We start from the raw sequence: 54328 nt of genomic DNA on the forward strand, positions 1-54328 counted from the left end.
CCTGTCGTTCGCCATCGCCGTGCCGCCCGCATCGGCGACGCAGGAACCGGCAAACCCGCCCGATCCGGCCGCGGCGGATCGACGTCGTGACGGTGGGTCGCGGCGATACCGTCGCTACTCTGGCGCGCCGGATGGCCTATAGCGACTATCAGGCGGAGCGTTTTCAGGTACTGAACCGGCTGACCGCGTCGAGCCGGTTGACGCCGGGGCAAAAGGTCAAAATTGTAGTATATGCCAACCGGTAAGGCTCCGGCATAAAAAAGGGGCGGTGTTACCACCGCCCCTTCTCGGTTCGAGTTGCCCGTAGATTACGGCGTGGTGGTCAGGTTTTGATCCACCTTGTTGAAGGTGCTGCTGACGCTGTTGCCAACGGCACCCATCGCGGTGATGCCGGCGACGGCGATCAGAGCGGCGATCAGGCCGTATTCGATGGCGGTCGCGGCCTTGGTGTCGCGGGCGAACTTTTTGATGAACTTCATGACTGGTCTCCTGATTTCACTTACCCTGTTGACGGTCTGGTCTGGGTCAACAATGGCTGGTTTAGGACGAATAGGTTTTGAAAATCTTAATGGCTGGCCGTGAAAGCGCCGGGCAATTGTCCGGAAAAGGGACGGCCAATCCGGTGTTACATATTGTCTTGCGCGGCGGTGGAGACATTGTTCCACATGCCGCTGGTGCTGTTGGCGACATTGCCGACGGCGCTGACGGCCGCCAGAAAGATCAGGGCGATGATCAGCCCGTATTCGACGGCTGTGGCGGCCCTGGTCGACCGCATCAGCCTGTAAAGATTGTGCATTGTTCCACCCCTGACTAAAATATAGTTCCCGAGGGTGCCGATGATCGCATAGGAAGGTTAACAATTTGTCCGTGCCGGACCCCGGAAATCCGCCGAAAACCGGCCTTGTTGTCGTCGCGGCGGCGCTCGTCGACCGCGACGGGCGCTTGCTGGTGCAGCAGCGCCCCGAAGGCCTGTCGATGGCGGGGTTGTGGGAGTTTCCGGGCGGCAAGGTCGAACCCGGCGAAACACCCGAGCGCGCCTTGATCCGCGAACTCGCCGAAGAATTGGGTGTTGACGTCGAGCAGGCGTGCCTCGCTCCGGCTTGTTTTGCGAGCGACATGCTCGGCGACCGCCACCTGCTGTTGCTGCTGTACGTCTGCCGCAAATGGCATGGTACGCCGGTGGCGCATCACGCCAGCGCGCTGCGCTGGGTACGTCCGATCGAGCTCTACGGGCTGGCCATGCCGCCAGCCGACAAGCCGCTGATCGGTCTGCTCGAGGCGCTGGTCTAACCCCCGGGTTTTAACGCAGCGGCAAGCGACGCCTTGCCGCTGCCGCGCCGCGCCGGTTGCGGCTGGTCGGGGTGCGGCGCCCAACCGCTAAAATGCACGAGGCGAAAACTCTCGGTCACCCGACCGTCGGGGTCGGCCTGCGCCGCAAAGGCCGCGGCGATGCGGCTTGTCTCGACCCGGGTCAGCGGCGGGGGGATCGACGCCAGGCGGTTCGCCAGTCCCGCGGCGCGGAGATCGCGGACAAGCGCCAACCATTGCGCATAGCGGACCGACAGCGCTTCGACATCGACAACCGGCAACGCAAAGCCGACCCGCTGGAGCAGGTTGCCGGTCGCCGACAGATCGATCTGCGGGTGCATCCGCGCGATCGGGCGCACGCCGTCGGCCATGATCGCACGGCGCAGCCGCGGCAGGCTGCCATCGCCGACAAAAGCACCGAGCAGCAGGCCGTCGGGAGCGAGCAAAGCGCGCAGGCGGACAAGGGCGCCGGGAACATCATTGACGCTGTCGAGCCCGCCCGGCCAGACGATCAAATCGAAGCTGGCGAGGGGCAGGTCAATCGTGTCGGCCTCGGTCATGATCGCGCCGGTTCTTGCCGCCAGGCGTGGCCCGGCCTCCACGACGGTCAAATTGTCGCCGATCCCGCCGAGATGCTCGACCAGCGTCTGGTCGTGTGCGCCGATCAACAGGATGCGGGCGAAGTCGCGGGTCACCATCGCCAACCGGTCAATGATCGCTTCGGACATAATCGGCGCCAGAAAATTGGCCGAGGGCGGAAGCGTCGCCATCCGGTCGCGCTGGGCGCGGTGGCGTGCGGGCGAAAATAGCTGCGGCGGGGGTTGCGACATGCGCCGCTTGTGCCCTCCCGGACGATACGGCACAAGCAGACGATGGAGGCGGCAAGCGGGGACAGCAAAGACGGTGCGGCCACGACGCCGGCGTGGGCTGGCGGACTGCGCGTCGCGGTGCGGGCAATCGTCGACTATGCGCTGCCGCCGCGTTGCCCGGGTTGCGGCGCCATTGTCGGCGAGGACCGGCAATTCTGCCTGCCGTGCTGGACCTCGCTCGATTTTCTCGACGGCCCGGGCTGCATGTATTGCTCGACACCGTTGCCCAATGCGCTGTCCGCGGCGCCGGTCGCATGCGGCGCCTGCCTGGCAAAGCCGCCGCCGTTCGAGGGCGCGCCTGCTGCCGTCGCCTATGGGCCGGTCGCGCGCACCGTGGCGTTGCGGCTGAAATACGGGCGGCGGACCGGTCATGCCCGGTTGATGGCGCAATTGATGACGCGCCCGCTGATGAGGCTGGGCAACGCGCAACAGATGCTGCTGATCCCGATACCCCTGCATCGCTGGCGGCTGTGGTCGCGCGGTTTCAACCAGGCGGCGCTGGTGGCCGATGCGCTGACGCGGGCCACTGCCGTTCCGCACGACCACCATCTATTGCTGCGCGTGAAATCGACCGCCTCGCTGCGCGGCAAGAAACGCCGCGAACGCGAAAAGGAGGTGTCGGGTGCGTTTGCACTGGCCGCCGGTGCCAAAGCGCGTCTCGCCGGACGCCATGTCGTGCTGATCGACGATGTCCACGCCAGCGGCGCCACCCTGCGCGCTGCGGCAAAGCTGTTGCGGCGCAGCGGAGCAAGCCGGGTTTCGGCGCTCACCTGGGCGCGGGTGGTTCCCGATGCGCTGATGACAAGCAACATATTTGACTTTGCATCGTTGGATTCTGATATGTCGAACCAGATGATGACAGGATCGCCGCATGGCCAAGGTTGAAATCTTCACGAAGTTCCTTTGCCCCTATTGTTCGCGGGCGAAGGCGCTGCTGGAGCGCAAGGGCGTCACATTTCAGGAAATCGACGTAACGATGGACCGCGCCGGGTTCGACGCGATGGTCGAGCGCGCGGGTGGCGGGCGCACGGTGCCGCAAATCTTCATCGACGGCAAACATATCGGGGGCAGCGACGACATGGCGGCGCTCGACGCGCGCGGCGGCCTCGATCCGCTGCTTGGTCTTGCCTGACACCGCGCGGGTTCAATGATCGTTTTTGACCTTTGCTGCACGCTTGGCGATCACCGGTTCGAGGCATGGTTTGCGAGCAGCGAGGGCTTTGCCGACCAACAGGCGCGCGGGCTGATCGGTTGTCCGGTCTGCGGCGACACCGACATCAAAAAGGCGGTCATGGCACCGCGCGTCGGGGCTAAATCAAACCAGATCGCCACCACGGAACCCGGCAAACCCGTCGATTCAGTCGCGCCGACGCAGGTGTCGCCCGACCTGATCCGCCGGGTGGTTGCAGAAATTGCCGCGAAACAGGCCGCGATGCTGCCGCAATCGCGCTGGGTCGGGCGCGATTTCGCCGACGCGGCGCGCGCGATGCACGAAGGCCGCGCGCCGGATGACCTGATCCACGGTCAGGCATCACCCGACGAGGCACAGGCGCTGCGCGATGACGGGATTGCCGCCATGCCGCTGCTGGTCCCGATCGTGCCACCTGACGCGGTCAATTAAACGCCCGGATTGACGCTGCGCGCCTGCCGCCGCTACACGAACCGCGGCCGCACCCGTAGCTCAGCAGGATAGAGCATCAGATTCCTAATCTGGGGGCCGTGGGTTCGAATCCCGCCGGGTGCACCATCTTTTCAATGGCTTAGCGCCTAAATCCCTCGAGATCGCCATTCCGCACCGTTCCGTGATTTTCCGCAGATTTCCGTGCATTCCGTCTGGCGCCGGGAGGTCCGTGCAACAAAAATGGAACAAAATCATCCCCACAACTTTGGCGACAAATGCTTCGTCGACCTCGCTTTTTCGGTAATTGTATCGGACAGTGATCCGACTGGCGCCCAGAGTACCCATTTCCTTCAATAGGCAGCAATGCCGGTGTTGCTCTTGACGCTTTGGGCCTGCCTGACGATATGCTCGAAATGACCCAAGATACTACCAAGCCCATTTTCGAAGCTTCTCGCGTGTGGAATCGCGCGGCGCATCGTCAGCCAATGCCATTGGACATCCCTGGCGGACCGCACAAGGGCGAGGTCGCCAACATGCTGCATTTACATAAGGATCGACTTTCCGCGAGCCGCGAAGCCGATATCGATGCGCGATTGTCGCGGCTTGAGGCCGCCGTCGCCGCCAGCGCATTGGAAGAGGGCGTGTCGTCCGATCTGCCTGTCGCTGAGACGAGTTCCGAGCAACCGGCAGACGCCGGCATCGCAAAATTGTCGGCACGGCGTTCGGCGGTCCAAGCCTTTGCTCTCTGCCAAGTTGCCATCACCCAGTATGAGAAGGACGTCGGTGTCTACTTCGAGCGCCATGTCGAATTCGATGCCGGTGAAAAGCGTCTATTGCTAGACGGACTGAAGCAATATGACGACGACACCGTCGATGTCATCGTGGACTTTGTTTACGTTCGGAAGGCGTATCTGGACGCCCCGGCCTACGGCAAAATGCTGCGGGAGAAGGTCGAGCTTTACCAGGTTATGACGGGGAGGCAGGCCACCGGCGTTCTGCTCATCGCGGCGGGCAAAGTGAATATGATGGAGGAATGGGCGCTTCCTTACATCAAAGCGAGTGCGATCGACAACGACGTTGGCCTTCAAATCTATTCTTGCGATCAGCTCGGTTTCCACCCTGGGGCTGTGAGTGCGGGTGTGCTTTGAGTGTTTTAGGGTAAATTGAACTTCGTCGGATTCGGCATGGGAGCTCGATGATACGATCCATTCGCTGCTCCACATGTCGGCCAATTTAGACTTGCATATTCTGCATAATATGCCTATTCTGCCTATGGAGGTCGATATGAAGCAAGCGCACTCGGCAAAATTGGCATTGACGCGAGCGATCGAGAACAAGGTCGAGCGAATGGATATGGCGGGACTGCTCCGGCTGGCCCAGACCCTTAATGTGGCTATCCCCACCGCGGCCAAGGCCGCGCGCGGTTCGGATCGCCGGGCGCAAGCGCGACCGGCTCAGGCCGATGCCAACACATTGCGCGGCAGTGGGATTGGAGCCGTCATTTCTGCGGCCGAAGGCGGAAAGCGCCTCGATGCGATTACCGTCGATGACGAGGCTGCGGATTGGATCGACAGCGAGGTTGCCGGTGCGCTCGACCTGGTCAAGAGACTCAAGATTTCTCGCGGAACGTTGGACAATTGGCGAAATGCCAAGAAGGTCATCGCTCTGCCCAAAGGGATTCGGAACTTCGTATATCCGCTTCGCCAGTTCGAGGAGCGGCGACCCGTTCCCGGAATAGACGTTGTCGCCCGATGCTTCTCAACACCAGAGGAAGCTTGGGAATGGCTCGTTCTTCCCAATCGCATGACTGGAGGAAAAGCTCCGATTGAGAGCTTGCGCGCAGGCGACATCGGCACTGTGGCTGGAGCGGCGGAAGGCGCGCTTGATTACGCGTGACCGTCAACCTCACTCAGTTGCGCCGCCGGATCACGCGCGCCCGGGTCGTGGGCTGGCCGCGCATACTGCCGAGCCGGCATCGCGCGACGCCAGCGGATGCTGGTTTCGGATCGAGCCGGTTTTCTAGCCCTTCCAGTTCGTTCCGCGTCCTTTATGCGGCGCAGGATTTCCCGACCGCCTTCGCCGAAGCCGTCGTTCGGGATCGATTCCAGGGTCGCAAGGTGCGATATCTTTACCGTCCGCATCTGGAGCAATTGTGCGTGACCGAGATTGCGTCTGCCAGTGAACTTGCGCTTCTAGACCTGCGAGGGGGCGCAACCTACGAGGCCGGTATCGACACCGACAGCAGTCGTGCCCGCCTGCATTTAGCAGGGCAGGAGCTGTCGGAGGCTGTCCACGCCGAATTGCTCGACGTTGACGGCATCCTTTTCGACTCCCGGTTGACCGGTAATTCCTGCGTTGCGATCTACGATCGAGCCTTCGCATCGCTTTCGGGTTCGACGCCGCTAGCTCTCATTCAGGCGAGCGAGCTCTCCGACGAGATCTCCCGGCTCGGCATCGTCGTCCGCCGGCGTCGCGGATATCGAACCGCATGACGGCGCGCCGATATTCACAGAGGAATGCAATTCGATGAGGGCTCGCCTTCATATTGTCTCTCCCAAACGCAACAAGCGGCTGCAGACGGGTTGGGAAGGGTTCTTTCCATATTACGCTGGCTTCCCTGAGCTGTTCGTTCGCGAAATCCTGGACAGCGCCAAACTGGAACGCGATGCCGTCATTCTTGACCCTTGGAACGGAAGCGGCACCACCACCTACACAGCGAGCATGCTCGGCTATAAGGCCTGCGGTATTGACCTTAATCCGGTGATGATCATCGTTGCCCGCGCGCGCTTGCTGCCGCACAGCGAGGCGGATCACTTACGGCCGCTCGCGGCTACCATCCTGTCGCACGCCCATTCGTCCCCGCCCACCATCGCGTCCGACGATCCGCTCCTGAACTGGTTCGAACCCGAAGCAGCCTCGTTTGTGCGGGGTATCGAGCAGAATATCAGGCGTAGCCTCATCGGCAGCATGACCAAGTCGCCGGACGGGGTCAATCTCGACAAGATTTCGGGAACGGCAGCGACACTCTATGTCGCTCTATTCGGTGCTTGCCGAAAGCTCGTTGCGCCCTTCCGCTCGTCCAACCCGACATGGCTGCGCGTCCCGAAAGCCGATGATGACCGCGTTCGGGCCTCCCAGTTCGAGATCGCACGTCAGTTTGGAAACAATGTCCGGGGAATGTCGGAGGCGCTGGCCGCAAAACGCGACGCGGATCTGATCGAGGACGCGCCGCGGCCAGGCGAATGTAAGATCTCGCTCCTAGACACCACGACGATGGCGTTGCGGCAGGAAAGCGTCGATATGGTGCTGACGTCGCCGCCCTATTGCACACGCATCGACTATACGGCGGCGACCCGCATCGAACTCGCGCTTTTGGGCCCGCTACTGCAAACAGGGGCGCGAGCTCTCGGACGCCAAATGATCGGCTCGACCCAGGTCCCGACCGACGAGATCGCCGTCGACCCCAAATGGGGACGCAGCTGCCGCCGCTTCCTCGCCACACTCAAAGCTCATCCCTCAAAGGCGTCAGGCGGCTACTATTACCGAACACATCTCGACTATTTCGAGAAGATGTCGCGCTCGATCGAACGTCTCGTGACGGCGCTAAAGCCTGATGGGCAAGCGATCTTCGTGGTTCAGGACTCCTATTATAAGGACATCCACAACGACCTTCCCCGGATCATTGGCGAAATGGGGATCAAGCATGGCTTGAAGCTCAAGCGTCGTGAGGATTTCCACCTTCGCTCGATGTCCGACATCAATCGTGGACGACTCACCTACGCCCGTCCGTCAGGCGCGACCGAGTCGGTCCTCTGTTTTGTCAAATAGGCTCAAGCCGATACAGCAAAGCATACCCGAAAATTTTCCCTTTGTTGCCAACGCCTAGCGATCTTCGAGCAAGGACAAGCGTGGTATTGCATGGAAAAGCATGGAAGTGTATATAGTGATCCATGTCGAAGGCCCTCTCCCTGTCGGACCAGCTCCAGCGTAACGCCAAGCGCCAGCAGGATGCCCTAGCTGATTTGACCAAGGCGCTCGCGGCCGGCGACCCCGCACGACGGGAGCGGGCCCAGATCAAGATTGCGGAACTCGCTGCCGAATACAGCCGCCTTTCTGATTCCCTGCGCTACAACGAGCTTGAAGCGCGCGAAATTGCGACACCGCGCGCTCGAAAAGCCGGCAAGCCGCTCCGCGAGCTGGCACTTGATGCGCTCGATGATCTTGCAGTGCCCTCGGCGCCGGCCCTGATCGCTGACCTGACCGCCGCAATAACGGGAAATCGACCGTCGCCGTCGCGCTTCGCAAGCCTGCGCCGCGACGAAGAGAATGCCGCCCGCCGGAATCTCACCGCACGTCCAGCGTGGATTGTGCCTGCGATCAGTGCCGCCCAGCTCACTGCCATTCCGCGGCTGCTCACCAGCTCAGCCTGGAGCCTAGAACGCCGGATCATCGGGTCACGGAGCATGCGGACCGATAATTTGCGTATTGCCATCAATCTGTCGCTTCGGCTGGCGCATCTCCGCGAAGTCGGCGCCGGCGAAGCCAAGAATGTTCAGCACTTGCTGTTTCCATTCGCGCGCTCGATCCCCGGTGCCAGCGAAACTGGTCAGCCGATCGACACGGCGCGCGTCATCGAGGCCGCCGAAGCAGAACTCTCCGTCATCGAGGCGGCCGACCACGCCGAACGCCAGGCCGCGGCGGCGCGGATCTCGACGGCGAGCCCGCTGTTCAAGCTCTGGGGGCGTCCGGTACTTCTTGATACCAAAGCCTCCGAGAAGGCGATCCGATGACGAGCGCCAACGATCGCCTCGCGCGCCTCCGGGGCGGCATCCCGGCAGTGGAGGTCGGGGCCCGCGGGATCGAAAGCGTCGCCCGAAACATCGGCTGCATCCGCCTGCGCGCGATCGTCATCACCGGACTCACGCCGACCGAAGTTGTGAAGGCAGTCTTTCAGGGCGAGCCCGACATCATGTCGCCCTTCGCCATGGCGCTGAGCCAGCGCTACGAACGGCGCCTGCTCGACAATGGCGGAGCGTCGCTCCTTACGGCCTATCGCGAAGGAGGCTATCTCGGCACGACGGAGGCAAAAATCTCCTCTGTCGCCGACATGGCCCCCGGCGACCGACCGATGGCGCGTCAACGCCGCGAAGCCGAAACGCAGCGCCTGCTCGATCTAAAGCACTCGGGCCATCCGTCGGCGCCCAACCTCATTCTCAATCCCCGGCTGCCGTTGACATTAGTGGGCGTCACACACCCGATCGAACTTAATTATATGGTCGCCAGCGATGCGGACTTGTCATACCGTGTCGGCGTCATAAAATCCTATGCGGATCGCGGCGGGAAAACTGACAGGGCCGACATTCGCGCCGCCTATCGGGAAGCTTCGGTTGGAACGCTGGCACTCCGCCAGCATATCGAATCGCGCGGCGACGATCCGCAGCGCGCGGTCGATCGGGTCGATATGGTCCTGCGCGCCCCCGGATCGATGAATCCGCGTCTTTTCGCGGCCAAGCGCGCCGAGTCAGAACTGGCATCGCTCACCCGCGTGCTTTCAACGGCCCCTGCCGACCTCGACGAGGTTGAACAGCTCATTGCGCCGGGCGGGAGTTTTGCGGACCCGGTTGTGGTGGATCAGCTTCCAAATAATTATCGCTCTAGCTGCAAGGAGCATTGTGCGCTTTGGCCGCGCTGCCGTGCGCAAGCTCTTGCCGCTGGGCAGCCGATCATTCTCGGCGATCAGGCGGCCGAGCAGCTCGCTGCTGCGGGATCGATCACACGGGCGCTGGCGCTGCTAGATGGATCTGGACGTCCGCCGGACAACCGCGCCGAAGCGTCGCTCGCTGAAGAAATGCGCGCGGCTGACCAGCTTCTTGATCGGATTGCAAATGGGTGATCTTGTCAATGTCGTCGCCCGCCTGCGAGCGCTTCAACATGGTGAGGCCGTGCCCGTTGTGTCGCAACGTCAGCTGGTCATCCAACCGCATGCGCGCGTTTTGACGCTGCTAGCGATGGCAGGAGAAGACACGTCGGTGCATGCCGTTGCGCTGGGGCGCTTTGGCGACGCCCCCCTCATCAACATATGTCCAGACCCGCGCCGTCGCGACGACCAGAATGATCTGCTGCGATGGCTGCTTCCATACATCGAGGCCTATTATGCCGAGTGCCGCGCGAGTGGCACTTTTCCTCAGATCTGGGTGTCTTCAGCGGGTGCGCTAGGCCATCTTGATACCCTCGCCGACCGCCTCCGCTTTACGGACGAGCCGGACATTCAGCGGCTCGGCAATCTGTTGACCTATGCAGGCGAACGTTCACCGATCGCCGGGCAGCAAGCGCTGATCAGCGCGACGGCCGCCCTGCGGGCTCATTATGCGACGGGTCAGCAGGAATCCGAGGACGAACATCTCGGCGCCCTGCTCACGTGGATAGAACCGCCGCCGGGCCGGGACATTTTCGCGTCGGTCGCGATGGCCGAAGAACATCCGATGGGCGTGAAGACAGACCCTCGCTTCGATCGCAATGTCCTGCAGCCGGCCATCGCGAACTTCCACGAGGCACGTGACACGGGGCAACCTGATGCGGTCATCGGCCTTTATCGCACCCGCATCCAGCAATCATTGGAATCGGTCATTCGGCCGATTTATGCAGCGACGCAGCGCGCGATAGCCTTGCTGAACGAAACACGGTGGCGACCGAATGCCGGAATGGTGGAACTCGAAGCCGAAGAGGCGAGGGTGTTTCAGCGCTTCATGATCGATCGGGATGGGGGCTTCAACTTGCCATACCATGATCGGCCCAAGGCAAGCGCGATGAAGATCGTCGCCCGAGAGAAAGCCGTGGCAAATGTCGAGGCCGGCATGCTTCGCAATGATCATGCCGCCCGCGAGAAAGGCGTGGTAAACGGAACCGTCCTCCGTGCCCAGCTCGTCGATATTGTCGAAGAGCGTGTCCGGCCCAGGGTTTTCGAATATCACATCGAACTCTCCAGCCATCAGGACAGCCTGCACCTGCGTAGGGGCGATGTTCTCTGGACGCTCGAAGATCCGGCCCAATCGTTTCGCATCAACGATGTCCAGCGTCGCGGTCCCCTTACCTGGATCAGTGGGACAATTTTGCACGGAAAGAATGCGGCCAAGCGCATGGTGGCGGGCGTCACGCTCGAATTCGGTCCAAAGGCGCCGAACTGGGAAGGCATTGGGAATGAACTTGGGCAGATGAGCGTCCGCCTTGCCAATGAGCCCTGGACTCACGGCGACACGTTGCCCGCGGCCACCCCGGTCATCCGGCCGCGACCGGCAAGCCTCCTCGCTGCGGTGGAGCAACTGACATGACCGATCCGGTTGCAGCTGCCGATGCTGCGCTCGAGCGCGTTCTCGCGAGCCAATGGGACGGCGTCCCCGCTGTCGTGCTCCGATCGCCTCCGGGAGCTGGCAAGACCGGCGTCGCGCAGCGGGTCGCCCTGCAGAGCGCGACGCACCTCGGCCAGCGCTGCATGGTGGTGACGCAAACCAACGAACAGGCGTTCGATCTGACTCGCCGCCTAGCTGCAAATTCGCAAGGCATGCCGGTGCATATGTTTGCGAAGAAGGGCCTGCAGCTGCCGGCCGATGTTTCGGCGCTTCCCAATTTGATTGTTGTCGAAACCATGGCTGCCCTCCCGGCCGGGCCTTCGATTACGATCGGCAATGGGGCCAAATGGTCGTGGATTCAGAGCAGCGAAACGCTGTTCGACGTCCAGATTGTCGACGAAGCCTTCCAGCTTCCCGACTATCGATTTCAGCTCATTTCGAATCTCGCGCACCGGCACGTTCTGATTGGCGATCCCGGCCAGATCGAACCGTTCGTAAATTGCGAAATCGAACGATGGCGGTGCAATCCTTCGGGACCCCAAGTCTCCTGTCCCACCGCGCTCCTGAATCGCCATCCCGGGGTGCTCCAAATTGACCTCCCCGTATCGCGGCGCCTGAACGCCGATACGGTCTCGCTCGTTCAACCAGCTTTTTATCCCGACATGCCGTTTCGTGCGATGAGCCGGGACCGGTCGATCGGGTTCGGCGTAGCGGGCATCATGCCATTTGACGCGGCGCTGGATGCCGTGGCAGGCGGTAGCTCGATCGTGATGGTGGAGCTTCCCGGTCAGACGACGAGCGAGGCCGATGGCGAACTTGCGCAAGAACTTGTGTATTCCATCGAAAGACTGCTGTCTCGGGCTGGGTGGATGAGCGACGACGGCGCGTTAAGCGAAGTTACCGCCGACAAGATCGGCGTCGTATGTGCCCATGTCAACCAGGTGAACGCGATACGCGAGCGCCTGGGTCCAGCGCTTGCCGACGTGTTCGTGGAAACCGCCAATCGCTTTCAGGGTATCGAGCGCCCGTTCATGTTCGTCCATCATCCGCTATCAGGTCGGGCTGATGCTACGGCTTTTCATCTCGATGCTGGACGCCTGTGTGTCATGCTGTCTCGCCACCGGATCGGATGCTGGATTTTTGGCCGGGAAGGCATCGGCGAGCAGCTGATGCGCTTCGCGCCGGTTGGCGATCGCGCGCTCGGGATCGATGATGATCCGGAATATCGCGGTTGGCGCGCGCACCTTACGCTGATGGGCGCGCTTGCGCGCTCGGGCCGCGTTTTCCCTGCCGTCTATGGCCAGCGAAGGCCGGCGCCCACGCAGCGTATGGCTTAGCCGGAGTCACTCTATGAAATTGCCGACAGCGCGCGACATTCAGTCCATTGAGACAGAGGTAGAGGGAGTTGTCCTTCGTTCACGCACCGAAGCGCGGTGGGCGGTCTTCTTCAATACGCTTGGTATATCGTTCCAGTACGAACCCGAACGTATAAACCTAAAGAATGGGGAATGCACGCCGAAGCCAGTGGCTCCGAGACTTCCAGTTTCGGCGCTGAGCCAGCCGAGCTTTGCTCCCTTGTGACGCAGGAGCGAAGCGACGATGGCCGGTCGGAAATAGAGCCAGTCGATACCACCTCCTATTTCAGCGGCGGGCAGCCGTGTGCCTTCCGCATCGACGACGAAGCTTGCAATGTGGTCCTCGGCGTCGCCACGGACTCTCGGGCTATAGTCGCCGCCATCAATCCATTCGGTTCTCCAGAGCGCGCCGATCGTCCTGAACTGTCCGGGTTCGTCGGGATATCGGGCCGGCCCGACGAACAGTTCATGCTTGTCCCGACCCCGCTCGAAATTCTGCTGGTCCTTGGGCCAGCCATATGCTGGCTTGTCTGGCGTGATGGCCAGTCGGTCGCGATAGCTCGATGCGAGCAAGTCCATCTTCCGGGCCGCCAGATAGTCTTTGAGATGCTCGAGCTTGATATCGATGCGCGACGGTGATCCCTTCGTATCACGACGAAGCCGCACCACTTCGGTCCAGCCTTCTTCAGGACGGAACCACTTATCATCTTCGTGCACGAGGCGCAGTGCGACGGTGAGGTCGGGATGAAGTTGCCAGATATGGGCCCCTGTTTCTTCGACGAATTGGTCGATGACCAGATTGATGCCTATGATCCCGCTCTTCCAAGACCGGAACTTGTCGGCCGGATAATAGACTCCGTCCGTATCGTACACCGATCGATGTGCACCGACCTTGAGTTCGTCCCACCCCACCTTGTCGCCGGCATCGCGTCGATCGCGATCAATGGCAGCGGTCGCAACGCCCGCATATTCGGTTAGGCGGAGGGCGTCGTCTTGGGGTTCATATTCGACAGGGCTGTGCTCGCGCAGCGGGATCCAACTCGAACCCGCCAATGAGCGTATGTCGCCAAATTCGAAAAATCCTTGGTCGATCATGGTTGGGTCTCCGACGGGATGGTTGAATGCCTCAGCACGCTTCCGCACAGCTTGGCGAGGACGGTTGCGTCGCTGGGTGATACCTGCACAGGGAGTGCGCTCACCTTCCTGTCCCGAAGCCAAGAGAATCGGTGACGGCCGTTTGTGAATCCGACGGAAATGCCAAGCGCACGGCGCATCATTCGAAACAATCTACCCGGATGGTCGGAGAGCTTCGATCTGAAAGAGAGTGTCGTTCCGGCAGACCCGATCCAGAAAGAAAGCTGGACCTCGAAGGCAATTTTGCCACTGCTGTCCTCGGCCTGGACGTCGGGCCTGCGATAGGCCTTCTCGCGGGTACTGCTCTTCCAATGCTGCTCAGTCGCAATATCGGAGAAGCTCGGATCCGCATCGAGGCACCTGAGCAGCATGGCCTTGAGCTGCTTATGCGGCTCGCTCTCGCGCAGGCCATGATATTTTCGGGCGCGAATCTCTTCCTCTGAAAGAGGCGAGCGCGTCCGTGCGGGACAGGATCCATCCTCATGCCGGTGGCGGAAGAAGAAGATGTGCTCTTCGGGCCGCGAAACGAGATAGACAGGCACCATACAGTCCGCACAGACGAACCGTGGTTCGTCCCGATGCATACGGCCGAGGATGATCCCGCGCTCTTTGACCAGCTCCTGATAGAGGAAGCTTGTTATAAAACCCCTCGACTCCATGAACTCGCCTGTGTCGAGGTCGAGCACCTCCGCAATCGCCGGACGAGGAACCGAACGCGCTGGTGCCAATGGCGCTTCGGTAATCGCTGCACTGCCCCACATGCGTGCAGGATATCACTGCTAGCCAATCGGGGACAAGGCGCGAAGATCGACTGGCGCGCATTTTGGATCATTCAGCTTTGGTATGAGACGACGGCACCGGCGATGCGTTGACTCCAGCTCTGCGGATCTCATCCCGCTCTCGATTGCCGCTAATCCCTTGGTCGAGGCCATGCCTCCTTCAATCAACCCGCAAGGGGTCCCTGCGCTGCGCTTGGGCCTCCGCTGCGCTGCGGTGATTGCGGCCCGTCCCCGTCCGGCGGGGCGACTGTCGAGCGGGAATGGACCCGCTCCCGGACAGGAGCCTCGATATGCCGCTTTCCACCGCCCAATCGCTCGGCTGGAACCTCGCCCGCACGATGATGACCATCATCGTCCTGATCGAAACCGCACAAGGATATTCGGTGATGCCGCTCGATGAATTCGACGGCGATCCCAGCTGCATCGTCTGCGAATATGATCCCTTCGCTCGCTGACATCGGCGAGAAACCCCCAAGGTGGTTCCAGTTGCGGTTCCGCCTTCGGGGCGCCGCTGCTATGATCGGGAGGCAGAATGCGCTGTGGTGGAGGTGGCGAGCGCGACCGCGGCCTTGAACGCCTGGATGGCTGGTGCGGGAAGTTTGGCGCCGTAGATGAAATAGTGGAGATATTTCAGGAAATGGCCATGGCGCACCATCTCTTCGTGGGAGCGCACTTGGCGTTGGAACGGCCTTTCCATGGCTCCTGCCTGACACAAGCCTCGCACTCATTACCAACTGGCATGTCGCCGCGGGGCGAAATCATGAAACCGATGCATGTTTGCATCCGATGGCGGGCGTTCCCGATCATCTGCGGGTTCATGTGCCTCAGAACGAGCGCAGCGACGCACCGTATATCGTTTCGGTTGCCACTATGGACGCTGAGGGTCGGCCCCTGTGGACCGAACATCCGACGTTAGGACGAGGAGTCGATGTTGTGGCGCTGGCATTCGTGCCGCCGCCCAATCTCTGTCTCATGCCGCTGAATGCGATGCCGATGGTCAGTCTCAAGCAACGTGTCGGTATGCCGGTTTTCATACTCGGGTTTCCATTTGGTCGAACGGGAATGGGAATGCCGGTTTGGAAGCAGGCTACGTTCGCGAGCGAACCCTGCCTCGCCCCTCACCTCGACAAACCCTATTTTATCGTTGATTCAGCCTCGCGGCCGGGCATGTCGGGTTCGCCCGTGATCCAGCGCGCGCATGGAAACATTGAGCTTGAGGACGGCCGTATCGGCACTGTTGGGAATGGCGATGGAGCGTTCAACTTCGTCGGAATTTATTCTGGTCGGTTCCATACCGAAGACGTCGACGACGCGCAGTTGGGGCGTGTTTGGCCTCGCGCGCTCCTCGAAGAGATATTGACATCACATCTTACCGCCAAAAGTTGAACCGATGAAGCCGGACGATGCGGCAATCGGCAAGGCAGCGGCCGAATTTCGATCTGCGCTGGACGCTATCGACGATCGGCATTGGCGAGCCGTCTACATTGATCATTTCCCGCGTGGTGCCTGCGGCCATTGTTCCGAGCTGCTGGCGCTTTTCCTGCTTGAGCGCTTCGGAATCACCGCCGACTATGTCTGCCGCGAATTCTATTCTGACTCGGGCGACCGCGAGACCAGCCATGCATGGCTCGAATGGAACGGCCTCATCATCGACATCTCTGGGGATCAATTTGAATGGCCGGCGGTGATCGTGACCCGGGACCGCGGCCGATATGATCTCGGTGTGGGCGAGCAGCGTCACCCGTTTGAGCTGGATCCTTCGTGGTGGTCGCAGCAGTGTTTGAGGATTTGGTCTGCGGCTCAGCCCTTTTTATCGGATAGGCACTCGGACTAGGCCTTAGGCGCAAAATACTTGATGGCCGACTGGTGCTCAGGCGGGTCGTCCGCCCAGAAAATCGGCTGTTTGCGCCCCCTCGTATGTCGGCGTTTCGAGCGCGGACGGCATCACATCGTTCAGCAGTCCACGCCGCAGACGATCATAGGTGGCGATCGATATCTTCGGGCTTAGGTCTTGGAAGCCTACCCTTACCTTTCGCTGCGCTTCATTCTCCAGGCGAGAATCCCCCATCACGATCGTCACACCATCCGGCTGTTTTATGCGTTCGTTTCCGACATTCACGCGGACATTCTCGATGTAGTTCGCGAAGTGGCTCATATATTCGCCGCACTGAGCAAGTGCTTTATGTGCTTCCGTACTAAGCCCGTCGCCGCGCTTGTTCGCGAACTGGACGTCAGGCCGTTTTAGCTCGATGATCTGCCAACTATAGCCGAGCGAGTTGCTCATGGCCGCTATAAAGTCAGGAATGAGACCGCGCTGGCCGTTTACCTGATTGGTCCGAATCCACCGTTTGGCATATGCCCATGTCCCGTGATGACCAGTCGTCCGGAATGCATATTGCAGAAGGTAGGGATGCGTCTCGATTATATTTTGCATCGCCTCTTCCGACCCTGTGGCCAAAGCGGCATCGAATTCTCCAGCCAGCTTGGCGCTAAAATCTCGTCTCGAACCGTACAGCGCGTCCGGAAATTGCTCTGCAAGTTCCCTGTGAAATCGCGCCTGATTTTCCGGTTTGGATAGCTCGAATAGAGTCGGCATCGTTTTCGCTCCTCTTGAACACAAAGTCTACCAGCGCCTCAGGCGGTTGAAAGCCCCCAACTGAGCGCGGCATCTGATGAGCGCGCTCTGGCCTCGGCACGCTCGGCCACGGCCATTCCGGCCTTCTGTCCCGGGCGACATATCAACGGTAACAAGAGCTTCTGCCTCGGGCTGGAGCAGTTTGAATCTAGTGCCGAGGGATTTGCGGACTTTTGGGGAAAGCTTCGGTCTTATCTTCTGTGTCAGCAATATGCCGACCGGCATGGACGTTGGCCAACCGGGCGAGGCTTGTCGCATGGCGATGCGGCCTACGCCCAGATCGAGGCGGAAGAACATGCAAAGGCGGCTGGACTTGAGCGATCGTACCGGCGTGCGATCGAGTTCGGTTCGGGGCGCTTGGCGGGGGACCTGTCGAAACTGGCGGCAAGGCTCGATGCGGATGTCTGCACTCGCCGACCTCGGCGCGACGCATTCCGCAAGATGGTGTCGGCGGAAATCAAGAGGCGCGAGGAAGACCTGCTCTTCCTCGGCTGGAGCAAGCTGACCGGAAATCCTTGCTGCGAAACGATGCGGGACTGTCCATTGCGGACCAACGAAGAAAAGGGAGACTAGATTATGGCTTTGGCAGATCGCTATGCCGATGACGCAACCCGGCTCGAAGCTGTGCGGACGCATAAATTTGCAGGAGGCTGTCCGGACCTGGCCGCCGCCGTTGCGGCCGTGGCAGAAGTTGTTTCGTTTCAACCCGGAGAGCCGCTCATCGAGCAACTCGGCGAAGATCGCGACGTCTACCTCATCCTCACGGGATCGTGCGACATCATCGTGAACGGGCGCAAGATTCGCGTGCGCGGGCCCGGGGATCATGTCGGCGAAATGGCCGCCATACAGCCCGGTCAGGTCCGTTCGGCAAGCGTCATCGCGGCTGAGGAAGTGGTCGCACTCAAATTGACCGAGGCGCAGCTCTTCGAACTCGGCAACCGGTTTCCAGCGATCTATCGAACGATCGCGCAGGAACTGGCGCGGCGCCTGTTGCAGCGGAACGCATTGATCGGGGCATTCCGAGAGAAAATCCGCGTCTTCGTCATATGTTCGGTCGAGGCGCTCGATATTGCACGGATCGTTCAGGACGCGCTGGCTCACGATTTCACGATGATTTTGTGGACCGACGATGTGTTCAAGATTGCTAGCTATACGCTCGCCGATCTCGAGGCGAAGGTCGACGAAGCCGACTTTGCCATCGCAATCGCGCATGGCGACGACATCACCGAGAGCCGCAAGCAGGTCTGGCCGGCGCCACGGGACAACGTGATTTTCGAGCTTGGCCTGTTCATGGGCCGCCTCGGCCGCGAACGCGCGATCCTGATGGAGCCGCGCGATGAGAAGCTGAAATTGCCGAGCGATTATGCCGGTGTGCAGACCGTTCCCTACCTCTGGACGCCGGGCCCGGACGCCGCGGCTAACCTTGCCTCAGCCTGCAACAAGCTGCGGCGCTACATGTTCGAGCATGGACCGCACAATGGCTGACATCGACACCATTCAGAGGACAGCAATGTGGCTGTAAACGAGGCTTTCCTGATTGATCGTGTCACGACGCTGTTCGACACGACTTTCGACGGTCGCGACGGCAGGGTAGTGCCGGAATCGTCCGATGTGGCGCTGCGCGACGGCGCCGTGAAGATTGAGGCGGCATTTCTGTACGCCGATCTGGCCGGTTCCGCCAAGCTGGCGAAAGTCTGTCCCTGGAGCACGACCGCGAAGATCATTCGGGCCTTTCTCGATTGCGCTACCCGATTGATCATCAAGCACGGCGGCGTTGTTCGCAGCTTCGACGGCGATCGCGTCATGGGCATCTTCATCGGGGACGGGAAGAATAGCGCCGCTTCGAACTGCGGCCGCGAGATCCATTGGGCGGTCAGGAACATCATCCAGCCGCAAGCCGAGAAGAAATTTCAGTCCATCCGCAACAACGGCATTCAGATCCGGCACGGTGTTGGCATCGACGTGGGCGAAGTCCATGCCGTCCGCAGCGGGATCAGGGACAACAATGATCTGATCTGGATCGGAAAGGCGGCGAGTTTCTCGGCGAAGCTCTCCGATGTCCGGGATTCGCCGTATCACACCTATATCTCGTCGCGGTGCTTCAAGATGTTGAACAAGGCTGCCGAGTTCGATGACGAGGGCAAGAACATGTGGACCAAGGCGACCTTCTCATTCGCTGGAGAGGCTGAGACGGTCTACAAGACGAACCACTGGAAGAAACCGTAGAATGGCTGATATGCGATAGACAGCGGGCGGCAACTGACCGCTCGTACTCCTATCGAATTATCCGTTGCGCTGCATGCGGCCGTCACCGATGACGGGCTCGAATGTCGGCGTCGCGCTGTACGCGCATGGGATTGCGGCGCTATGGCAGCATCGATGGAACCTAGGCCAATCCTCTTCAGCTTTCGTCGTTGTCCCTACGCGATGAGGGCGCGCATGGCGCTGCTCGTCAGCGGTGTGGCCTATGAGCATCGCGAGATCATATTGCGCGATAAGCCCGCCTTGATGCTTGCGGCCTCGCCGAAGGGCACCGTTCCGGTGCTCCTACTAGCAGATGGGCGCGTGATCGATGAGAGCATTGATATCATGGGGTGGGCGCTGGCGTGTGGCGATCCCGAAGGCTGGATGGATCGTGCCGACCTGCACAGGGTTGCTGCCTTCGACGGCGCGTTCAAACATCATCTCGATCGCTACAAATATAGGACGCGGCATGGCGTCGATCCGTTGGTGCATCGTGCCGCGGCGATGGAGATGCTTGTCGAGCTCGACGCCGACCTGGCGGGGCAGGACTATCTCGGCGGCACGATGCGAGGCTTTACCGACATCGCAATCTTTCCGTTCGTGCGTCAGTTCGCGGGCGTCGATCCGGACTGGTTCGAGGCGAATGCTCCGGATCGGGTGCGGGCGTGGCTTGCCGCGCTGACGGGTTCCGCACTCTTCGACCGGGCGATGGCGAGGCATCAGCGCTGGGTTCCGTTGTCCGCTTAGGGGGGCATCACTCTCAGCGTTGGGGTGTCTTCGGTTCGACGTGTTCCAACTGCGTTCGTGCTCATCGCAATTGGTCCGATGCGGACTCGTCTCCACAAGGGTCTCTAAGCCGGCATTTACCAGCCTCATTCGACACTTGCCGCTCGAACGGGGGTGAGCATGTTTCGGGTTATCGAATGTATCGTCGGGCAGCATGATCTGCGTCTGGTTCTCCTGGCGGCTCTGGTCTTGGTGCTGGGGAGTGCGGCGCTGTTTCTGTTGCTGCAGCGATCGCTCGACTGCGTCGAAACCCGTCGCCGGCAGTGGGTCGCTTTTGCGGCGCTGGCGGCGGGGGTCGGCGTCTGGGCAACGCACTTCATCGCGATGCTCGCTTACGACGGGCGGATGCCGTTGAGCTTCGATCCGGGGCTGACGGCGCTCTCGGTCGCGATCGCGGTGCTCGCCTTTTGGCTGAGCTTTCTGGTTGCCGGACGTGATTTTCTGGTCGGATCGAGTCTGGGGGCCGGGCTTATCGCGGCCCTGGGTGTCACCGCGATGCATTTCACGGGGATGGCGGCGGTCGTCGCGCCAGCGGTGGTCCGCTACGATCCTGGCGCCATTGTCGTGGCCTTCGGGATATTGGCAGGCTGCTTCGCCTTGGCCTTCGCCAGCTTCGGGCGGCTTGGCGGGCAGGTGCGGATTGCCGTACCGGCGTTGTTTGCGGTGCTGGGTGTGGTGGCATTGCACTACACGGCCATGTCGGCGACCGTGCTCGCGCCCGATCCATCGCGTGGCCTTGCTGCTGTTGCCGAGAGCCACCAATGGCTTGTCGCGGCGATTGTAGCAGCGACCCTCGGGCTGATCGGGGCTTTGCTCGGCGGTGCTTTTCTCGACCGGCTGCTGACCGATATGCGCGGTTTTGCCGATGCGACGCTCGAGGGGCTCGCGATCCTGAGCCGCGGGCACATCGTCGAGGCCAATGGGCAACTGGCGGCTTTGTTGGGCGTGCCGTCGGCAGAGCTGGTCGGCAGCGATCCGGGGGTCTGGCTGAAAGCGGCCGACGGGGCGGCGTTGACTGCGGTGCGCGGGCAGCCGGCGGAGGCGCATGTCGTGCGCGCCGACGGCGAGGAACTGATCGTCGAAGTGGCGGCGCATGCCGTCGAATATCGGGGGCGCCGCTGCGATGTGCTTGCGGTGCGTGACCTCACCGCGCGCAAGCGCGCCGAGCTGCAGGTCGAGCATCTCGCGGCGCATGATGCGCTGACGGGGCTGCCCAACCGCGCGCTTTACGGCGGTGCTCGAGGGTCTGGTCCGAAGCGGCGAGAATTTTGCGCTGTTCGCGCTCGATCTCGACCGGTTCAAGGCGGTCAACGATCTCTTCGGCCATGCCGCGGGGGACTCGATCCTCTGCCGCGTCGCCGAGATTCTACGGTCGGTCACGCGCGATGTCGATCTCGTCGCCCGGATCGGCGGCGACGAATATATGATCATCCAGCGCGGGATCGACGATCTGCGCGAGGCGCAATTGCTGGCACGGCGTATCCTCGAAGCGTTCGGCGAGGAAATGGACATCACGCGCGACCCAATGGCGGTCGGAGTGAGCATCGGGGTCGCGCTGTTTCCGGACGATGCGGCGAACGCCGAGGCGGTCCGCCACAACGCTGACGTCGCTCTGTACCGCGCGAAGGAACGCGGGCGCGGCGTCGCCTGCTTCTTCGATCTCGAGATGGACAGGCTGGTGCGCGAGCGCCGCGAGCTCGAACATGACCTGCGCCATGCGATCACGCGCCGGCAATTGAGCCTGATGTTCCAGCCGCTCGTCGCCACTGATTGCGGTAATATTGTCGGCTATGAGGCGCTGCTGCGCTGGGCGCATCCGACGCGCGGACCCATCCCGCCTGAAACCTTCGTGCCGATCGCCGAAGACGTCGGAGCCATCATCCCGATCGGCGAGTGGGTCCTGCGCGAAGCCTGCGCGACCGCGAGGTCGCGCTCGCGACGCTGCACCGGCTCAAAGCGCTGGGGGTGCGGATCGTGATGGAGGATTTCGGGACCGGCTATTCGTCGCTCTCGAACCTCCAGGCCTTTCCGTTCGACAAGATAAAGATCGACCGCAGCTTCGTCAGCCATGTCACCGACGACGCGTCGGCGCGCTCGATCATCCGCGCGATCGTCGGGCTCGGACGCAGCCTCGATCTGCCGGTCGTCGCCGAAGGCGTCGAAACCGAGGAGCAAAGACCGATGGTGATCGAGGAAGGGTGTCCGCAGGCGCAGGGATTTTACTTCGGGAACCCGGCCGAGGCGGTCGTCTGTATTCCGGGATTGCAGCGCTTCGCGAGCTGAGTGCTGCCCCTGAGAGCGGGGGGGCATCCTTCGCGTGGTGCACTCCAGCCCTGATATTGGCGAAGCCGAATCGATCCGATCCGGAGAGGTAAGTCGTGGATGGTCTCCCCGGAAAATGTCATGTGTCGTTGAACGGCGGTCCGACGTCTCCACGTCGATGATGACGCCCACAGTCTTCGGCCAACTAAAGTGTTCGGCCCATTCGACTTTTCGAACTGCATTCACGAGCCGTCGCGCGCCGCGAAGTTTCCGTCCGGATCAGAGTAGTACGCGATCCGCCGACGTCGCACAGTCCGTTTGAAGTTTTTTGGAGGAGGAAGGCAAATGTCGAATCTGTGGGTGTGGAGGCATGACGGGAGTTTGCAATGTGGACTTGGCGAGGAGGAGCCGCTGGCGGAAGCGCAGGCACAGCTCGCCACGATCATCGGAGCGCACAATATTGTCAAGGGAGAGAAGCGGCAGGCGCCGGTCATGGTCATTGCGCTCTGTGGCGCCCCGACCGGGCAAGCCAACGCGTTCGAGTTGACCGAGGAGGGCTATTATCTCCTGTTTCACGGCTTTCCCGGGCCGATCGGCTTTCGGCCATGGATTGAACCTCCGGCGGCAAAATCGGGGGGGGCTTCGCTCGCAGCAACGTTTGCCCGGGGCGATGGCGCGCAGGATCGCGAACTGCGTATCGTCGGATCGTTCAGCGGCGACCCGACTTTGATCCGTGAGCTCTATGGACGGCCGTGCCGCGTCTACAATATCGGTGACGCGATTACGCTCGATCTGCGTCGAAACCGTTTCAATGTCGGACTGGAAGAGGGCCGAATAAAAGATCTGTGGTTCGGTTGAGCAGAAGGCCGTCGGCTGCCTGCCCAAGCAGGTCAGCGGGCGGCGGCTCATTCGCAGCCAACCCCGTCGCCGTCGCGGTCGAGGTGGCGGGCATAGCCGGGCGCGCCACGCCGCACCGGCGCGGCGCCGGCAGCGCGCGCGGCGCTGCAATTGGCATAGTAGACCTGGTCGCCGACGAGGCGCTGCGGGCGCTCGGCGGGCGGAGCCGTGCGGGCCGGGGCGCGGTGGCAATGGCGCGTGCCCGCCTTCCTGTCGCGGTGGCAGCCGGTCGCGTCGAGGCCACCGCCATGCGCCTGGGCTTCGACTGCCAGCAGCAGCGTGAGCGTCGCCGCGATGGCGCGTATCATCGTCATTTGCCCCCTCCTCAGCGACTTTCGGGCCAGCCTAGTGCCCGATAGGCGCCTTGGCGTAAATTTATCTCCATTTCGGATGTATCGCGGCGAGCCGTCAGTGGACGTGGCGAAGCGCGAGTAGGTCGTGCGGCGGGAAGTCCTGGCCCTCGGTCGTCAGGAACCAGCGGCCCGATGTCCAGTGCCGCGCCGCGATGACCCGGGCGCGGCCGGTCGCCGCTTTTACGAAGAAGCCGTGCGGCCCGGTCCGGAGCCAGTCGATGACCTTCTCGATCGGCCATAGCGTGCCTTCGATGAGCAGGCTGTCGATGAGACGGTCGGGATCGTGCGGCCCGGCGTGGATCGCGGTGATCTCATAGTTGCGCATCGTTGGTCCTTTTGCATGGCTCAGCTGAACGCGAGCGGCGGGGAGCCCGCTGGGCCGCTTCCGCCGAGCTGGCCCGCCAGATAGCGCCGCATGATGTCGAGACCGGCCTCGCTCAGCATGATGTAGATGACCCGGTTGTCGTGCGTGCAGTTCCGGCGGTCGATAAGTCCCTTCTCGGCGAGCTTGCCGATCCAGCGCAGCGCCGTCGTCTGCGGCACCGCCGCCGCGATGCAGAGGCTGTGGACGCTGACCGGGCGCTCGTGATGACGCTGGATGAACAGATCGAGCAGCATGTCCCACGCCGGCTCGGCGAAGAGATCGGCGTCGAACAATTTGTCGCGGCGACGGCGCGCCGCATATTCGGCGTGCGCGACCGCGGCGAGGCGGGCGTCGCCGACACGGCCATGATGGTCGGAGATTTCGTTCGCGCCATGGTGGGGGTCGTCTGGGCCGGTACGGGCGCTTGCTGCGTGGCGGGCGTCGTTCAGCCGTTCGGAGGCGATCGCGAGCTTGCGCGAGGGGCCGGTCATAGCAGGCCCCTTTCTCTCATGCTGACGATCCTGTCGGCGCCGACGACGAGATGATCGAGCAGTTCGATGCCGACCGATCGCGTCAGCTCCGAAATCTTTCTGGTCAGGGTGATGTCGCTCGCGCTCGGCTCGGGCGATCCCGACGGGTGGTTGTGCGCGAGCAGGATACCGTGCGCCCCGACGTCGAAGGCGCGGCCGAGCAGGGAACGGAGGCTCGGGTCGACCTGCGCCACACTCCCCGTCGCGATCCTCTCGTCGGCGAGATAACCCCACTCGGCCGTAACGAACGTCGCATGGAGAAGCTCGACCGGCGACTGACCGATCTGGAAGCGGAGATAGCGCCGGTATGCCGGGTCCTCAGCCGAAATCCGCGACCGGCTGACCTGTTCATGGAGCCCCGCCTCGAACAGCCGGCGGGCGGCGAGGAGGCGCCTCGCGAGTGCTGGATAGTCGGCAAGCGCAGCGGTGAGGCTTTCAGGCGGGGCGAGCAGCGCCCGGCCGAGGCTTCCAAAATGCGCGATCAGCCGTTCGGCAGCGGCCTCCGACCGGCGACCGGCGAACGGCGCGAGGAGGTCCGCCACGAGCGGTACGGCCCGAGGCGGCGCCTGCGCCTCGCGTGCGCGGCGATCCCCAGCCCCAGTATCAGGATCGTGGTATAATAGGGCCCATAGTTCATGAGCCCATAGGCCAGCTTGGGAAAGAAGTCGGTCACCTCGCGCGCGAAGTGCGACAGGAGCGAGACCAGCTGAAAAGCCGCGAGCCATATGGGATAGACCCTGTTCGCCTGGAGCGCGACGCCGACATAGACGGCGGCGACGATGCTATCCTGTGCCAGATGCCCTACGTCGACCGTCCCGTAGGCCGGGCCCTGCGCCACCAAAAGATGGTACAGAGGGTCGCCGTAGGTCATCGCGAAAAGCGCCGCCGCACATATCTTCTCCGGGCCGGCCCCCCAGCGCAGCGCCGCCGCGCCGAGGAAACCGACCAGAACAAGATTGATGATCAGAAAAGGGTCCACCCGTCACTGGTGCGACCCTGTTGCGGCGGCGTCAAGTCTCAGGCGGCGGCGGCCTCGCGGCGCTCGCTGCCCTCGACGAAAGCGAGCGTGTCGCCATGACCCGGTGCCTTACCGGTGATCTGCGACTGCGCAGCGACGAGCGCGTTGTGCGAGCGAAAGATGTCGTTCGCCGAACTGATGTCCGAGCTGATCGCGCGGCCGATGCGGACGATCGCGTCCTGGCCGACGTGCGGCGCCGGCATCTCTTCGGTCTGCCGGGCGTGGAGGAGCGAGCGCATCAGGTCGAGCTTCGCGATCAGGCTCTCGTCGGCCTTCGCCTCGGCGGTACGGATTTGGGTCCGGATGCGCGACATGAAAGCGGGCACCGGCTTGCTGGTTTCGATGGTCATGGTTAGTCCCCCAGGCGCGGCTGCTCCGGCTGCACCCTGTTCACTCGTCGTCAGGGAACGGCTTAACTGACCGCCTCCGCGAGCGCCTTGGCCGTCGCAATCGCGACCACGACACTTGCGAGGATCGCGAACACCAGGATCGCGATCGCCGCACCGCGGGTGAGCGTGGCGTTGTCGCCGTCGAGCACCCCGGGGACGATGCGCGGATCGCTTGTTTCGCTCCACGGGGCCTCGATCGACATTGCGACCGGGTCCTCGAAAGCCATCAGGCGGTCATCGCCGTCCCGCCCCGCTGTTGCGTCGGGCGGCAGGCTTTCGGCCAGTTGTAGAATTTCGAATTCAGTTTCTACACATGGGGCAGCGTTGAAATCGCTGATGTTTTCGGGACTGCCGCCGGTTTTGTGGGGACTGGTTCGCTCGCGTGCTGCCGCCCAGAGTCGGTAGCGGCGGGCAAGCTCGTGACGCGTGACGCCGCCGAGGCGATTACGCAGCACCTCGATCCGCCGGTTGATCGCGGTCTCGGAGACGCCGAGCGTGTGCGCGATTTCCTTGCTCGTGCGATTATTGGCGAGATGGTCCAGCACGGCGGCCTGTTTCGCCGTCAGAAAGGCGAATTCGCCTCGTCCGGAGCTGTGCGACGTCATATCCCTCATTCCGCCCTGTTAGCCCGTTGCCTGTGCGTGGCAACCAGTCGCAAGGCGACTCCCCTTAACAAAGGATAACATGAAATCCGTGTCGGGCACAAATCGCGCGAGGAATTTCCGCTACGGACGTAACGGCTGAAACTATCGGTGAGGCTGGTTTCGCGATGCTTATCAGTTGCTTCCGCCGATGCGTCGGCATTTGACTTGAGAAGGGCGGGGCAGGGCGATCGGGATTCTACGCCGCGAAAGCGCAGTTCATGAGAATCGCTGCCAAAACCCTGCCGGATTGGCAGCTTGTTCGCTGGAGGTCCGACGGACCCTCGACCCGATAATGTCGCTCGTCCCATCTGTTCCCGGCGCTCTTCGTGCCGCTCGTCCGTAAGACGCGCGAGCAAGCGGAAATAGGAGGCCGTTTGTGAAAATATGTAAGCCGGGTCGTCGCGGCCATCAATCTCGGAGTGCGGCCTCGGGCCCGTCGGCATGGGCGAAGCTGTCTAGGATGATGAGGCATCGGCGCTTTGGCTCAAGATCGTCGGGGTCGCGGTTCCAAAGATCACGGTGCCAGATCGCCGTTTCCGCTGGTTCCTGTGCGCTCGGGCTGCCCGGCGCATGCGGCAGCCCCCACCGCATGAGCTGCGAATGGCGTCCCATCCCATATTCGAGCATGACGAGGCCCTTCCCGCCGGGCCAGACTTCAGCCGACCATCGCGGCAGGAGCGACGGCCAGAGGGGCAGCGGAGGCTGGCAGCCGGTGAGCTTGGCGACTTCGCTCTTGCTCGTCCTGCAGCGATAGAGTCTGGGCATGGGCGCCTCCTGCGGGGCCCCGCCATCCGCGTGCCCCAAGTCGGTAGACGCCGCGCGGGGCATTTTCGCGCGCCCAATAATATCCATTCTGGCGTGATCGCGACGGTTCGAGGCGATCCGCCCTTGCGGCGGGACGCGAAAGCGGCACGATGGAGCCATGACGCCGCCCCGTTCCAAATGGCGCGCCCGCGCCTTCATTGTCGAAGCCTGGATCGCCGCGATCGTCGTCGGCGGTTCGGCCCTCTATGGAGCATGGCAGGGTCTGCAGTGGATCGGGGGCTGGCTTCGGTAGCGCGCGACCGCCATCCGTCTCAGTCAATAGCTGTGCGGTCCATGTCCATCCACAACATCAGCATATGTGAGGCATGGCGAAAATTGTCGGCTTGATCGCGCAGGCCGTAGGACCATTTCTCGCCGTGGAGGAGATTGTTGCGAATTCGGTGGATGATGATCGCCATCGCGCTATGCCGCGTCAGTTGATCCGGGCCAGGCGGCTCGGCGAGGACGGCGGACCTGACAAGGTCCTTGTGTCCAACATTGGTAATCTTCAGTCCGGCAAAGCGATGGCCGATGCCATCCTCGCTCCTGAGCCTTTCGACAAAGTGCGTCCAGCTTTCATCGCTCTTGTCGCTCGCGAGCAAATGATGATTATGCCAGCGCTCAATCGCATCAAGCATCTTCTGCGCACTGGCATTGCAATCCAGGACCTGCGCCTCGTAGACGCTCCAGAGCATCACGAAGTCCGAGACCGCCCGTCGTTCGGGGCGCTCCAGATGACGATAGCCGGGCGCATAGTCGCGCAGCCAGGAATTCGGCGCGAGCATCTCTATTCCTTCGGATCAGAACGAAAAGGCGGTCTTGATGAACAGGTTCAGTAGAAAATCCTCCTCGCCGTCTTTCGAGCCGTAGCCGATCTTGACGCCCGGGCTGATCAGCTTGGTTCCGGGGATGGTCAGATAGACCGGCGCTTCGACAGCCCAATCCTTCGACAGGACATCCTTGCTCGCGGTTAGTTCGACGCCGATCCCAGCTTTTCCGGTCCGGAAAGGGAAATAGCGCGCGTAGCCTGTCCGAAGAACGAGAGCGTCTTCGCGCGTCGGACCGGAGGGCGCTCCCGACTTGCAGTCCTCCGCCGGCGTCACGACGACCGGCTTGCATAGGATCGTGGCGTCGGAAGCTTTGGCTTCATCGCTGTACTCCGCCTCGATCTTGAATTTGCTCACCGCATCGCGCGGGTAATAGTTGAAGAGAATCTTGGCGGAATAGCCGAGTTCACGGTCCTTCTCTTCGTCCAGGTTGGGCAGGGTGATGAATTTGTAACGCGCGACCGAGACGGCTCCCTCGGCGCCGAGCGTCCAGAAATCGCCGTAAAGAGCGCGGTTCATCTGGAGTTCGAGCCATGGCGCATGCTGGCGAACGACGCTTTCGCTCGGGAGAAGCGCTTTGCACTCCGCGATCTTGGTCGCGTCGGCTTTCGCATCATCGACGCATTGCGCCCGGGCCTGCTCCATGAGCGCGAGAAATGCAGGGTTGCCGATCGCCGCGGGGTCCGAGCGGAAAGAGAGCAAGGCCACGCCCGCGCTGAGCTTGGTTCCATCGCCGAGACTGCCGAGCGTGGACTTGTCGAGGAGATCGGATTTGCCACCGATCGGTATCGATAGACCCGCGTTCCAGGTCACGTCGTTCCGCCGACTGCCTTCGCTCGGCTGCCGGCTGTCCGGCTGAAAATATCCCGAGATGTTGAAGCTAGTCTTTGCTTTTCCCTCTTCCGTCGAGACATCCAACTCTGTGGAGAAGCCGCTGAACGGATCGCTGGTGGGCGTCCCCGCGTGCGGAAGCGGAGGCTGATCGGCGCTTCGGGCGGAAGCGGGGCCCGGGACACTCAAACTCGCGGCCGCGAGCGTTGCCACGGCCGCGGTATGGAAGAGATGCCGGGTCATTTCGGCACCTCGAAGTACCAGGTGTCGCTTGTCTGAGTCTGTGTTGGGGAGTTGACCTTGACAGTCATCGGCCAAGTTTCGCCGGCGGGCTGAACGACTTTGCAATCCCGAATTGTGACTTCGACTTCCCGATTAGGTCCGACGAGTTGCGCACGAACGCCATAGATGCCAGCAGGAAGATCGGCGGTCGTGCCGACGAAGGTTCCGCTCGATTCCTCGCGCCACTCGATCTTGTGCACGATGACCCGCGTCAGATCTTTGGTCCAGCTGATGACGTTGACGTCCCAACCGACAAACTGCTTGTCTGCCGGTTTAACCTCGACCTCGACATTCATACTCGTTCCCCTCCCTGTGGCCACGAAACATGCCGGGCATTCCCCCGCCCGACGCTATTCCGTTGGTCGCAACCACATACAAAGGCGATGAAACAGCACGCAATCGGTTGCCGAGCGGTTTCTGGTCCGGTTTGACATGGATCAAGTGGCCGCCCGGCGTAGGCGATTGAAAATCTTAATCTCCATTCTGCCGGGCGTCGGAGAGTGAAGCTCTGTCGCCGACGAAAATTTCGTCCGTTTCGGACTTACTGCGATGAAACGCCTGCTTTCCTCGGAGTAACTGCGGAGGAGCCAGTCATCAGGAATAATAGTCATGTTATTACAGATATTTAAAATCCAATCGGGCGGTGAATTTGGTCAGGTCCACGCACGATGACAGGGACTGGGCATCTTCTGGGCACATTGCCAAAACCCGCAGATTTCCGCCGTTTTTGCGAATGATTTATGGGCACAATCCGGGTCATTTTTGACCATGAGAAAATTTTTATCGTACTATTACAGATAGATATTTGCCAAATTCGACAACTCTTCTGGACCCGCTAAGGAATGCTGCTCTGCCGGAATGCTTCGTCGAGTTCGCGCTTACGGTAATAGAGCCGGCGGCCGATGCGCTTGACGGGCAGGGCGCCGGTCTCGGTCAGATGATAGATCACCCGCCGCGATAAACCGCAGTAAGCGGCGGCCGCTGCGGCGCCCGCCAGAAGATCGTCAGCCAGTTCGTTAGCCATCGTGGTCCCCTTCGCGCTGTGCTCCGGCGAACACATGGTCTGTGTGTTCATCACTTCAATCGGCACATGCGCCGCGTCGCAATCGCGGCGGCGTCATCGCAAAGTTAGGCGGAAGCCGAGCGTTGATCAGGCAAGTCCAGCATGGCATAACGGCGCCGCCGACTTGGATGGCTCAGGTAAACACTCCGGTCCAGCTCTGGCGTCCCGCAGGATGCAGAAGACTGGAGGTGGCCTATGGCCAGCGTGCGCAAGCGCGAGTGGACGAACAGCGACGGCACGAAATCCGTCAAGTGGCTCGTCGATTACAAGGATCAATTGGGCAAGCGCCGGTTCCGGAATTTCGAGCGCAAGCGGGATGCGGACGCCTGGCTTGTCGGCGCCGCCTGGGAAGTCGTCAAAGGTGTGCACACCGCCGACAGTCAGACGATCACCGTGACCGCGGCCTGCAACATGTGGATCAGGGCGGCCGAAGCGAACGATCGCGAGCGCGGGACTATCCAGCAATATCGCCAGCTCGCCAACCTCCATATCAAGCCTCTGATCGGTGCGGAGAAGCTGTCGCGCCTGACCCGTCCGAAAGTCCAGGCGTTTCGCGATCGCCTGTTGGAGACCCGCTCGAAGGCCATGGCCGGGAAGGCCGTCCGCGCGCTCTCCAGCGTTCTTCGCGAGGCTATGCGCCATGGTCTGATTGCGCAGAATGTCGCCGCCGACGTGCGGGTTACGCGCTCGTCCCGCGAGCGCGCCAAGGTCGTCATCCCGACGACCGTCGAACTGCGATCGCTGCTCGAACATGCAGACGATGATTTCAGGCCACTGCTCATGACGGCCATGATGACGGGCCTCCGGTCTTCGGAACTTCGCGGCCTTGCGTGGAGCAACGTCGATTTGAAGGCCGGCTCGATCACCGTCTCCCAGCGCGCCGATAAATATTGCCAGATCGGCCCGCCGAAGTCTGCGGCGGGATACCGTACGATTCCCATAGGGCCGTCGCTCGTGACGCTGCTCAAGGCATGGAAGCTGCGATGCCCCAAGGGCGAGCGGGGCCTGGCTTTCCCGAATCTCGTCGGCGGCGTTCAGGATTACGGCCATCTGCTCAAGCGGATATTTTTCCCGCTTCAGATCGAGGCAGGCGTATGCGATCCCAAAATCGTCGCAGGTAAGCCGTGGCTCGACGCCGAAGGCCGTCCGGTCATGAAGCCCCGTTATGCGCTGCACGCCCTACGGCATGCCGCGGCCAGTGCATGGATCAAGCAGCGCATCGACATCAAACGCCTTCAGGTGTGGATCGGCCACGAGAATATCGAGCTGACGATCGACACCTATGGGCATTTGATCGAAGACCCCGAGAGCGATTGGCCTTGATCGCGGCCGTGCAAGAAGCACTTCTCGCGTGATCATTTAGGCAAGTTGTATGACAGGTTTATCTTAGGGCCGTGAGTTTTCATGCAACAAACATGGAACAACGGGTCATTTTTTGGCGGAAAAGCGAGCTGTGCCCCAGGCTTCCTAATCTGGGGGCCACTGGTTCGAATCCAGTCGGGTGCACCACCTCCTTCGTTGGACAAAACCATGGTGCCCGGCGTCGGAACCGGCAGCGGTGATTTGTCGAATGGCGCTCGGCTCCCTACCCTGTTACGCTCGCCAGTGGACGACGTCGAACGATGGCCGCATGGAGCGGGCGGGAGATGCGTTATGGCCACACTTGACCTGCTGCTGAGCGTTGAACAGCAAATGCTGCGCGACAGTTTGCAACGGTTTCTGGCCGACAACACGTCGCCGGGCTGGCGCAACCTCGTCGATTCGTTGGGGCTGGCCGGATTAGCCGTTCCACAGGTTCATCATGGTTTTGGCGGCGGCGCGATCGAGATTGCGGTGGTAATGGCCGAACTCGGACCAGCGTTGGCGGGATCCGACTGGCTTTCGCATACTGCCGCGACGATGTTGCTGAGCCAGGCGGCGCCCGATCATGCGGCGCTTTGCGAACTCGCGACCGGCGCGCGGCGCGCGGCGCTGATCTGCGCCGCATCGAGCGCGGCGATGCCGATCGTCGAGGCCGACGGCGCGGTACGCGGCACCGCTGCGCTGGTGGCGGGCGGCGCCGAGGCCGACCTGTTCCTGCTCGCCGACGGCGACGCGGTGCTGCTCATCGCTGCGGACCGCGACAAGGTTGAGCAGCGTCACCGCATCATGCACGACGGCAGCGTGACTGCCGACCTGAGTTTTACTGTGAAGCCGGGCGAGGGCAGTCGGCTGGCTACCGGTGCTGCGGCGCGCACGCTGGTCGAACTGGGTAACGATGTTGTGCTCATCGGACGCTGCGCCGAGGCGGTCGCGCTGATCCAGCGGATGATCGCCAACAGCGCGCTCTATCTGGGCCAGCGCCAGCAGTTCGGCCGCGCGATCGGCAGCTTCCAGGCGCTGCGGCATCGCGTCGCTGACATGCAGCTGGCAGCGATGAAAGCCGCGGCGCTGACCGAGGCGGCCATAGTGGCGGTCGATCAGGATCTGTCCGATCGCGCTTCAACCGTGAGCGCCGCCTGCGTCGAAGTTGCCGACGCGGTGCGGATTGTGGGCGAAGGTGCGGTGCAGATTCACGGTGCGATGGGGCTGACCGAGGAGCTCAGCCTGGGCGGTCATTTCAAGCGTGCGCTGGCGATCGCGGCGGCAATGGGGCCACGCGCCGACCATTTGGCGCGGTTTGCCGAAGCGGCGGCCTAGCCCAGCATCAACCGCGCGATCAGGTCGCGCTGAATTTCGTTCGACCCGGCGTAGATGCTCGCCGCACGGTCGTTGAGGTAGCGCGGCACCGCGACCGCCTGCTCGGCAGGTGTCTGCCCGTCGGCGTCGGCCCATGCCGCCTGACCCGCGGCTTCGCACGCCAGCGTATCGATCCGCTGAGCGCTTTCGGTGCCGAGGACTTTAAGCGCCGAGGCGTAGAGCGCGGGGCTGCCCCCGACGCCGCGCATCGCTTTGAGCTCAAGCGCCTGGAGCGCCTGCAAGCCGATCGCCTCGCGGTCGAGCTGGGCGCGCAGTACCGGATCGGCGATCGACTGCGCGCGCAAACGGGACAGGCGCGCCGTCAGTCCGGGGGCATATTTGCCGCCGCGCTCAAAGGTCAGCAGATGTTTCGCGACCGACCAGCCTTCGTTCTCGCCGCCCAGCCGGTTCGCCATCGGTACGCGCACATCGTCGAAGAAGACCTGATTGAATTCATGATCACCCGCAAGGGTGCGGATCGGTTCGACCGTGATACCCGGCGTCGCCATGTCGAGCAGCAGGAAGCTGATCCCCGCCTGCGGCTTGCCCTCGCTCGAGGTACGGACGAGCGCGAACATGCGGTTGGCGAAATGGGCGTGGGTGGTCCAGATTTTCGATCCGTTCAGCACATAGTCGCTGCCGTCGGGGATCGCGCGCAATTGCAGCGCGGCAAGGTCCGACCCCGCGCCGGGTTCCGAAAAGCCCTGGCACCAATAATCCTCGCCCGACAGGATGCGCGGCAGATAATGCGCGCGCTGCTCGGCGCTGCCATAGTGCATAATCACCGGTGCGACCATCTTCAGCCCCATCGGCGCGAGGGTGGGCGCCCCGGCGCGCGCGCATTCGGCGGCGAAGATATAGCGTTCGATCTCGTTCCAGCCCGGGCCCCCGAACTCAGTAGGCCAGTCGGGCGCCGCCCAGCCGCGCGCATGGAGGATGCGTTGCCAAGGCAGCGAAATGGCGGGGTCGTGAAAGACGCTGGTGGCGCGGATGGCGGCGCGGCGCAGGTCGTCGGGCAGGGCGCCAGCCAGAAAGCCGCGAATCTCGTTACGAAAGGCCCGCAGGGCAGGATCGTTCAACATGTCCATTGCGCTGCCTTGTACGTCTCACCCTCGTCTGGCCAAGCTGGCACCTGCATCAGGCGGCGCGCGCGCCGACGAAGCCAAGCCCCGCAGCGATCTGGATCGACTGCGCGCGCCCCGTCGCCCCCAGCTTTGCCGCGGCGTTGCGCAGGTGAAAGCGCACCGTCGACACCGACAACGACAGGATGATCCCGATCTCGCCATCGGTCTTGCCCGCTGCGGCCCAGCGCAGGCACTGCACCTCGCGCCGGGTCAGGGTCTTAGGCACGGTGGCGTTGCGCGGCCGTCCGCGTGCTTCATTGTGCGTCGCGACCAGTTTGAGCGCGAGGTTGTGCAGATCGCTCGCATGGCGGTCGAACAGTGCCGCGACCCCGACGGGTTCGCGCGAGCACCAAAAGACCGCCCCGACCAGCCCGCGCGGCAGATGCACCGGCGCGATGATCGCCTCGCCAAAGTTCGGGGTTTTCTTGGCCTGCTCGCAATCGACCGCGGCGAGCAATTGCGTCGGACGCCAGGTCCGCAACTGGCCGTCGCTGTAATAAAAAGGTTCGGCGGTCAGCCGCGCGGCGGTCAGGAACGCGATGTGCAGTGCGAGCTTGCGGTCGCGCCAATAGGCGTGGTCGGGGTCGATCCAGCGAAAGCTGGTTTCAGCATAGGGCCGCCCGTCGGCATCGCTCATCGGCTCGGGGTCGCCAAGGTCGGCCTGCGCCGCAATAAAAGGCAGACCGATCGTGTCACCCGCCGCCTGCACCGCCGCGACGAGCGCTGGCATGGCGGCCCAGCTTTCTGGCGACGGGTCGGTCAATAATTCCTCCGGCATGGTCGGCCGGGAACGGCTCCGGCGCGACCATGCTGGCATAGTCGAGTGTCGCGCGACAAGCGTTAAACCCTCGGGCGTGAGCGGGCTTACTTCAAACTCGGCAGGTCCAGCCCTTTTTCGCGCGCGCAATCGATGGCGATGTCGTACCCTGCGTCGGCGTGGCGCATGACGCCGGTGCCGGGGTCGTTCCACAGCACGCGTTCGAGCCGCTTGGCCGCTTCGGCTGTGCCGTCGGCGACGATCACCATGCCGCTGTGCTGCGAATAGCCCATGCCGACGCCGCCGCCGTGATGGAGCGACACCCACGTCGCGCCGCTCGCGGTGTTGAGCAGGGCGTTGAGGAGGGGCCAATCGGACACCGCATCGGATCCGTCGCGCATCGCTTCGGTTTCTCGATTGGGCGAGGCGACCGAGCCTGAATCGAGATGGTCGCGGCCGATGACGACGGGGGCTTTCAGTTCGCCGCTCGCGACCATCTCGTTGAACGCGAAGCCGAGTCGGTGGCGATCGCCGAGCCCGACCCAGCAGATGCGCGCGGGTAGTCCCTGGAACCGGATCTTCTCGCGCGCCATGTCGAGCCAGTTGTGGAGATGCTTGTTGTCGGGCAGCAGCTCCTTCACCTTGGCATCGGTCTTGTAGATATCCTCGGGATCGCCCGACAGCGCGACCCAGCGGAACGGGCCGACACCGCGGCAGAACAGCGGGCGGACATAGGCAGGGACGAAGCCCGGAAAGTCAAAGGCATTCTCGACACCCTCGTCCTTCGCCATTTGGCGGATATTATTGCCATAATCGGTCGTCGGAACCCCGGCCGCCTGCATGTCGAGCATCGCCTGGACATGCACCGCCATCGACGCCTTGGCGGCTTTCGCGACCGCCGCGGGATCGCTCTCGCGCTTCGCAAACCATTCGTCGAGGGTCCAGCCTGCGGGTAGGTAGCCGTTGACCGGATCGTGCGCCGACGTCTGGTCGGTGAGCAGGTCGGGGCGGATGCCGCGGCGGACCATTTCGGGCAAGATGTCGGCGGCGTTGCCGAGCAGGCCGACCGAGACGGGTTTGCTCTCGGCATGGCTCGCTTCGATCATCGCCAGCGCCTCGTCGATGCTCGACGCCTGCTTATCGAGATAGCCGGTGCGCAGGCGCATTTCGATGCGGCTCGGCTGGCATTCGATCGCGAGGCAGCTCGCGCCCGCCATCACCGCGGCGAGCGGCTGCGCGCCGCCCATGCCGCCGAGGCCCGCGGTCAGCAGCCAACGGCCCGCCAGGCTGCCGCCATAGTGCTGGCGGCCCATCTCGACGAAGGTTTCGTAAGTGCCCTGCACGATGCCCTGGCTGCCGATATAGATCCAGCTGCCCGCGGTCATCTGGCCGTACATCATCAGGCCCTTTTTATCGAGTTCGGAGAAATGCTCCCAATTCGCCCATTGCGGCACCAGGTTCGAATTGGCGAGCAGCACCCGCGGCGCATCGCTATGGGTGCGGAACACGCCGACGGGCTTTCCCGACTGGACCAGCAGGGTTTCATCGTCACCCAGCCGTTTCAGCGTCTCGACGATCTTGTCATAGCTTTCCCAGTCGCGCGCGGCGCGGCCGATGCCGCCATAAACGACCAGCTCGTGCGGCGCTTCGGCGACGTCGGGGTGCAGGTTGTTCATCAGCATCCGCATCGGCGCTTCGGTGAGCCAGCTTTTGGCGGTGATGTCGGGGCCAGTCGCCGGGCGGATCACGCGACTGTTGTCGAGACGGGTCATTTCTGTCCTTTCGCAAAATCGAAGGTCGCGGCGATCACTTGCTCCAGCACGGGCCGGATCGCCGGATTGGGGTCGAGCGGAGTGGGCCAATTGGCCGAGGTGATCGCGGTGGGCTCCGCCATATAGCCGCGCTGGGCCAGCTCCATCTGGACCACGTGGACGCCACTTTCCGGGTCGCCATAATGGCGCGTCGTCCAGCCGCCCTTGAAACGGCCATTGACGACATGGCTGTAGCCGCTCGCGGCGCAGATGCTGGCGACGATCGTTTCGAGTTCGGGCGCGCAGGTCGCGCCGCCGTTGGTCCCGATGTTGAATTGCGGCAATTCGTCGTCGAACAGGCGGGGGACATGGCTGCGGATCGAATGCGCGTCATAGAGAACGACCCGGCCGTGCGCTGCCTTCAGTCGTGCGAGTTCGGCGGCCAGCGCGTCATGATAGGGCCGGTGATAGAGGTTCAGCCGCTGCATGATCTCTGCTTCGTCGGGTTCGCCAAAGCGGTACAGCGGTTCGCCGTCGAAGGTCGTCGTCGGGCATAGCTCGGTCGTTGCCTGTCCGGGATAAAGCGACGCCCCCGACGGGTCGCGGTTCATGTCGATCACGCTGCGCGAAATATCGGTCGCGACCAATGTCGCGCCCATATCGGCGGCAAAGGTGTAAAGATCGGCAATCCACCAGTCGGTGTCGATCTGGGCATGCCAGGGCGAGACGAACTGATCATCCAGCCCGGCCAGATCGGTACCCCCGTGCGGGAAGGCGATGACCAGCGGCGCGTCGCCGCGCTGGACGCGCAGCCAGTCCATCAGCCGACACCCGGCAAGCTGGCCGCGACCGCAGCAACGAGGCTGCCCGAACGGATCAGCGCGGTTGCGGCCTCCATATCGGGATGGAAATGGCGGTCGTCTTCGAGCGTCGGCACCGCGGCGCGAAGGTGGCTGTGCGCCGCTTCCAGCGCCTCGCTCGATTGCAGCGGCGCGTGGAAGTCGATGCCCTGGCAGGCTGCGAGCAGTTCGATACCGATCACCGCGCTGGCGTTGTCGGCCATGTCGAGCAGGCGGCGCGCGCCGTGCGCGGCCATCGACACATGGTCCTCCTGATTGGCGCTGGTCGGGATCGAATCGACGCTGGCGGGATGGGCGCGCTGCTTGTTTTCGCTGACCAGCGCGGCGGCGGTTACCTGCGGGATCATGAAGCCCGAGTTGAGCCCGGGGCGCGGGGTGAGGAAGGCGGGGAGGCCTGACAGCGCGGGATCGACAAGCATCGCGATGCGACGCTCCGCAATCGAGCCGATCTCGCACAGCGCCATCGCGATCATGTCGGCGGCAAAGGCGACAGGTTCGGCGTGGAAATTGCCACCCGACAAAGCTTCGTCGGTATCGGCAAAGATCAGCGGATTGTCGGACACGCCATTGGCTTCGACGGCAAGCGTCGTCGCGGCCTGACGCAGCAGGTCGAGCACGGCGCCCATCACCTGCGGCTGGCAGCGCAGGCAATACGGATCCTGCACGCGCGGATCGTCGATCGCATGCGAGGCGCGGATCGCTGATCCCGCCATCAGGCCGCGCAGAGCGTCGCCGACCGCACGCTGTCCGGCATGGCCGCGCAGCGCGTGGATGCGCGGGTCGAAGGGCGCGTCGGAGCCTTTGGCGGCCTCGGTCGACAGCGCGCCGGTGATGAGCGCCGAGCGGAACAGCGTATCGGCGCGAAACAGGCCCGCGAGCGCGTTGGCGGTCGAGAATTGCGTGCCGTTGAGCAACGCGAGGCCTTCCTTGGGACCGAGTTCGAGGGGGACGAGTCCCGCGTCGGCAAGCGCGTCGGCGGCGAGAAGGGTCTGACCGCCGACCTCGATTTCGCCGACGCCGATCATCGCCGCCGCCATGTGCGCCAGCGGCGCGAGGTCGCCGCTCGCGCCGACCGAGCCCTGCGACGGGACGATCGGGGTAATCCCCTTCGCCAGCATCGTCTCCAGCATCGCAACCGTCTCGCGGCGGACGCCCGAAGCCCCCATGCCGAAACTCGCGAGCTTCAGCGCCATCATCAATCGGACGTTTTTTGCCGGCGACGGCGCCCCGGTGCCTGCCGCATGGCTGAGCACAATGTTCCGCTGGAGCGTCGCCAGATCGTCATCGGCGACGCGAACGCTCGCGAGCTTTCCGAAACCGGTGTTGATGCCGTAGACGGGCGCGCCCCTGGCGACGATCCGCGCGACCGCGGCGGCGCTGGCGTCGATCGCGTTCCACGCATCGGCGCTCAGTTCGGCGCTCGCGCCCTCATAGATTTCACGCCAGTCGGCGAGCGCCATGGCGCCCGGGTTGATGATCATTGTCCGTCCTTGATGCGTTGGTGCAGCGGGTTGAAGCCGATGCGGTAAACCAGCTCGGCGGGGTCGGTGACGTCCCAGATCGCGAGGTCGCACGCCTTGCCGGCTTCGAGCGTGCCGATCTCGGCGCCTAGTCCGAGCGCGGCGGCGGCATTGACTGTCACCCCGCGCAAGGCCTCGACCACCGTCAGCCCGAACAGCGTCGCGCCCATGTTGAGCATGAGCAGCAGCGAGGTCGTCGGCGAGGTGCCAGGGTTGTTGTCGGTTGCGAGCGCGATCTTCACGCCGTGGCGACGCATCGCGTCGATTGGCGGCAATTTGGTCTCGCGCATGAAATAATAGGCGCCGGGGAGTAGCACCGCGACCGTCCCGGCCGCCGCCATCGCGGCGACATTGTCGTCGGTCGCATACTCGAGATGGTCGGCAGAGAGCGCGCCGTGCCGTGCCGCGAGCGCGCTGCCGCTCAGGGCAGACAATTGTTCGGCGTGCAGCTTGACCGCCAGCCCATGCGCCTGCGCCGCCTCGATCACCCGCGTGCATTGCGCGGGCGAAAAACCGATGCCTTCGCAAAAGGCATCGACCGCGGTCGCGAGCGGCGCGGCGGCGGGGATCATTTCGCCGACGACGAGGTCGATATAGCCGTTGCTGTCGCCCTGATATTCGGGGGGCAGGGCGTGCGCTCCGAGGAAGGTTGGCTCGACGCGGACCCGGCGCCGCTCGCCGAGCGCGCGGGCGGCGCGCAGCATCTTCAGTTCGTTTTCGGTATCGAGGCCGTAGCCTGACTTGATCTCGATCGTCGTCACCCCTTCGGCGAGCAGCGCGTCGAGGCGGGGGAGTGCCGTATCGACCAGTTCCGCCTCGCTCGCCGCGCGCGTGGCGCGCATCGTCGACACGATACCCCCACCTGCGCGGGCAATTTCCTCATAGTTCGCGCCTTCAAGCCGCATCGTCCATTCATTGGCGCGATTGCCGCCGTGGACCAGATGGGTGTGACAATCGATCAGCCCCGGGGTGATCAACCTGCCGCCGCAATCGGTGGTTTTCGCGGGCCTCGTCGGCGCGCCATCGGCAGGTCCGGCATAGACGATCCGCCCGTCCTGTGCCGCCACGACGCCGTCGTCGATCAGCCCCAGCCCGTCATCGGTCATCGTCGCGAGTCGCGCGTTGGTCCAGCTATGCTCCATCTGGACAACATCTCGCGATTACGTCATTATGTCTAGACATAATATGAGGGCTTTTGATGATGGCTTACTGGTTTCAGCGCGCATGGATCGACAATCAGTGGCAGCACGATGTGCGCCTGACGGTCGCCGACGGGCGGATTTCCGCGCTTGAAACCGGTGTCGAAGCGGCGCCGGGAGACAAACGCCACGCCGCGGCGCTGCCCGGGCTGTGCAACGTCCACAGCCATGGTTTCCAGCGCGGGATGGCGGGGCTGTCGGAACGCCGCAGCCGTCCCGATGACAATTTCTGGAGCTGGCGCGAGATCATGTACCGCTTCCTCGATCGGCTGACCCCCGAGGATGTCGCGGCGATCACCGCGCAGGCCTATGCCGAGATGCTCGAGGGTGGTTTCACGCGCGTCGGCGAGTTCCACTATCTCCATCACGACCCGGCGGGCGTGACCTATGCCGATCCCGCCGCGATGGCGGGGGCGATCGTCGAGGCCAGCGCGGCGACAGGCATCGGCTTGACCTTGCTGCCCGTATTCTACGCGCATGGCAATTTCGGCGGTGCGGCGCCAAGCCCCGGCCAGCGGCGCTTCCTCAGCGACATCGACGGCTTTGCAACACTGCTCGACGGCGCGCGCGCCAAGCTGGTCGGCGACGCCAATATCGGCATTGCGCCGCACTCGCTGCGCGCGGTCGGGCCAGACCAACTCGCGGCGCTGCTCGCCATGGCGCCTACCGGCCCGGTCCATATCCACGCCGCCGAACAAGAAAAGGAAGTCGCCGATTGCGTCGCGTGGAGCGGGGCGCGGCCGGTTGACTGGCTGCTCGATAACGCGGCGGTCGATGCGCGCTGGTGCCTGATCCACGCGACGCACCTCAGCGCGGGTGAAGTGCCGCGGCTCGCCGCCAGCGGGGCGGTGGCCGGACTTTGCCCGATTACCGAGGCGAACCTTGGCGACGGCATTTTTCCCGCGATCGACTATCTGGCTGCTGGCGGCGCGTTCGGGATCGGCACCGACAGCAATATCCTGATCGACGCCGCTGGAGAGCTGCGCGCGCTCGAATATTCGCAGCGGCTGGCGCACCGGGCCCGTGCGTTGCTGGCTGGAAGCGAATCGCCGTTCGTGGGCGCCAATCTCTACGCCCGCGCGCTAGACGGCGGCGCGCAGGCGCTGGGGGTCGAGGCTGGCTTTGCGGTGGGCCAGTCCGCCGACATCGTCTCGCTCGACCTCGATCATCCCAGCTTCGCCGGGACCGACGATGCGACGCTGCTCGACCGCTGGATTTTTGCGGGCGGGGCCGGGACGATTGACTGCGTGTGGCGCGCCGGGGTCAAATGCGTCGAAGGTGGACGCCATGTCGACCGCGCCCGCATCGCTGCCGCCTACCGCAAAAGCGTCGAGCAGATCGTCGCGTGACGCGCGCAGCGCCGAACCCGGCGCGCCGGATCCGCGAGGATATCGAAGCGCGCATCCACTCGGGCGAGTGGAAACCGGGGACGCGCATCCCGATCGAACAGGAACTCGCGCAACGCTATGGCTGCGCGCGTGCGACGGTCAGCAAGGCGATCGGCGAGCTCGTCGCCGCGGGGCTGATCGAACGGCGGCGCAAGGCCGGGTCATTCGTTGCACATCCGCCGGTGCATTCGGCGGTGATGACGGTGCCCGACCTTGCCGAGCTGATTGCCGCGCGCGGTGAGGCGTACCGCTGGGAAGCGCGCGCGATCCAGCGCCGCAAGAACGCTGGCGGCGCCGACATGCTCCGGATCGACGGCGTGCATTTTGCCGCTGGCGAACCCTTTGCGCTGGAAAACCGTACGATCGAACTCGCCGAAGTGCCCGCGGCAGCCGACGCCAATTTCGCCACCGAGGCACCGGGAACCTGGCTCCTCGCGCACATCCCTTGGACCTCGGCGCGCCACGTCGTGCGCGCCGTTGCTGCCACCCGCACCGAAGCGGCGATGCTGGCGACCGGCAGCGGCGCCGCCTGCCTGCAGCTGGAACGCGACACCTGGCGCGGCGAGCGGTCCGTCACCCACGTCCGCCAGCTTTTTCGCGGCGACCGTTTCGATCTGGTTGCCGAGTTTCAGGCCGGAGCGGGCAAGCGCGATCCTGCGTGATATTTGCGCGCCGTTGCAGCATATATTCTGCCCCCAGCGGAACGCACACAAGATATTTGCTTATGCTGTATTGCGATATTAATACGGTGATCGAGCATGGTCTGGCCCCTTAAAGCAAAAACCGCCGATCCGGCGCCCGTCGCACCGACCTTTCCTGTGCCGGACGCTCCCGTTTTCGACGCCCTGCCGGTGGCTGTGCCGGAAACGCGATGGCGCAAATGGTGGCGGCGAATTTCGCGCGGTTTTGCGATTTTCTGTATCCTCTTCATCCTGCTCGTCGGCTGGCTCGCGCTCACCGCGCCCTTGTCAAAATCGCTCGAACCGATCGCCCCGCCGCAAATTACCCTGCTGGCCTCCGACGGCACCCCGATCGCACGAACCGGCGCGATCGTCGATGCGCCGGTAAAGGCCGCGGACCTGCCGAAGCATGTCACCGGCGCCTTTCTTGCGATCGAGGACCGTCGCTTTTACAGCCATTGGGGCGTCGATCCGCGCAGCATTGCGCGCGCGGTGTGGAGCAATGTCAGCGGCGGGCGGACGCAGGGCGGCAGCACGATTACCCAGCAGCTGGCGAAATTCACCTTCCTGACCCCCAAACGCACGCTGGGGCGCAAAGCGCGCGAGGCGCTGATCGCCTTCTGGCTCGAAGCATGGCTGAGCAAGGACGAAATACTCGAACGCTATCTGTCGAACGCCTATTTCGGCGACAACACCTACGGTCTGCGCGCCGCGTCGATGCACTATTTTTATCGCCAGCCCGAAAAGCTGACCCCGGCGCAGGCGGCGATGCTCGCCGGGTTGGTGCAGGCGCCGTCGCGTCTCGCGCCGACCAAGAACCGGGACCTTGCCGAAGAGCGTATGCAACTGGTGCTGAACGCGATGGTCGCTACGGGCTATCTGTCCGCGACCGAGCGAAAGGCCGTCCGTCCGCCGCGGATCGATGTGCGTTCGCGCAACACGTTGCCGACCGGAACCTATTTCGCCGACTGGGCGCTGCCCGAGGCACGCAAATTGAGCGATGTCGGTTATTCGCGCCAGACGATCACGACGACACTCGATGCGCGGTTGCAGGCGGTGGCGCGTCGCGTCACCAGTCGCGCCGGGATCGGGCAGGCGCAGGTCGCGCTGGTCGCGATGCGCCCCAATGGCGAAGTCGTCGCGATGGTCGGCGGCAAGGACTATACCGCCTCGCCGTTCAACCGCGCGACGCAGGCGCGGCGCCAGCCGGGATCGACGTTCAAGCTGTTCGTCTATCTCGCCGCGCTGCGGGCCGGGTGGGAGCCCGATGACGTGATCGACAATCAGCCGATCGAAACCGGGTCATACCGCCCCAAGAACTCGGGCGGCGCCTATTCGAAAACGATCACGCTGGAGGATGCGTTTGCGACGTCGAGCAATGTCGCCGCGGTACGGCTGCTGCGCGAGGTCGGCGACGACAAGGTGATCGACATGGCGCGCGACCTGGGCGTCACCGCCCCGATGACCAAGGGCGACCCCAGCCTGGCGCTCGGCACGTCGAGCATGACCTTGCTCGAACTGACCGCCGCTTATGCCGCCGTGGCGGCGAACAGCTATCCGGTGGTCCCACATGCGTTCGAGGGCGAGGAAAAGGGCTGGTTCGAAAATCTGATCTCCGGCCCGCGCCGTTTCCGGTCCAGCGTTCACGACGACATCGAACAGATGCTACGCGCCGCGGTCAATCGCGGCACCGGCCGCGCGGCGCGTTTGCCGCAGGCGAATTTCGGCAAGACGGGGACCAGCCAGGACAATCGCGACGCGCTGTTCGTCGGCTACGCCAATGGTCTCGTCGTCGGGGTGTGGATCGGCAACGACGACAACAGCCCGCTGCGCGGCATTTCGGGCGGCGGGTTGCCGGCGCGGATCTGGCGCGACTTCATGATGCAGGCGTCGGGGCAGCAAGCGGCGCCGCGGCGTGAGGCCGACCCCCGCGGACCGGTCGAGCCACAGGATATCCCCGACGTCGGCGCGATCCCGGTCGGTGAAAATACGAGCGTCGGCATCGAAGGCGGCAATGCGGTGATCTCGACCGAAATCAACGGCAGCCGGATCGATTTGCGGGTGCCGATCGCGAACGAAGCGCCGGCGCAACCAGCCCCTGCTCCGCCGTGAAGAACGGGCGCGGAGCATCGGCGTGCGTTTCAATCGTTATAGAATAGCGCTGTTCTCTCGCGAAGGGGGGAGTCCATCACCGGCCTGCGCCAGTTTGAACCGTCTGGTGATGGATCCCCGTCTTCGCGGGGAAACGAAAATTTTCTTGAGCTTCGAATAAACGCGCTCAGTCCACCAACAGCTCAAACCCACCTGTGGCCATCGTCTGTCCATTGACGATCAGTTCGATCGTGTGCTGCCCCGGATGATGGCGCCGGGTGCTGAAATCGCGAATGACCTGATTGATACGCAGCGCGACCGTTTCGCCCCCCGCGAGGTCGAACGACTTCCACTTGAACACCTTCGCCGCAGTCTTGCCGCCCGCCCGCGCATAATGGACGCGGTAGTCGACCACCAAAGGCTGATTTTCCGACGAATCCGAAACGATCGCCGCGCTGATCGCAATCCGCTCGCCCAGCCGCACCACCGCTGGCTCGACGGTGAAATTGCGCACCGTCACCGCGGCCCCATGACCGACGCCGATCAGCGCCAGCGCCCGCGGCTCGCCCTGTTTGATCAGGGTGCGCAGCGCGTGGCGGATGATCCAGACAGTGTAGGGATCATGCTGCGGCCAGCCCGCCAGCCGGTCGAGCAGCCAGTCTGGCCGGTCCTTGGCGATGTCGTTCAGGTGATTGGCGACCGATTTGCGGACATAGAGGGCGGGATCGGCCTTGAGCGCCTCGAGGATAGGCGCCGCGCGCGTCGGGTCGGCCTTCAGCGCCGGAACGCGCGCCGCCCACGGTAGCCTCGGGCGACCGCCTTCGCTGGCGAGCCGCCGGACATGCTCGTCGTCGCTGGCCGTCCATCCTTCCATCGTCGCCAGCGCGTGATCGGCATCATGCGCCAAAAAGGGCCGGATCGCGAATTCCGCCGTGCCGAAGCGTGTCAGCACGGCGAGCGCGTCCATCGACCGGTCGAAATCGTCCAGCCCGAAACGCGCAACATATTCGGTAACGGCGATCGCCTGAAAACTGTGCGTCAACTGCGGCGCCATAACTTGGATAACGTCCAGCGCCGCCCCATAATCGGCGGGCAGCGCGGGACGCAGCGCGTCCGCAATATGGCGCACCCGCTCCATGATCGACAGCGCGTCGAGCCCGTCGGTCGCGGCGGCAAGGAACGCCTTCCGGTCAAAACGCGGCGACGCGGCGGCGCCCGCATCGGCAATCGCCGCCAGCGCTTGCGGACCCAATATGTCCTTCAGCAGGGCAGGGCTGGTGCTGTCCGAAATCGGCCTGGTCCTTTAACGGCGTTCGACCAATCCGCCGCCGAGCGCCACATAGAGCGTCACCAGATTGTCGACCTGCGCGCGGCGGATTTCCACCAGCGCCTGTTCGGCGGCGAACAGATTGCGTTCGGCGTCAAGCACCTCGAGATAGGTCGACACCCCTTCGCGGTAGCGCTTGCGCGCGAGGTCGGCGATGCGGCGTTGCGCCAGCGTGCCGCGTTCCTGTGCCTCGACCTGCTCGGCGAGGTAACGGCGTCCCGCGAGCGCGTCGGCGACTTCGCGGAACGCGCCCTGCACCGTGCGCTCATAGGTTGCGACCGCGATATTCTCGCGTGCCTCGGCGACGGTCAGATTGCCCTTGTTGCGCCCGAAATCGAAAATCGGCAGTCGGATCGACGGGCCAAAGCTCCAGCCGAATCCGTCGTTGCTGAACAGATTGTCGAGCGATCCCGATGCAAAGCCGAGGTTGCCGGTGAGCGAGATCGACGGAAAGAATGCCGCCCGCGCCGCGCCGACATTGGCCCGCGCGGCACGCAGCCGTTCCTCGGCGGCAAGGATGTCGGGCCGTGCGACCAGCAGGTCCGACGGCAGGCCTGCGGTCAGCGTTGGCGACTGCGCCTGCGCGACGAGCGGCAACGGCGCGGGCAGGGGACCGGCGACGGGTCCGCCGGTGAGCACGGCCAGGAAATTATCGGCCTGTGCCTTGCCGAGCTTTAAACTCGCCAACTGCGTCTCCGCCTGGGTCAGCAGCGTTTCCGACTGGCGGTAATCGAGTGCCGAAGTCACCCCCGCGTCGAGCCGCCGCTTGGCAATCCGCAGCCCTTCTTTGCGGCTGGTCACCGTCGCTTCGGCGAGCGCGATCTGCTCGGTCGCGCCGCGCGAGGCGAAATAGGTCGATGCGACGTCGCGCACCAGCGCCAGCCGGAACGCCCTTTCGGCCTGTTCGGTCGCCAGATACTGGCTACGCGCGGCTTCGGACAGATTCTTGACTCGCCCCCAGAAATCGAGCTCGAACGACGTCACCCCGACCCCGACTGAGTAGCGGCTGGTCGTGTCGGTCCCGGCGCCGGTCAGCGAAGGGCCGCGCGTGCGCGCCGCATCCGCGCTCGCACCCACCGTCGGCAGCCGGTCGGCATCCTGGATGCGGTACAGCCCGCGCGCTTCGTCGATCTGCGCCACCGCGACGGCGAGGTCGCGGTTGCGCTCGATCGCTTGCGCGATCAGCACCTCGAGTTGCGGGTCGGCAAAGAAATCCTGCCACGCGACATCGGTCGCGCGCTGGCCCAGCGTCACATCGCCAACGAATTCGGCTGGATAATCGGGCGCGGTGGGCAGCGCCGGGCGCTCGTGCGGCGGCGCCATATTGGCGCAGCCGGCGAGCGCGGATGCGGCGAGCAGAACGATCAGCTTACGCATGGGTCGGCTCCTCGCCATGATGGCCCTTTTCGGCCGGCGCTGGCGGCCGCTTGCGGCTCAGCCATTTGCGGACCGAAAGATAAAAGACCGGGATGAAAAAGATGCCTAGCAAAGTCGCGGCGATCATCCCGCCCATCACGCCCGACCCGACCGCGATCCGGCTCGCCGCCCCCGCGCCGCTCGCGATGACCAGCGGCACCATGCCGAGGATGAACGCCAGGCTGGTCATGATGATCGGGCGCAGGCGCAGCTTGACCGCTTCCATCACGGCATCGAGCGTCGATTTGCCTTGGGCCTCCTGTTCGATCGCGAATTCGACGATCAGGATCGCGTTTTTCGCCGCCAGCCCGATGATCGTGATCAACCCGACGTTGAAATAAATGTCGGCGCTGAGGCCGCGGAACATCGAGAACAATACCGCGCCCAGCACACCCAGCGGCACCACCAGCAGCACCGACACCGGAACCGACCAGCTTTCGTACAGCGCCGCGAGCAGCAGGAAGACGACAACCAGCGACAAGCCCAGCAACATACCGATCTGCCCCGCCGACTGCTTTTCCTCATACGAGATGCCGGTCCATTCGAACGCAAAGCCCGGCGGCAGTTGCTCGGCCAGACGCTCCATTTCGGCCATCGCCTCGCCGGTCGATTGTCCTGGCGCCGGCTCGCCCGAAATCGTCATCGCGGGATAGCCGTTATAGCGTTGGAGCTGCGGCGTTTCGGCCGACCATTCGGCTTTGCTGAACGATCCGAACGGCACCATGTCGCCGTTAGCGCTGCGCACGCGCAGGTCGAGCACGTCCTGCGGCGTCATGCGGCTGGCGGCGTCGGCCTGAAGCAGGACGCGCAGCACGCGTCCTTCACGCGTGAAGTCGTTGGCGTAGGCGCTGCCGAAACTGATCGCCAGCGTGGCGTTGACGTCGCCGATCGACAAGCCCAGCGCGCGCGCCTGGATGCGGTCGATATCGACTTTCAATACCGGGGCGTCTTCCTGTCCTTCCGGCCGGACATTCGCGAGCAGTTTGCTCTGCATCGCACCGCCCAGCATCTGGTTGCGTGCCGCGACCAGTGCTTCGCGGCCGTTGGCGCCGCGGTCCTGCAGTTTGAAGGTAAAGCCGCTCGACGTACCCAGCTCCGGCATCGACGGCGGGCTGAGCGAGAAAACAAAGGCCTCCTTGATCCCCATCAAAGCGCCCATCGCCTTGCCCGCGATCGCGTCGGCGCTATCGCCATCGCCCTTGCGTTCGTCCCACGGCTTGAGCGGCGTGAACATGATTGCGTTCGCCTGACCCTGGCCAAAGAAGCTGAAGCCGTTCACCGAGACGATATTCGCGACCTGCGGCTGTTCGGCGAAAAAGGCCTTGGCCTGTTCGGTCGCTTCATTCGTGCGCTCGGTCGTGGCGCCGGGTGGCGCCTGGATCACCGTGATCAGATAGCCCTGATCCTCTTGCGGCAGAAATGAACCCGGCAGGCGCGTGAACAGCAGTGCGGTCACCGCAACCATGACGACAAACACGCCCAGCCAGCGGAGCGGCGCCCCCAGCATTTTGCCGACCCGGTGTTGATAGCGATCGGTTGTCCGTCCGAACCAGTCGTTGAAACGGCTGAAGAAACGATCGACGCGCTCGCCGACCGGGCCGCTGCGTTTGGACGCATCGTGCGGCTTGAGCATCGTGGCGCACAGCGCCGGGGTCAGCGTCAGTGCCAGCAGTGCCGAAAATGCGATCGAGATCGCCAGCGTCATCGAAAACTGGCGATAAATGCCGCCGGTCGAACCGGGGAAGAAGGCCATCGGAATGAACACCGCGATCAGGACCAGCGTGATGCCGATGATCGCGCTGGTGATCTGCCCCATCGCCTTCACCGTCGCTTCATAGGGCGGCAGATGCTCCTCGTTCATGATCCGCTCGACATTTTCGATCACGACGATCGCATCGTCGACGAGGATGCCGATTGCCAGCACCATACCGAACAACGTCAGCACGTTGATCGAAAAACCGAACATCCACAGGCCAAGGCAGGCACCCGCCAGCGCGATCGGCACGACGATGGTCGGGATAACCGTCGCGCGCCAGTTCTGCAGGAACAGGAACATCACGAGGAAGACGAGCACCATCGCCTCGACCAGCGTCATCACGACCTCCTCGATCGACAGCTGGATGAACGGCGTCGTGTCATAGGGGATCGACCAAGTGATGTCGGGCGGGAATCCCTTGGACAAGGTTTCCATTTGCTCGCGGACGCCCTCTGCCGTCGCGAGCGCGTTGGCGCCCGGGGTCAGCTGGACGGCAAGCCCTGCCATCGGCTTTCCATTGAGCTCGGACGAAAAGAGGTAGCTGGCAGCGCCCAGTTCGACGCGGCCGACATCGCGCAAGGTGACCGCCGAACCGTCGGGATTCGCGCGCAGGATGATGCTCTCGAACTGTTCGGGCTTGGTAAAGCGGCCTTGCGTCGTAATGACCGCGTTGATCTCGGCGCCTTTTGCAATCGGCTGGTCGCCCAGCTGGCCGCCCGGTGTCTGGCTGTTCTGCTCCTGAACGGCGCGCAGCGCTTCGGCGGCGGACAATTTGTAGGACGCCAGCTTTTGCGGATCGAGCCAGATCCGCATCGCATATTCGGGCGCGAACGCCTGGACATTGCCGACCCCGTTCACACGGCGCAGCTCGTCGAGCACGCGCGTGTTGGCGAAGTTGTTCACCTCCATCGGGTCGGTGTTGCCGCTTTTCGAGGTGATCGCGACGATAAGCAGAAAGCCCGAATTGGCCTCTGTGACCGAAATACCCTGTCGCCGCACATCTTCGGGCAGCCGCTGCTCGACGCGGCGAAGGCGGTTCTGCACCTCCATCTGCGCATTGTCGATGTCGGTCCCCGCCTCAAAGGTCAGGGTGATCGACGCGGTGCCGTTCGATTCGCTGGTCGAGGCCATGTAGAGGAAACCCTCGACCCCGTTCAGCTCCTGCTCGATGACCTGCGTGACATTCTGTTCGAGCGTGCGCGCGTCGGCGCCCGGATAGGTTACGCCGATCGTCAGCGACGGCGGCGCGACCGACGGATATTGTTCGACAGGCAACCCGCGCAGCGCGATGATCCCGGCGAGCAGGATGCCGATGGCGATGACCCACGAAAAAATGGGCCGGTCGATAAAGAAACGGGGCGTCATCGGTCAGCGCTTCGCCGCGGGAGTCGACGTCGTTCCCTTGGGCGGCGCGATGCGCACCGGCTGCCCCGGCTGAACCTTTTGCAGTCCGTCGACAATCACCCGGTCGCCGGGCCTCAGCCCGTCGAGAACCGCCCATTGGCCCGCCACCATGGCGCCGAGCTTGATCGGACGCGGCGTGGCGACATTCTTGGCGTCGAGCACCATCACGCTCGCGGCGTCGGCCGCCAGCTTGACCGCGCGCTGCGGGATAAGCATCCCGTCGGCGCGGTTACCGGCAAAGATGCGTGCGCGCACGAACTGGCCGGGCAGCAGCGCGGCGTTGGGATTGGGAAATTCGGCGCGCAGCGCCGCGGTGCCGGTCGCCTCGTCGATCGACAGGTCGAGGAAGTCGAGATGGCCGACCACCGGGTAAGCGCTGCCGTCCTCCAGGATCAATTGCACTTCGACGCGTTCGAGCGCCGGGGCGCTGACCTTGCCCGATCCCATGTCGCGGCGCGTCGCCAGCAGGTCCGAACTCGACTGGCCGAAATTGACATAGACGCGATCGATCTGCTCGATCGTCGTCAACAACGTCCCCTGCGCCGCACTCACCAGCGCACCCTCGGTCACCTCGGCGCGGCGGATACGGCCCGAAATCGGTGCGGTCACCGACGCATAACCCAGGTTCAGCCGCGCCGATTCGAGATTTGCCTGCGCTGCCTGGACATCGGCCTCGGCGGTGCGCTGGGCGGCGACCGCCGCGTCATATTCCTGGCGGCCGATCGCCTGGTCGGCGAGCAGCGGCTGGTAACGCGCAACGACCTGCCGCGCGTTGGCGGCGGTTGCCTGTGCCCGCGCGAGCTGCGCGCGCGCCGCATTGGCGTTGGCGGTCAACTGACGCGGATCGATGCGGAACAGCGCGGTTCCCGCACGCACAAAACTACCTTCGTTGAACAGTCGCCGCTCGACAATGCCGTCGACGCGCGCGCGCACCTCCGACGTGCGAACGGCCTGGACGCGCCCCGGCAGTTCGATGACGTTCGGTACTGCCTGCGACCGCACGGTCACGATAGTGACTTCGGGCGGCGGCGGGGCGGGCGGGGGTTCGGACGAACAGGCGGCCAGCAACAGGGCCAACGCGCCAACGATGGCGCAGGCGAAAGAACGAGCGCGACTCATAACGACCCCTGATAAATCCGCAAAATGAAAGGATGGCGACGCGAAAAAGGCGTTGCGTTTGGCGTGATGTAATTTAGATTACAGAAAAGCGCAAGGGAGAGAATCGCGCATGGACAATTTTGATCTGCTCGACTGTTCGGCCGGGCCACCCAGTTTGCGTGAGCGGCGGCAGGAAGCCATATTGGACGCTGCGGAGGCGCTGTTTCTCGAACAGGGCTATGAGCGAACGGCGCTGGCGGACATTGTCAAGCGGTCGGGCGGATCGCTCGCCACGCTGTACGACCTGTTCGGCAACAAGCAGGGGCTCCTCCACGCGATTGCAGCGCGCTGGGGTGAGGAGACGCGCTGCGAACCCGGCGCGTGCGAAGCGATGGGCCAACTGTCCAACGTCGAGCTTTTGACCGGCTATGCCTATCGGCAATGCGACCGGATGCGGTCGCCGCGCGCGGTCGCATTGATGCGGATGCTGATTTCCGAAAGCTTGCGTGACCGCGCGTTCGCGCTGCAAATCTACCGCGACCTCCATATTCCGGCAGTCGAAGAATTGTCCGAATTGTTTGCCGCCTGGGCGGCAGCGGGGGAAGCGGAGATCGACGATCCCGAAGCGGCGGCCAAGCTGCTGCTTAGCATCGTCATCGGCGATTCGATGCTCCATGCGCTGGCCGGGCTGGACGACGAATGGCTGACCCACGAACAGATCGACTGGCGCCTCAGACCGTTTCTGTCGCACTTCAAGATCGGTTAGGCTTTCGACCATCGCGCCTTTGTCGCGGGCTTGTTGACAGGGCTGTCAATAACTGAAAGCTTGCGCGCTCCGGCAAGGGGAGCGTTGCATCTTGGCCAGTACCGTTCTGCCATCCGTTGACCCCGCCGGACAGGAAGCCGCGCTTCGCCCGCGGACCGTCGCCGCCTATGCCGCTACCGCCGGGCCGACGGTGATCCTGGGCTTGCCGTTCAGCGTTTACCTGCCGCCCTATATTGCCGAGGGCGGGATCATTCCGGTGGCGCTCGTCGGGCTGCTGTTTTCGCTGACGACGATCTGGGATGGCGTCGTCGATCCGTTGATCGGGACGATGGTCGACCGCGTGCGCACCGGGCTCGGCGCGCACCGGCGCTGGATGCTGATGGCGCTGGCCCCGCTCGCGCTGCTGCTGCTGGCGATCGTCACCATCGGCGACCAGCTGCCCTTCGCCGCCCTGTTCGTGATGATGGTGCTCTTTTATTCCAGTTTCAGCCTTTACGAGGTGGCGCAGCTGTCGTGGGGATCGGCGCTGGTGCGGACGCCCGCCGACAGCGCACTGCTCTATGGCATGCGCGACTGGTTCGCGAAAATCGCGCTGATCCTGGCGTTCGCTGCGCCGGCAGCAGCGCAGCTCTTGTTTCCGGGCGTCAGCCTGCAGGGGCGGATCATGGCCTATGCCAGCCTGTTCATGCTGATGGTGCCGATCGCGCTCTTTGCCATCCGGCGCGTACCGGCGCGCGCCGTGGTTGCCAAACCCGGCATCGGCTGGCGGCAGGAAATCCGGGTATCGCTGTCCTATCCGCCGCTCATGCTGCTCCTCGGGGTGCAGTTTCTCAACAGCTTCGCCTTCGGTTCGCTGACGGCGCTGTTCGTCTTTTTCGCTGCCGCCGTGCTCGATCTCGACGCGCAGAGCGCGGTGTTGCTGTTCGCCAGCTTTGTCGGCGGCGCTTTGGCGTCGCCGGTCTGGACGTTGCTGGCGCGGCGGTTCGGCAAGCCGCCGATGATGATCGCCATGGGCCTGCTGATCTCCGGATTGCTGATCGCGACCCTGTTCCAGGCGCCCGCCGGGCTCGGCCAGGCAACCGGCTTTTCGATGGCGCTCGGGACGGGCTTCGTCGGCCTGTTGTTTACCCATTCGATGCTGGCCGACATCATCCCGCGCGATGCGGCGCGATGCGGACGGAATCGTTCGGCATTTCTGTTCGCAATGCTCAATCTGATGCAGAAATTCGGGGTCGCTGCGGCGATTGCGGTCAGCTATATCCTGCTCGACGTGGTCGGTTTCGATCCGGCGAACGGTGCGGCGGCGGCGCGCGAACTGCACCTGTTGTTCGCGCTCCAGCCGACGGCCAGCTGGCTGGTCATGGCACTGCTGCTGCTGCTGATCCGGCGGGCGCTCGCGCACGAGGCTACCCCCGCACTTGCATTCACCGCGACGCGCCAGTAAAGGCGGCGTTCAATCGGACAGATGCGCCGCTTTTTCCGCCTTTCGCCGACCTGCTCGGGGAGGGTGGGCGGACTATTGCCCAAAGCGTGCTTGACGCGCGGGGCATGGCGACCCATCTGCTCCGAAATGCGTTTTTAAGGACAGGACGATCGACATGGCAAAGACCAGCCCGGCGGAGTTCATCAACCAGGTGCGCACCGAAGCCCGGAAAATCGTCTGGCCGACGGGGCGCGAGACGGTGCAGACAACGATCATGGTGTTGATCATGACGACGATCCTGTCGTTGTTCTTCCTTGGCGTCGATACGGTTTTCAACGCGATCGTCAGCTGGCTGACCTCGCTCGCGCGCTGATTTCGGCGCGGCTTCATCAACAGGATACGGGATACACATGGCGCGCTGGTACATCATTCACGCCTATTCGGGTTTCGAGAACAAGGTGCGCGATTCGGTGCTTGCCGAAGCCGAGCGGATGGGGCTGACCGATTTCGTTGAAGCGGTCGAGGTGCCGGTGGAAACCGTTACCGAGGTCAAGCGCGGCAAGAAAGTGCAGGCGGAACGCAAATTCTTCCCCGGCTATGTCCTCGCCAAGCTGACCATGACCGACGACGTCTATCACTTGGTCAAGAACACGCCGAAGGTCACGGGCTTCCTGGGCTCGTCGGGCAAGCCGCAGGCGATCAGCGAGGC

The 54328-nt window shown here is 63.5% G+C and carries 62 protein-coding genes, 1 tRNA gene and 2 pseudogenes (1 of these 65 cut by a window edge); 36 read left to right on the top strand and 29 right to left on the bottom strand.

Annotation, left to right across the window (positions count from 1 at the left end):
* Nucleotides 1-245, top strand: a 245-nt coding sequence (locus IR187_RS12105; protein WP_194954875.1) for a LysM peptidoglycan-binding domain-containing protein, incomplete at its 5' end; no start/stop codon positions are given.
* A gap of 63 nt (nucleotides 246-308) precedes the next feature.
* Here IR187_RS12105 and IR187_RS12110 read toward each other — a convergent pair.
* Complete coding sequence (locus IR187_RS12110) at nucleotides 309-479, bottom strand: Flp family type IVb pilin (protein WP_194954876.1); 171 nt, start codon at nucleotides 477-479, stop codon at nucleotides 309-311.
* Between the two features lie 146 nt (nucleotides 480-625).
* A complete protein-coding gene (locus IR187_RS12115) occupies nucleotides 626-796 on the bottom strand; it encodes a Flp family type IVb pilin (RefSeq protein WP_194954877.1) in 171 nt (56 codons plus the stop codon).
* A 65-nt stretch (nucleotides 797-861) separates the two neighbouring features.
* Here IR187_RS12115 and IR187_RS12120 point away from each other — a divergent pair, with 65 nt between their 5' ends.
* On the top strand, nucleotides 862-1290 hold the full coding sequence (locus tag IR187_RS12120; RefSeq protein WP_194954878.1) for a (deoxy)nucleoside triphosphate pyrophosphohydrolase: 429 nt from the start codon (nucleotides 862-864) through the stop codon (nucleotides 1288-1290).
* Here the strand turns inward: IR187_RS12120 and IR187_RS12125 are convergent.
* Nucleotides 1287-2138, bottom strand: coding sequence for a methyltransferase domain-containing protein (locus tag IR187_RS12125; RefSeq protein WP_194954879.1), 852 nt, complete (start codon nucleotides 2136-2138; stop codon nucleotides 1287-1289). The two genes, IR187_RS12120 and IR187_RS12125, sit on opposite strands and share 4 nt — an antisense overlap.
* A gap of 42 nt (nucleotides 2139-2180) precedes the next feature.
* Between IR187_RS12125 and IR187_RS12130 the strand changes: the two genes are divergently transcribed.
* From IR187_RS12130 to IR187_RS12185, 12 genes are all read left to right on the top strand, one after another.
* Nucleotides 2181-3062: a ComF family protein gene (locus IR187_RS12130; protein WP_194954880.1), complete on the top strand. Its 882-nt coding sequence runs from the start codon at nucleotides 2181-2183 to the stop codon at nucleotides 3060-3062.
* The gene (gene grxC / locus IR187_RS12135; protein ID WP_194954881.1) at nucleotides 3049-3309 is read left to right on the top strand and encodes a glutaredoxin 3; all 261 of its coding nucleotides are present in this window, start codon (nucleotides 3049-3051) and stop codon (nucleotides 3307-3309) included. Before IR187_RS12130 ends, grxC begins: the two co-directional genes overlap by 14 nt.
* Before the next feature lie 15 nt (nucleotides 3310-3324).
* A complete protein-coding gene (locus IR187_RS12140; RefSeq protein ID WP_194954882.1) occupies nucleotides 3325-3798 on the top strand; it encodes a DUF1178 family protein in 474 nt (157 codons plus the stop codon).
* A 49-nt stretch (nucleotides 3799-3847) separates the two neighbouring features.
* A tRNA-Arg gene (locus IR187_RS12145) sits at nucleotides 3848-3924 on the top strand.
* A gap of 287 nt (nucleotides 3925-4211) precedes the next feature.
* Nucleotides 4212-4946, top strand: a complete 735-nt coding sequence (locus tag IR187_RS12150; RefSeq protein WP_194954883.1) for a hypothetical protein — start codon at nucleotides 4212-4214, stop codon at nucleotides 4944-4946.
* A gap of 136 nt (nucleotides 4947-5082) precedes the next feature.
* Nucleotides 5083-5694: an antitoxin Xre/MbcA/ParS-like domain-containing protein gene (locus tag IR187_RS12155; protein ID WP_194954884.1), complete on the top strand. Its 612-nt coding sequence runs from the start codon at nucleotides 5083-5085 to the stop codon at nucleotides 5692-5694.
* A complete protein-coding gene (locus IR187_RS12160; RefSeq protein ID WP_194954885.1) occupies nucleotides 5691-6290 on the top strand; it encodes an RES family NAD+ phosphorylase in 600 nt (199 codons plus the stop codon). Before IR187_RS12155 ends, IR187_RS12160 begins: the two co-directional genes overlap by 4 nt.
* 34 nt (nucleotides 6291-6324) lie before the next feature.
* Nucleotides 6325-7626: a DNA methyltransferase gene (locus IR187_RS12165; RefSeq protein ID WP_194954886.1), complete on the top strand. Its 1302-nt coding sequence runs from the start codon at nucleotides 6325-6327 to the stop codon at nucleotides 7624-7626.
* Nucleotides 7627-7748: 122 nt separating this feature from the next.
* Nucleotides 7749-8588: a hypothetical protein gene (locus IR187_RS12170; protein ID WP_194954887.1), complete on the top strand. Its 840-nt coding sequence runs from the start codon at nucleotides 7749-7751 to the stop codon at nucleotides 8586-8588.
* Nucleotides 8585-9691, top strand: coding sequence for a hypothetical protein (locus IR187_RS12175; protein ID WP_194954888.1), 1107 nt, complete (start codon nucleotides 8585-8587; stop codon nucleotides 9689-9691). Before IR187_RS12170 ends, IR187_RS12175 begins: the two co-directional genes overlap by 4 nt.
* The gene (locus tag IR187_RS12180; RefSeq protein WP_194954889.1) at nucleotides 9594-11126 is read left to right on the top strand and encodes a hypothetical protein; all 1533 of its coding nucleotides are present in this window, start codon (nucleotides 9594-9596) and stop codon (nucleotides 11124-11126) included. Before IR187_RS12175 ends, IR187_RS12180 begins: the two co-directional genes overlap by 98 nt.
* Nucleotides 11123-12481 (top strand): AAA domain-containing protein, encoded by a 1359-nt coding sequence (locus IR187_RS12185; protein WP_194954890.1) that lies wholly within the window; start codon nucleotides 11123-11125, stop codon nucleotides 12479-12481. Before IR187_RS12180 ends, IR187_RS12185 begins: the two co-directional genes overlap by 4 nt.
* A gap of 39 nt (nucleotides 12482-12520) precedes the next feature.
* Here IR187_RS12185 and IR187_RS12190 read toward each other — a convergent pair whose 3' ends face one another.
* Together IR187_RS12190 and IR187_RS12195 are read right to left on the bottom strand one after the other, a co-directional pair.
* A complete protein-coding gene (locus tag IR187_RS12190) occupies nucleotides 12521-13594 on the bottom strand; it encodes a hypothetical protein (RefSeq protein ID WP_194954891.1) in 1074 nt (357 codons plus the stop codon).
* Nucleotides 13591-14394: a DUF7830 domain-containing protein gene (locus IR187_RS12195; protein ID WP_194954892.1), complete on the bottom strand. Its 804-nt coding sequence runs from the start codon at nucleotides 14392-14394 to the stop codon at nucleotides 13591-13593. The genes IR187_RS12190 and IR187_RS12195 overlap by 4 nt, the downstream gene beginning before the upstream one ends.
* A gap of 308 nt (nucleotides 14395-14702) precedes the next feature.
* On the opposite strand from IR187_RS12195, the gene IR187_RS12200 reads away from it, so the two are divergent.
* On the top strand, nucleotides 14703-14867 hold the full coding sequence (locus IR187_RS12200) for a hypothetical protein (RefSeq protein WP_192878823.1): 165 nt from the start codon (nucleotides 14703-14705) through the stop codon (nucleotides 14865-14867).
* Nucleotides 14868-14926: 59 nt separating this feature from the next.
* Here IR187_RS12200 and IR187_RS12205 read toward each other — a convergent pair whose 3' ends face one another.
* Nucleotides 14927-15109 (bottom strand): hypothetical protein, encoded by a 183-nt coding sequence (locus tag IR187_RS12205; protein WP_194954893.1) that lies wholly within the window; start codon nucleotides 15107-15109, stop codon nucleotides 14927-14929.
* A gap of 29 nt (nucleotides 15110-15138) precedes the next feature.
* On the opposite strand from IR187_RS12205, the gene IR187_RS12210 reads away from it, so the two are divergent.
* Together IR187_RS12210 and IR187_RS12215 are read left to right on the top strand one after the other, a co-directional pair.
* Nucleotides 15139-15798 (top strand): trypsin-like peptidase domain-containing protein, encoded by a 660-nt coding sequence (locus tag IR187_RS12210; RefSeq protein WP_324187693.1) that lies wholly within the window; start codon nucleotides 15139-15141, stop codon nucleotides 15796-15798.
* A 4-nt stretch (nucleotides 15799-15802) separates the two neighbouring features.
* The gene (locus tag IR187_RS12215) at nucleotides 15803-16246 is read left to right on the top strand and encodes a hypothetical protein (RefSeq protein ID WP_105999318.1); all 444 of its coding nucleotides are present in this window, start codon (nucleotides 15803-15805) and stop codon (nucleotides 16244-16246) included.
* Nucleotides 16247-16282: 36 nt separating this feature from the next.
* On the opposite strand, the gene IR187_RS12220 is transcribed toward IR187_RS12215, so the two are convergent.
* Nucleotides 16283-17008: a Shedu anti-phage system protein SduA domain-containing protein gene (locus IR187_RS12220; protein ID WP_105999319.1), complete on the bottom strand. Its 726-nt coding sequence runs from the start codon at nucleotides 17006-17008 to the stop codon at nucleotides 16283-16285.
* A gap of 60 nt (nucleotides 17009-17068) precedes the next feature.
* On the opposite strand from IR187_RS12220, the pseudogene IR187_RS17175 reads away from it, so the two are divergent.
* The 9 genes and pseudogenes from IR187_RS17175 to IR187_RS12250 form a co-directional block, all read left to right on the top strand.
* A pseudogene (locus tag IR187_RS17175) lies at nucleotides 17069-17272 on the top strand (E2 domain-containing protein); the annotation flags it as partial.
* 24 nt (nucleotides 17273-17296) lie between these two features.
* Complete coding sequence (locus IR187_RS12225) at nucleotides 17297-17620, top strand: hypothetical protein (RefSeq protein WP_194954894.1); 324 nt, start codon at nucleotides 17297-17299, stop codon at nucleotides 17618-17620.
* 3 nt (nucleotides 17621-17623) lie between these two features.
* The gene (locus IR187_RS12230; protein ID WP_228765900.1) at nucleotides 17624-18532 is read left to right on the top strand and encodes a TIR domain-containing protein; all 909 of its coding nucleotides are present in this window, start codon (nucleotides 17624-17626) and stop codon (nucleotides 18530-18532) included.
* 27 nt (nucleotides 18533-18559) lie between these two features.
* Nucleotides 18560-19273, top strand: coding sequence for an adenylate/guanylate cyclase domain-containing protein (locus tag IR187_RS12235; RefSeq protein WP_194954895.1), 714 nt, complete (start codon nucleotides 18560-18562; stop codon nucleotides 19271-19273).
* A 153-nt stretch (nucleotides 19274-19426) separates the two neighbouring features.
* Nucleotides 19427-20038 (top strand): glutathione S-transferase, encoded by a 612-nt coding sequence (locus tag IR187_RS12240; RefSeq protein ID WP_194954947.1) that lies wholly within the window; start codon nucleotides 19427-19429, stop codon nucleotides 20036-20038.
* A 384-nt stretch (nucleotides 20039-20422) separates the two neighbouring features.
* Nucleotides 20423-21187 (top strand): annotated as a pseudogene (locus tag IR187_RS16865) (MHYT domain-containing protein); the annotation flags it as partial.
* A 124-nt stretch (nucleotides 21188-21311) separates the two neighbouring features.
* Nucleotides 21312-22055 (top strand): diguanylate cyclase domain-containing protein, encoded by a 744-nt coding sequence (locus tag IR187_RS16870; protein ID WP_324187690.1) that lies wholly within the window; start codon nucleotides 21312-21314, stop codon nucleotides 22053-22055.
* Nucleotides 22043-22360 carry an EAL domain-containing protein gene (locus tag IR187_RS16875; RefSeq protein WP_324187691.1) on the top strand — a complete coding sequence of 106 codons (318 nt, stop codon included), beginning with the start codon at nucleotides 22043-22045 and terminating at the stop codon, nucleotides 22358-22360. The genes IR187_RS16870 and IR187_RS16875 overlap by 13 nt, the downstream gene beginning before the upstream one ends.
* Before the next feature lie 324 nt (nucleotides 22361-22684).
* The gene (locus IR187_RS12250) at nucleotides 22685-23197 is read left to right on the top strand and encodes a hypothetical protein (protein WP_194954896.1); all 513 of its coding nucleotides are present in this window, start codon (nucleotides 22685-22687) and stop codon (nucleotides 23195-23197) included.
* 47 nt (nucleotides 23198-23244) lie between these two features.
* Here IR187_RS12250 and IR187_RS12255 read toward each other — a convergent pair whose 3' ends face one another.
* The 8 genes from IR187_RS12255 to IR187_RS12290 form a co-directional block, all read right to left on the bottom strand.
* On the bottom strand, nucleotides 23245-23550 hold the full coding sequence (locus IR187_RS12255; protein WP_194954897.1) for an excalibur calcium-binding domain-containing protein: 306 nt from the start codon (nucleotides 23548-23550) through the stop codon (nucleotides 23245-23247).
* A gap of 94 nt (nucleotides 23551-23644) precedes the next feature.
* The gene (locus IR187_RS12260; protein WP_194954898.1) at nucleotides 23645-23914 is read right to left on the bottom strand and encodes a hypothetical protein; all 270 of its coding nucleotides are present in this window, start codon (nucleotides 23912-23914) and stop codon (nucleotides 23645-23647) included.
* Nucleotides 23915-23934: 20 nt separating this feature from the next.
* Nucleotides 23935-24444 (bottom strand): helix-turn-helix domain-containing protein, encoded by a 510-nt coding sequence (locus tag IR187_RS12265; RefSeq protein WP_194954899.1) that lies wholly within the window; start codon nucleotides 24442-24444, stop codon nucleotides 23935-23937.
* Nucleotides 24441-25025 (bottom strand): JAB domain-containing protein, encoded by a 585-nt coding sequence (locus tag IR187_RS12270; protein WP_194954900.1) that lies wholly within the window; start codon nucleotides 25023-25025, stop codon nucleotides 24441-24443. Before IR187_RS12270 ends, IR187_RS12265 begins: the two co-directional genes overlap by 4 nt.
* Nucleotides 24965-25462, bottom strand: coding sequence for a hypothetical protein (locus IR187_RS17125; RefSeq protein WP_194954901.1), 498 nt, complete (start codon nucleotides 25460-25462; stop codon nucleotides 24965-24967). Before IR187_RS17125 ends, IR187_RS12270 begins: the two co-directional genes overlap by 61 nt.
* Nucleotides 25463-25500: 38 nt before the next feature.
* The gene (locus IR187_RS12280; protein WP_194954902.1) at nucleotides 25501-25851 is read right to left on the bottom strand and encodes a hypothetical protein; all 351 of its coding nucleotides are present in this window, start codon (nucleotides 25849-25851) and stop codon (nucleotides 25501-25503) included.
* A 62-nt stretch (nucleotides 25852-25913) separates the two neighbouring features.
* Nucleotides 25914-26495 carry a helix-turn-helix transcriptional regulator gene (locus IR187_RS12285; protein WP_194954903.1) on the bottom strand — a complete coding sequence of 194 codons (582 nt, stop codon included), beginning with the start codon at nucleotides 26493-26495 and terminating at the stop codon, nucleotides 25914-25916.
* A gap of 447 nt (nucleotides 26496-26942) precedes the next feature.
* The gene (locus IR187_RS12290; RefSeq protein WP_194954904.1) at nucleotides 26943-27299 is read right to left on the bottom strand and encodes a hypothetical protein; all 357 of its coding nucleotides are present in this window, start codon (nucleotides 27297-27299) and stop codon (nucleotides 26943-26945) included.
* Between the two features lie 157 nt (nucleotides 27300-27456).
* Here IR187_RS12290 and IR187_RS17020 point away from each other — a divergent pair, with 157 nt between their 5' ends.
* On the top strand, nucleotides 27457-27591 hold the full coding sequence (locus IR187_RS17020; protein WP_267463782.1) for a hypothetical protein: 135 nt from the start codon (nucleotides 27457-27459) through the stop codon (nucleotides 27589-27591).
* A 19-nt stretch (nucleotides 27592-27610) separates the two neighbouring features.
* Here the strand turns inward: IR187_RS17020 and IR187_RS12295 are convergent, their stop codons facing one another.
* The 4 genes from IR187_RS12295 to IR187_RS12310 form a co-directional block, all read right to left on the bottom strand.
* Entirely contained in the window at nucleotides 27611-28123 is a 513-nt protein-coding gene (locus IR187_RS12295; protein ID WP_194954949.1) for a hypothetical protein, read from the bottom strand.
* Nucleotides 28124-28138: 15 nt separating this feature from the next.
* Nucleotides 28139-29239 carry a hypothetical protein gene (locus tag IR187_RS12300; RefSeq protein ID WP_194954905.1) on the bottom strand — a complete coding sequence of 367 codons (1101 nt, stop codon included), beginning with the start codon at nucleotides 29237-29239 and terminating at the stop codon, nucleotides 28139-28141.
* Nucleotides 29236-29574 (bottom strand): hypothetical protein, encoded by a 339-nt coding sequence (locus IR187_RS12305; RefSeq protein ID WP_194954906.1) that lies wholly within the window; start codon nucleotides 29572-29574, stop codon nucleotides 29236-29238. The genes IR187_RS12300 and IR187_RS12305 overlap by 4 nt, the downstream gene beginning before the upstream one ends.
* 539 nt (nucleotides 29575-30113) lie before the next feature.
* Nucleotides 30114-30302 (bottom strand): helix-turn-helix domain-containing protein, encoded by a 189-nt coding sequence (locus tag IR187_RS12310; RefSeq protein ID WP_194954907.1) that lies wholly within the window; start codon nucleotides 30300-30302, stop codon nucleotides 30114-30116.
* 234 nt (nucleotides 30303-30536) lie between these two features.
* Between IR187_RS12310 and IR187_RS12315 the strand changes: the two genes are divergently transcribed.
* Both IR187_RS12315 and IR187_RS12320 read left to right on the top strand, forming a co-directional pair.
* Entirely contained in the window at nucleotides 30537-31664 is a 1128-nt protein-coding gene (locus IR187_RS12315; protein ID WP_194954908.1) for a tyrosine-type recombinase/integrase, read from the top strand.
* A 330-nt stretch (nucleotides 31665-31994) separates the two neighbouring features.
* Nucleotides 31995-33020 (top strand): acyl-CoA dehydrogenase family protein, encoded by a 1026-nt coding sequence (locus IR187_RS12320; RefSeq protein ID WP_194954909.1) that lies wholly within the window; start codon nucleotides 31995-31997, stop codon nucleotides 33018-33020.
* Here IR187_RS12320 and IR187_RS12325 read toward each other — a convergent pair.
* From IR187_RS12325 to hutI, 6 genes are all read right to left on the bottom strand, one after another.
* A complete protein-coding gene (locus IR187_RS12325) occupies nucleotides 33017-34147 on the bottom strand; it encodes an acyl-CoA dehydrogenase family protein (RefSeq protein WP_194954910.1) in 1131 nt (376 codons plus the stop codon). The two genes, IR187_RS12320 and IR187_RS12325, sit on opposite strands and share 4 nt — an antisense overlap.
* A 49-nt stretch (nucleotides 34148-34196) precedes the next feature.
* Nucleotides 34197-34913, bottom strand: coding sequence for a helix-turn-helix transcriptional regulator (locus IR187_RS12330; RefSeq protein ID WP_228765903.1), 717 nt, complete (start codon nucleotides 34911-34913; stop codon nucleotides 34197-34199).
* A gap of 134 nt (nucleotides 34914-35047) precedes the next feature.
* Nucleotides 35048-36712, bottom strand: coding sequence for a urocanate hydratase (gene hutU / locus IR187_RS12335; protein ID WP_194954912.1), 1665 nt, complete (start codon nucleotides 36710-36712; stop codon nucleotides 35048-35050).
* On the bottom strand, nucleotides 36709-37512 hold the full coding sequence (hutG, locus tag IR187_RS12340) for an N-formylglutamate deformylase (protein ID WP_194954913.1): 804 nt from the start codon (nucleotides 37510-37512) through the stop codon (nucleotides 36709-36711). The genes hutU and hutG overlap by 4 nt, the downstream gene beginning before the upstream one ends.
* A complete protein-coding gene (hutH, locus tag IR187_RS12345; RefSeq protein ID WP_194954914.1) occupies nucleotides 37512-39032 on the bottom strand; it encodes a histidine ammonia-lyase in 1521 nt (506 codons plus the stop codon). The genes hutG and hutH overlap by 1 nt, the downstream gene beginning before the upstream one ends.
* Nucleotides 39029-40213: an imidazolonepropionase gene (hutI, locus tag IR187_RS12350; protein ID WP_194954915.1), complete on the bottom strand. Its 1185-nt coding sequence runs from the start codon at nucleotides 40211-40213 to the stop codon at nucleotides 39029-39031. Before hutI ends, hutH begins: the two co-directional genes overlap by 4 nt.
* 56 nt (nucleotides 40214-40269) lie before the next feature.
* Between hutI and IR187_RS12355 the strand changes: the two genes are divergently transcribed.
* The 3 genes from IR187_RS12355 to IR187_RS12365 all read left to right on the top strand — a co-directional run bounded on the left by IR187_RS12355 (nucleotide 40270) and on the right by IR187_RS12365 (nucleotide 44450).
* A complete protein-coding gene (locus IR187_RS12355; protein WP_194954916.1) occupies nucleotides 40270-41619 on the top strand; it encodes a formimidoylglutamate deiminase in 1350 nt (449 codons plus the stop codon).
* Nucleotides 41616-42320: a UTRA domain-containing protein gene (locus IR187_RS12360; protein ID WP_324187692.1), complete on the top strand. Its 705-nt coding sequence runs from the start codon at nucleotides 41616-41618 to the stop codon at nucleotides 42318-42320. Before IR187_RS12355 ends, IR187_RS12360 begins: the two co-directional genes overlap by 4 nt.
* 96 nt (nucleotides 42321-42416) lie before the next feature.
* Nucleotides 42417-44450, top strand: a complete 2034-nt coding sequence (locus IR187_RS12365; RefSeq protein ID WP_194954918.1) for a transglycosylase domain-containing protein — start codon at nucleotides 42417-42419, stop codon at nucleotides 44448-44450.
* Between the two features lie 166 nt (nucleotides 44451-44616).
* Here IR187_RS12365 and IR187_RS12370 read toward each other — a convergent pair whose 3' ends face one another.
* From IR187_RS12370 to IR187_RS12385, 4 genes are read right to left on the bottom strand one after another with little or no spacing between them, the layout of a single operon-like run.
* Complete coding sequence (locus IR187_RS12370) at nucleotides 44617-45681, bottom strand: DNA alkylation repair protein (RefSeq protein WP_228765904.1); 1065 nt, start codon at nucleotides 45679-45681, stop codon at nucleotides 44617-44619.
* A 51-nt stretch (nucleotides 45682-45732) separates the two neighbouring features.
* On the bottom strand, nucleotides 45733-47133 hold the full coding sequence (locus IR187_RS12375) for an efflux transporter outer membrane subunit (protein ID WP_194954919.1): 1401 nt from the start codon (nucleotides 47131-47133) through the stop codon (nucleotides 45733-45735).
* Nucleotides 47126-50293, bottom strand: coding sequence for an efflux RND transporter permease subunit (locus IR187_RS12380; RefSeq protein ID WP_194954920.1), 3168 nt, complete (start codon nucleotides 50291-50293; stop codon nucleotides 47126-47128). The genes IR187_RS12375 and IR187_RS12380 overlap by 8 nt, the downstream gene beginning before the upstream one ends.
* A 3-nt stretch (nucleotides 50294-50296) precedes the next feature.
* On the bottom strand, nucleotides 50297-51451 hold the full coding sequence (locus IR187_RS12385; RefSeq protein WP_194954921.1) for an efflux RND transporter periplasmic adaptor subunit: 1155 nt from the start codon (nucleotides 51449-51451) through the stop codon (nucleotides 50297-50299).
* 109 nt (nucleotides 51452-51560) lie between these two features.
* Between IR187_RS12385 and IR187_RS12390 the strand changes: the two genes are divergently transcribed.
* The 4 genes from IR187_RS12390 to nusG all read left to right on the top strand — a co-directional run.
* Entirely contained in the window at nucleotides 51561-52196 is a 636-nt protein-coding gene (locus IR187_RS12390; RefSeq protein WP_194954922.1) for a TetR/AcrR family transcriptional regulator, read from the top strand.
* 91 nt (nucleotides 52197-52287) lie between these two features.
* The gene (locus tag IR187_RS12395) at nucleotides 52288-53640 is read left to right on the top strand and encodes an MFS transporter (RefSeq protein WP_194954923.1); all 1353 of its coding nucleotides are present in this window, start codon (nucleotides 52288-52290) and stop codon (nucleotides 53638-53640) included.
* 154 nt (nucleotides 53641-53794) lie between these two features.
* Nucleotides 53795-53992, top strand: a complete 198-nt coding sequence (secE, locus tag IR187_RS12400) for a preprotein translocase subunit SecE (protein ID WP_194954924.1) — start codon at nucleotides 53795-53797, stop codon at nucleotides 53990-53992.
* 37 nt (nucleotides 53993-54029) lie between these two features.
* Nucleotides 54030-54328: the 5' portion of a transcription termination/antitermination protein NusG gene (gene nusG / locus IR187_RS12405; protein ID WP_194954925.1), read on the top strand. 238 nt of this gene lie beyond the right edge of the window; only the first 299 of its 537 coding nucleotides appear in the window; the start codon lies at nucleotides 54030-54032; its stop codon lies beyond the right edge, outside the window.

The organism is Sphingopyxis solisilvae (assembly GCF_015475875.1).
In the GTDB taxonomy this organism is placed as follows: Bacteria; Pseudomonadota; Alphaproteobacteria; order Sphingomonadales; family Sphingomonadaceae; genus Sphingopyxis; species Sphingopyxis solisilvae.

Excerpts from the sequence above, each read along its gene's own strand:
- IR187_RS12255 (WP_194954897.1), bottom strand. The coding sequence starts at position 23,550 with ATGACGATGATACGCGCCATCGCGGCGACGCTCACGCTGCTGCTGGCA.
- IR187_RS12110 (WP_194954876.1), bottom strand. The coding sequence starts at position 479 with ATGAAGTTCATCAAAAAGTTCGCCCGCGACACCAAGGCCGCGACCGCC.
- IR187_RS12180 (WP_194954889.1), top strand. The coding sequence starts at position 9,594 with ATGGATCTGGACGTCCGCCGGACAACCGCGCCGAAGCGTCGCTCGCTG.
- IR187_RS12295 (WP_194954949.1), bottom strand. The coding sequence starts at position 28,123 with ATGCTCGCGCCGAATTCCTGGCTGCGCGACTATGCGCCCGGCTATCGT.
- IR187_RS12200 (WP_192878823.1), top strand. The coding sequence starts at position 14,703 with ATGCCGCTTTCCACCGCCCAATCGCTCGGCTGGAACCTCGCCCGCACG.
- IR187_RS12175 (WP_194954888.1), top strand. The coding sequence starts at position 8,585 with ATGACGAGCGCCAACGATCGCCTCGCGCGCCTCCGGGGCGGCATCCCG.
- IR187_RS12330 (WP_228765903.1), bottom strand. The coding sequence starts at position 34,913 with ATGCCAGCGCTCGTCGCGGCGGTGCAGGCGGCGGGTGACACGATCGGT.
- IR187_RS12310 (WP_194954907.1), bottom strand. The coding sequence starts at position 30,302 with ATGGCTAACGAACTGGCTGACGATCTTCTGGCGGGCGCCGCAGCGGCC.
- IR187_RS12115 (WP_194954877.1), bottom strand. The coding sequence starts at position 796 with ATGCACAATCTTTACAGGCTGATGCGGTCGACCAGGGCCGCCACAGCC.
- IR187_RS12260 (WP_194954898.1), bottom strand. The coding sequence starts at position 23,914 with ATGCGCAACTATGAGATCACCGCGATCCACGCCGGGCCGCACGATCCC.
- IR187_RS12205 (WP_194954893.1), bottom strand. The coding sequence starts at position 15,109 with ATGGAAAGGCCGTTCCAACGCCAAGTGCGCTCCCACGAAGAGATGGTG.
- IR187_RS12125 (WP_194954879.1), bottom strand. The coding sequence starts at position 2,138 with ATGTCGCAACCCCCGCCGCAGCTATTTTCGCCCGCACGCCACCGCGCC.
- hutG (WP_194954913.1), bottom strand. The coding sequence starts at position 37,512 with ATGGACTGGCTGCGCGTCCAGCGCGGCGACGCGCCGCTGGTCATCGCC.
- IR187_RS12385 (WP_194954921.1), bottom strand. The coding sequence starts at position 51,451 with ATGAGTCGCGCTCGTTCTTTCGCCTGCGCCATCGTTGGCGCGTTGGCC.
- IR187_RS12155 (WP_194954884.1), top strand. The coding sequence starts at position 5,083 with ATGAAGCAAGCGCACTCGGCAAAATTGGCATTGACGCGAGCGATCGAG.
- IR187_RS12230 (WP_228765900.1), top strand. The coding sequence starts at position 17,624 with ATGGCTTTGGCAGATCGCTATGCCGATGACGCAACCCGGCTCGAAGCT.
- hutU (WP_194954912.1), bottom strand. The coding sequence starts at position 36,712 with ATGACCCGTCTCGACAACAGTCGCGTGATCCGCCCGGCGACTGGCCCC.
- IR187_RS17020 (WP_267463782.1), top strand. The coding sequence starts at position 27,457 with ATGACGCCGCCCCGTTCCAAATGGCGCGCCCGCGCCTTCATTGTCGAA.
- IR187_RS12300 (WP_194954905.1), bottom strand. The coding sequence starts at position 29,239 with ATGACCCGGCATCTCTTCCATACCGCGGCCGTGGCAACGCTCGCGGCC.
- IR187_RS12380 (WP_194954920.1), bottom strand. The coding sequence starts at position 50,293 with ATGACGCCCCGTTTCTTTATCGACCGGCCCATTTTTTCGTGGGTCATC.
- IR187_RS12305 (WP_194954906.1), bottom strand. The coding sequence starts at position 29,574 with ATGAATGTCGAGGTCGAGGTTAAACCGGCAGACAAGCAGTTTGTCGGT.
- secE (WP_194954924.1), top strand. The coding sequence starts at position 53,795 with ATGGCAAAGACCAGCCCGGCGGAGTTCATCAACCAGGTGCGCACCGAA.
- IR187_RS12195 (WP_194954892.1), bottom strand. The coding sequence starts at position 14,394 with ATGTGGGGCAGTGCAGCGATTACCGAAGCGCCATTGGCACCAGCGCGT.
- IR187_RS12320 (WP_194954909.1), top strand. The coding sequence starts at position 31,995 with ATGGCCACACTTGACCTGCTGCTGAGCGTTGAACAGCAAATGCTGCGC.
- grxC (WP_194954881.1), top strand. The coding sequence starts at position 3,049 with ATGGCCAAGGTTGAAATCTTCACGAAGTTCCTTTGCCCCTATTGTTCG.
- IR187_RS12375 (WP_194954919.1), bottom strand. The coding sequence starts at position 47,133 with ATGCGTAAGCTGATCGTTCTGCTCGCCGCATCCGCGCTCGCCGGCTGC.
- IR187_RS12315 (WP_194954908.1), top strand. The coding sequence starts at position 30,537 with ATGGCCAGCGTGCGCAAGCGCGAGTGGACGAACAGCGACGGCACGAAA.
- IR187_RS12150 (WP_194954883.1), top strand. The coding sequence starts at position 4,212 with ATGACCCAAGATACTACCAAGCCCATTTTCGAAGCTTCTCGCGTGTGG.
- IR187_RS12285 (WP_194954903.1), bottom strand. The coding sequence starts at position 26,495 with ATGACGTCGCACAGCTCCGGACGAGGCGAATTCGCCTTTCTGACGGCG.
- IR187_RS12265 (WP_194954899.1), bottom strand. The coding sequence starts at position 24,444 with ATGACCGGCCCCTCGCGCAAGCTCGCGATCGCCTCCGAACGGCTGAAC.
- IR187_RS12365 (WP_194954918.1), top strand. The coding sequence starts at position 42,417 with ATGGTCTGGCCCCTTAAAGCAAAAACCGCCGATCCGGCGCCCGTCGCA.
- IR187_RS12355 (WP_194954916.1), top strand. The coding sequence starts at position 40,270 with ATGATGGCTTACTGGTTTCAGCGCGCATGGATCGACAATCAGTGGCAG.
- IR187_RS12240 (WP_194954947.1), top strand. The coding sequence starts at position 19,427 with ATGGAACCTAGGCCAATCCTCTTCAGCTTTCGTCGTTGTCCCTACGCG.
- IR187_RS12390 (WP_194954922.1), top strand. The coding sequence starts at position 51,561 with ATGGACAATTTTGATCTGCTCGACTGTTCGGCCGGGCCACCCAGTTTG.
- IR187_RS12325 (WP_194954910.1), bottom strand. The coding sequence starts at position 34,147 with ATGGACATGTTGAACGATCCTGCCCTGCGGGCCTTTCGTAACGAGATT.
- IR187_RS12130 (WP_194954880.1), top strand. The coding sequence starts at position 2,181 with ATGGAGGCGGCAAGCGGGGACAGCAAAGACGGTGCGGCCACGACGCCG.
- IR187_RS12220 (WP_105999319.1), bottom strand. The coding sequence starts at position 17,008 with ATGCCGACTCTATTCGAGCTATCCAAACCGGAAAATCAGGCGCGATTT.
- IR187_RS12215 (WP_105999318.1), top strand. The coding sequence starts at position 15,803 with ATGAAGCCGGACGATGCGGCAATCGGCAAGGCAGCGGCCGAATTTCGA.
- hutI (WP_194954915.1), bottom strand. The coding sequence starts at position 40,213 with ATGGAGCATAGCTGGACCAACGCGCGACTCGCGACGATGACCGATGAC.
- hutH (WP_194954914.1), bottom strand. The coding sequence starts at position 39,032 with ATGATCATCAACCCGGGCGCCATGGCGCTCGCCGACTGGCGTGAAATC.
- IR187_RS12140 (WP_194954882.1), top strand. The coding sequence starts at position 3,325 with ATGATCGTTTTTGACCTTTGCTGCACGCTTGGCGATCACCGGTTCGAG.
- IR187_RS12190 (WP_194954891.1), bottom strand. The coding sequence starts at position 13,594 with ATGATCGACCAAGGATTTTTCGAATTTGGCGACATACGCTCATTGGCG.
- IR187_RS12250 (WP_194954896.1), top strand. The coding sequence starts at position 22,685 with ATGTCGAATCTGTGGGTGTGGAGGCATGACGGGAGTTTGCAATGTGGA.
- IR187_RS12170 (WP_194954887.1), top strand. The coding sequence starts at position 7,749 with ATGTCGAAGGCCCTCTCCCTGTCGGACCAGCTCCAGCGTAACGCCAAG.
- IR187_RS12165 (WP_194954886.1), top strand. The coding sequence starts at position 6,325 with ATGAGGGCTCGCCTTCATATTGTCTCTCCCAAACGCAACAAGCGGCTG.
- IR187_RS12185 (WP_194954890.1), top strand. The coding sequence starts at position 11,123 with ATGACCGATCCGGTTGCAGCTGCCGATGCTGCGCTCGAGCGCGTTCTC.
- IR187_RS12280 (WP_194954902.1), bottom strand. The coding sequence starts at position 25,851 with ATGACCATCGAAACCAGCAAGCCGGTGCCCGCTTTCATGTCGCGCATC.
- IR187_RS12290 (WP_194954904.1), bottom strand. The coding sequence starts at position 27,299 with ATGCCCAGACTCTATCGCTGCAGGACGAGCAAGAGCGAAGTCGCCAAG.